Origin of the sequence: Pseudoduganella sp. (genome assembly GCF_041914865.1) — a bacterium.
GTDB lineage: Bacteria > Pseudomonadota > Gammaproteobacteria > Burkholderiales > Burkholderiaceae_D > Rugamonas.
Genome location: NZ_JAYSCO010000049.1, coordinates 1 through 42320, shown reverse-complemented (window position 1 = coordinate 42320; position 42320 = coordinate 1). Strand labels below are relative to the sequence as shown.

At 64.4% G+C, this 42320-nt stretch carries 38 protein-coding genes and 1 pseudogene; 19 read left to right on the top strand and 20 right to left on the bottom strand.

The window, feature by feature from the left end; all coding sequences use genetic code 11:
- A pseudogene (locus ACE3TQ_RS19915) lies at positions 1-225 on the bottom strand (selenide, water dikinase SelD); the annotation flags it as partial.
- 8 nt (positions 226-233) lie between these two features.
- On the bottom strand, positions 234-1211 hold the full coding sequence (gene senB, locus ACE3TQ_RS19910) for a selenoneine biosynthesis selenosugar synthase SenB (RefSeq protein ID WP_374584225.1): 978 nt from the start codon (positions 1209-1211) through the stop codon (positions 234-236).
- 36 nt (positions 1212-1247) lie between these two features.
- Here senB and senA point away from each other — a divergent pair, with 36 nt between their 5' ends.
- Complete coding sequence (gene senA / locus ACE3TQ_RS19905) at positions 1248-2450, top strand: selenoneine synthase SenA (protein ID WP_374584223.1); 1203 nt, start codon at positions 1248-1250, stop codon at positions 2448-2450.
- A 102-nt stretch (positions 2451-2552) separates the two neighbouring features.
- On the opposite strand, the gene ACE3TQ_RS19900 is transcribed toward senA, so the two are convergent.
- On the bottom strand, positions 2553-4613 hold the full coding sequence (locus tag ACE3TQ_RS19900; RefSeq protein ID WP_374584221.1) for a prolyl oligopeptidase family serine peptidase: 2061 nt from the start codon (positions 4611-4613) through the stop codon (positions 2553-2555).
- 76 nt (positions 4614-4689) lie between these two features.
- Between ACE3TQ_RS19900 and ACE3TQ_RS19895 the strand changes: the two genes are divergently transcribed.
- The 5 genes from ACE3TQ_RS19895 to ACE3TQ_RS19875 are packed head-to-tail and all read left to right on the top strand — an operon-like array spanning position 4690 to position 10490.
- Complete coding sequence (locus tag ACE3TQ_RS19895) at positions 4690-6522, top strand: DUF885 family protein (protein ID WP_374584219.1); 1833 nt, start codon at positions 4690-4692, stop codon at positions 6520-6522.
- A gap of 54 nt (positions 6523-6576) precedes the next feature.
- The gene (locus tag ACE3TQ_RS19890) at positions 6577-7092 is read left to right on the top strand and encodes a DUF2812 domain-containing protein (RefSeq protein WP_374584217.1); all 516 of its coding nucleotides are present in this window, start codon (positions 6577-6579) and stop codon (positions 7090-7092) included.
- Positions 7093-7128: 36 nt separating this feature from the next.
- Positions 7129-8562 carry an alpha/beta fold hydrolase gene (locus ACE3TQ_RS19885; protein WP_374584215.1) on the top strand — a complete coding sequence of 478 codons (1434 nt, stop codon included), beginning with the start codon at positions 7129-7131 and terminating at the stop codon, positions 8560-8562.
- Positions 8563-8574: 12 nt separating this feature from the next.
- Positions 8575-9309: an ATP-binding cassette domain-containing protein gene (locus ACE3TQ_RS19880; RefSeq protein ID WP_374584213.1), complete on the top strand. Its 735-nt coding sequence runs from the start codon at positions 8575-8577 to the stop codon at positions 9307-9309.
- Between the two features lie 20 nt (positions 9310-9329).
- Complete coding sequence (locus ACE3TQ_RS19875; protein ID WP_374584211.1) at positions 9330-10490, top strand: ABC transporter permease; 1161 nt, start codon at positions 9330-9332, stop codon at positions 10488-10490.
- A 78-nt stretch (positions 10491-10568) separates the two neighbouring features.
- Here the strand turns inward: ACE3TQ_RS19875 and ACE3TQ_RS19870 are convergent, their stop codons facing one another.
- The 5 genes from ACE3TQ_RS19870 to ACE3TQ_RS19850 all read right to left on the bottom strand — a co-directional run bounded on the left by ACE3TQ_RS19870 (position 10569) and on the right by ACE3TQ_RS19850 (position 16070).
- On the bottom strand, positions 10569-11801 hold the full coding sequence (locus ACE3TQ_RS19870) for a malic enzyme-like NAD(P)-binding protein (RefSeq protein WP_374584209.1): 1233 nt from the start codon (positions 11799-11801) through the stop codon (positions 10569-10571).
- A gap of 103 nt (positions 11802-11904) precedes the next feature.
- Positions 11905-13188, bottom strand: a complete 1284-nt coding sequence (locus ACE3TQ_RS19865) for a Glu/Leu/Phe/Val dehydrogenase (RefSeq protein ID WP_374584207.1) — start codon at positions 13186-13188, stop codon at positions 11905-11907.
- A gap of 224 nt (positions 13189-13412) precedes the next feature.
- Positions 13413-14375, bottom strand: a complete 963-nt coding sequence (locus ACE3TQ_RS19860; RefSeq protein WP_374584205.1) for a LysR family transcriptional regulator — start codon at positions 14373-14375, stop codon at positions 13413-13415.
- Positions 14376-14385: 10 nt separating this feature from the next.
- Positions 14386-15639, bottom strand: a complete 1254-nt coding sequence (locus ACE3TQ_RS19855) for an MFS transporter (RefSeq protein WP_374584203.1) — start codon at positions 15637-15639, stop codon at positions 14386-14388.
- Positions 15636-16070 carry a MarR family winged helix-turn-helix transcriptional regulator gene (locus tag ACE3TQ_RS19850; RefSeq protein ID WP_374584201.1) on the bottom strand — a complete coding sequence of 145 codons (435 nt, stop codon included), beginning with the start codon at positions 16068-16070 and terminating at the stop codon, positions 15636-15638. Before ACE3TQ_RS19850 ends, ACE3TQ_RS19855 begins: the two co-directional genes overlap by 4 nt.
- A 93-nt stretch (positions 16071-16163) precedes the next feature.
- Here ACE3TQ_RS19850 and ACE3TQ_RS19845 point away from each other — a divergent pair, with 93 nt between their 5' ends.
- Positions 16164-16700: a DUF882 domain-containing protein gene (locus tag ACE3TQ_RS19845; RefSeq protein ID WP_374584199.1), complete on the top strand. Its 537-nt coding sequence runs from the start codon at positions 16164-16166 to the stop codon at positions 16698-16700.
- Here ACE3TQ_RS19845 and ACE3TQ_RS19840 read toward each other — a convergent pair.
- The 9 genes from ACE3TQ_RS19840 to ACE3TQ_RS19800 form a co-directional block, all read right to left on the bottom strand.
- Positions 16691-17479, bottom strand: a complete 789-nt coding sequence (locus ACE3TQ_RS19840) for a M23 family metallopeptidase (protein ID WP_374584197.1) — start codon at positions 17477-17479, stop codon at positions 16691-16693. The genes ACE3TQ_RS19845 and ACE3TQ_RS19840 overlap by 10 nt on opposite strands.
- 11 nt (positions 17480-17490) lie before the next feature.
- Positions 17491-18378 carry a L,D-transpeptidase family protein gene (locus ACE3TQ_RS19835; protein ID WP_374584195.1) on the bottom strand — a complete coding sequence of 296 codons (888 nt, stop codon included), beginning with the start codon at positions 18376-18378 and terminating at the stop codon, positions 17491-17493.
- A 143-nt stretch (positions 18379-18521) separates the two neighbouring features.
- A complete protein-coding gene (locus ACE3TQ_RS19830) occupies positions 18522-20252 on the bottom strand; it encodes a DEAD/DEAH box helicase (protein ID WP_374584193.1) in 1731 nt (576 codons plus the stop codon).
- A gap of 307 nt (positions 20253-20559) precedes the next feature.
- Positions 20560-20754, bottom strand: a complete 195-nt coding sequence (locus tag ACE3TQ_RS19825) for a hypothetical protein (RefSeq protein WP_374584190.1) — start codon at positions 20752-20754, stop codon at positions 20560-20562.
- A 6-nt stretch (positions 20755-20760) separates the two neighbouring features.
- Positions 20761-21621 (bottom strand): SPFH domain-containing protein, encoded by an 861-nt coding sequence (locus ACE3TQ_RS19820; protein WP_374584188.1) that lies wholly within the window; start codon positions 21619-21621, stop codon positions 20761-20763.
- A gap of 168 nt (positions 21622-21789) precedes the next feature.
- Complete coding sequence (locus tag ACE3TQ_RS19815; protein ID WP_374584186.1) at positions 21790-22350, bottom strand: hypothetical protein; 561 nt, start codon at positions 22348-22350, stop codon at positions 21790-21792.
- A 23-nt stretch (positions 22351-22373) separates the two neighbouring features.
- Positions 22374-22973 (bottom strand): hypothetical protein, encoded by a 600-nt coding sequence (locus tag ACE3TQ_RS19810; RefSeq protein ID WP_374584184.1) that lies wholly within the window; start codon positions 22971-22973, stop codon positions 22374-22376.
- 126 nt (positions 22974-23099) lie between these two features.
- Complete coding sequence (gene fabI / locus ACE3TQ_RS19805; RefSeq protein WP_374584182.1) at positions 23100-23891, bottom strand: enoyl-ACP reductase FabI; 792 nt, start codon at positions 23889-23891, stop codon at positions 23100-23102.
- Positions 23892-23989: 98 nt separating this feature from the next.
- Positions 23990-25297, bottom strand: a complete 1308-nt coding sequence (locus tag ACE3TQ_RS19800) for a transglycosylase SLT domain-containing protein (protein WP_374584180.1) — start codon at positions 25295-25297, stop codon at positions 23990-23992.
- 172 nt (positions 25298-25469) lie between these two features.
- On the opposite strand from ACE3TQ_RS19800, the gene ACE3TQ_RS19795 reads away from it, so the two are divergent.
- Positions 25470-26030, top strand: a complete 561-nt coding sequence (locus tag ACE3TQ_RS19795; protein WP_374584178.1) for a DUF1415 domain-containing protein — start codon at positions 25470-25472, stop codon at positions 26028-26030.
- Entirely contained in the window at positions 26030-26224 is a 195-nt protein-coding gene (locus ACE3TQ_RS19790; RefSeq protein ID WP_374584176.1) for a DUF1289 domain-containing protein, read from the top strand. The genes ACE3TQ_RS19795 and ACE3TQ_RS19790 overlap by 1 nt, the downstream gene beginning before the upstream one ends.
- A 59-nt stretch (positions 26225-26283) precedes the next feature.
- Here ACE3TQ_RS19790 and ACE3TQ_RS19785 read toward each other — a convergent pair whose 3' ends face one another.
- Complete coding sequence (locus ACE3TQ_RS19785) at positions 26284-26799, bottom strand: DUF1993 family protein (RefSeq protein ID WP_374584174.1); 516 nt, start codon at positions 26797-26799, stop codon at positions 26284-26286.
- Between the two features lie 88 nt (positions 26800-26887).
- Between ACE3TQ_RS19785 and ACE3TQ_RS19780 the strand changes: the two genes are divergently transcribed.
- Both ACE3TQ_RS19780 and ACE3TQ_RS19775 read left to right on the top strand, forming a co-directional pair.
- Entirely contained in the window at positions 26888-30004 is a 3117-nt protein-coding gene (locus tag ACE3TQ_RS19780; RefSeq protein WP_374584172.1) for an EAL domain-containing protein, read from the top strand.
- 10 nt (positions 30005-30014) lie between these two features.
- On the top strand, positions 30015-32282 hold the full coding sequence (locus tag ACE3TQ_RS19775) for a molybdopterin cofactor-binding domain-containing protein (protein ID WP_374584170.1): 2268 nt from the start codon (positions 30015-30017) through the stop codon (positions 32280-32282).
- On the opposite strand, the gene ACE3TQ_RS19770 is transcribed toward ACE3TQ_RS19775, so the two are convergent.
- Positions 32279-32704: a thioredoxin family protein gene (locus tag ACE3TQ_RS19770; protein WP_374584168.1), complete on the bottom strand. Its 426-nt coding sequence runs from the start codon at positions 32702-32704 to the stop codon at positions 32279-32281. The two genes, ACE3TQ_RS19775 and ACE3TQ_RS19770, sit on opposite strands and share 4 nt — an antisense overlap.
- Before the next feature lie 40 nt (positions 32705-32744).
- Between ACE3TQ_RS19770 and tsaB the strand changes: the two genes are divergently transcribed.
- From tsaB to ACE3TQ_RS19750, 4 genes are read left to right on the top strand one after another with little or no spacing between them, the layout of a single operon-like run.
- The gene (tsaB, locus tag ACE3TQ_RS19765) at positions 32745-33452 is read left to right on the top strand and encodes a tRNA (adenosine(37)-N6)-threonylcarbamoyltransferase complex dimerization subunit type 1 TsaB (RefSeq protein ID WP_374584166.1); all 708 of its coding nucleotides are present in this window, start codon (positions 32745-32747) and stop codon (positions 33450-33452) included.
- A complete protein-coding gene (rimI, locus tag ACE3TQ_RS19760; RefSeq protein WP_374584164.1) occupies positions 33449-33922 on the top strand; it encodes a ribosomal protein S18-alanine N-acetyltransferase in 474 nt (157 codons plus the stop codon). Before tsaB ends, rimI begins: the two co-directional genes overlap by 4 nt.
- Entirely contained in the window at positions 33919-35490 is a 1572-nt protein-coding gene (locus ACE3TQ_RS19755; RefSeq protein WP_374584162.1) for a uracil-DNA glycosylase, read from the top strand. Before rimI ends, ACE3TQ_RS19755 begins: the two co-directional genes overlap by 4 nt.
- The gene (locus tag ACE3TQ_RS19750; protein WP_374584160.1) at positions 35474-36466 is read left to right on the top strand and encodes a DUF1853 family protein; all 993 of its coding nucleotides are present in this window, start codon (positions 35474-35476) and stop codon (positions 36464-36466) included. The genes ACE3TQ_RS19755 and ACE3TQ_RS19750 overlap by 17 nt, the downstream gene beginning before the upstream one ends.
- Here the strand turns inward: ACE3TQ_RS19750 and lplT are convergent.
- Positions 36463-37725, bottom strand: coding sequence for a lysophospholipid transporter LplT (gene lplT, locus ACE3TQ_RS19745; RefSeq protein WP_374584158.1), 1263 nt, complete (start codon positions 37723-37725; stop codon positions 36463-36465). The two genes, ACE3TQ_RS19750 and lplT, sit on opposite strands and share 4 nt — an antisense overlap.
- Before the next feature lie 128 nt (positions 37726-37853).
- On the opposite strand from lplT, the gene alr reads away from it, so the two are divergent.
- The 4 genes from alr (at position 37854) to fliD (ending at position 42033) form a co-directional block, all read left to right on the top strand.
- A complete protein-coding gene (gene alr, locus ACE3TQ_RS19740; RefSeq protein WP_374584156.1) occupies positions 37854-38942 on the top strand; it encodes an alanine racemase in 1089 nt (362 codons plus the stop codon).
- Positions 38943-38944: 2 nt separating this feature from the next.
- Entirely contained in the window at positions 38945-40321 is a 1377-nt protein-coding gene (radA, locus tag ACE3TQ_RS19735) for a DNA repair protein RadA (protein ID WP_374584154.1), read from the top strand.
- 71 nt (positions 40322-40392) lie between these two features.
- The gene (locus ACE3TQ_RS19730; protein WP_374584152.1) at positions 40393-40713 is read left to right on the top strand and encodes a PilZ domain-containing protein; all 321 of its coding nucleotides are present in this window, start codon (positions 40393-40395) and stop codon (positions 40711-40713) included.
- A 9-nt stretch (positions 40714-40722) separates the two neighbouring features.
- Positions 40723-42033 carry a flagellar filament capping protein FliD gene (fliD, locus tag ACE3TQ_RS19725; protein WP_374584150.1) on the top strand — a complete coding sequence of 437 codons (1311 nt, stop codon included), beginning with the start codon at positions 40723-40725 and terminating at the stop codon, positions 42031-42033.
- Positions 42034-42320: the final 287 nt, after the last annotated feature.

Below are 42320 nucleotides of genomic sequence, written 5' to 3'. Positions count from 1 at the left end.
GTCGACGATGGGCATGAAGAAGTCGGTGGTGGCGATCAGGGCCTGCTCGTCGTTCAGTTTGTAGACGGCGGCGTCGTCGGCCGTTTCGATGCCGACCATCAGCTCCTTCGGTACCGGGAAGCCGTTGGTGTTTTTCAGGATCTCGGACAGCACGCCGGGCGCGATCTTGCAGCCGCAGCCGCCGCCGTGGGAGAAGGAGGTGAGTTTGATTGGTTCAGTGCTCATGATGGGGCCTATTTGTTCGTATGGAGCAGATTATCCACCAAGTTGAGCAGGGCTGCCTGCTCGGCCTCGGGGGTGAAGAGGGCGGCGCGGGCGGCGCACTGGGCTTGCAGCGCCGCATACCAGGCCGGGTCGTTGATGCTGCGCTCGGCCAGGGCCGCCAGCGCGGCGGCGTCGCCGGGCGGGAAGTAGCCAAGGTAATCGTCGCCCAGCATGCCGCGGTTGCCGCTGATATCGCTGGCCAGCACCGGCACGCCGCTGGTCACCGCCTCGATGATGACGTTGGCGCCGCCTTCCATGCGCGAGCAGATCGCCATGGCGTGCGCGTGCTTCAGGCGCTGGCGCGTTTCCGCGTGGGGCAGGGCGCCCAGCCACTGGTAGCGGCCCGGCGCGCTGGCGGCGGTCGCGCTCGCGGCTTCGCCGAGGGCCGGGTCCAGGGCGCCACCGATGTGCAGCAGGCGCGCGCCCGGCGCGCCCAGGTGCGCGGCGGCGGCCATGAAGGTGCGCGGGTCCTTTTCCTCGCGCAGGTGGCCGACCATCACAATGTCGCGGTGGCGCGGGGCTGCGCTGCGGGCGGCCGGCTGCAAGGCTGGCGCGGACTGGAAAATGACATGCGCCTTGGCGCGCAGGTGCGGCGCCAGTTCGGCCAGGCCGGCCGGCTGCAGCAGCACCAGCGCCGTGGCGCGTTCCAAAGATGCTTGCGCGTCGGCGTCGCTGCGGATGTCGCGGTACAGGTCGGTGCCGGTCAGCACCAGCAGCGTCGGGCGCTCGGGGTGGGCGGCGCAGAAGCGCGCCAGCGGCGCGGCCGAACGGCGCGCGTGCAGCGCGACCAGCAGCGCGGGCGCTGGGCCCGGCGCGGGCCAGTCGGAAGCGATGGCGACGTGGAAGCGCGTGCGCAGGAATTGCGCCCAGCGGCGCGCGGTTTGCCAATTGCCGTTGTTGGCTTGTGCCAGCGCCGGGCTGACGATGCAGATTGTCTGCTTGCTCACTGGTGTTATTTACGCAAATATCGCTACAATCGACCCATGAACGCCATCCATGCCTCGTTCCGGACAGCCCGAACCCAGCAACTTGCCGACGCCTTGCAGGCTGCGCGCAATTATACGCTGAGCCTTTTTGATTGCTTTGCCGCGGCAGGAATGGATGCGGCGACACGCGTGCCGCAGCTGCGCATCGTCAATCCACCGCTGTGGGAGCTGGGCCATACCGCCTGGTTCGCCGAATGGTTCATCCTGCGCGAAGCCGTCTCCAGCCATCCTGCGGACGCGCTCTATGCCTCCCTGCTGCGCAAGGGCGACGACTGGTTCGACTCGAACATGGTGCCGCACCGCAGCCGCTGGAGCCTGGACCTGCCCAGCACCGGCGGCGTGAAAACCTACTGCCACGAAGTGCTGGACCGCGTCCTGGACAAGCTGTCGCGCGAGCCCAACACCGACGAGGCGCTATACCCCTACCGGCTGGCGCTGGCGCACGAGGACATGCACGGCGAAGCCTTCCTGTACACGCTGCAGACCCTGGGCCTGCAGGCGCCCGCCCACCTGACGCACGACGAACGCGCCGCCGGCGCGCCGGGTGACATCGCCTTCCCCGGCGGTACGCTGCAACTGGGCAGCCCGGAAGGGGCGGGCGGGTTCGTGTTCGACAACGAGAAGTACGCCCATCCCTGCTACGTCGCCCCGTTCCGCATGGATGCGACGCTGGTGAGCAACGCCCAGTATGCCGATTTCGTGGAAGACGGCGGCTACGAACGGCGCGAGTACTGGAGCAATGCCGGCGCCGACTGGCTGCTGCGCCAGGAACGCTCGGCGCCGCGCTACTGGCAGCGCGACAACGGGCAATGGCGCACCATGCGCTTCGGCCGGCTCAGCACCTTGTCCGCGCACGAACCGGTGCGCCACGTCAGCCTGTACGAAGCGCAAGCCTACTGCGCCTGGGCCGGCCGGCGCCTGCCGACCGAGATGGAATGGGAATATGCCGCCCTGCACGGCCACCCGGCCTTCCGCTGGGGCCAGTTGTGGGAATGGACCGCATCGCCGTTCGAACCGTACCCCGGCTTCAGCGCCGACCGCTACCGCGAGTACTCCGCACCCTGGTTCAGCACCCACCAGGTGCTGCGCGGCGCCTCCTTCGCCACCCCCTCGCGGCTCGGCTCCGCCAAGTTCCGCAACTTCTACCTGCCCGAACGCGACGACATCTTCAACGGCTTCCGCACCTGCGCCTTCGAGTGAAAAAATGGGGACGTACCCCATTTATCGGGCAACAAAAAAGCCGCCCGAGGGGGCGGCTTTTCTTTCCCAATAAATGGGGTACGTCCCCATTTTTTTGCAGGCTTACTTCTTCAGGTGGTCATCCAGCCAGTTGATCACGGTTTTGTGCCACATGATCGAGTTGGCGGGCTTGAGGACCCAGTGGTTCTCGTCCGGGAATACCAGCAGCTGGGACTTGATGCCCTGGCGCTGCAGCGCGGCGAAGGTGCCCAGGGCCTGGGTGGTCGGGACGCGGAAGTCCAGGTCGCCCTGGATCACCAGCATCGGGGTCTTCCACTTGGCGACGTGGTGCACCGGGTTGTGCTTCTCGTAGTTCTGCGGGTTGGCGTAGTAGGTGCCGCCGTTTTCCCATTCGGTGAACCACAGTTCCTCGGTGGCGTAGGCCATGCCGCGCTGGTCGAAGATGCCGTCGTGGTTGACGATGCACTTGAAGCCGTCGCTCCAGTTACCGGCGATCCAGTTCATCATGAAGCCGCCATACGATGCGCCCAGGGCGCAGGCCTTGTTCCCGTCCAGGAAGTCGTACTTGGCCACGGCTGCCGCCATGCCTTTCTGCAGGTCTTCCAGCGGTTTGCCGCCCCAGTCGCCGCTGATCGAGTCGGTGAAGGCCTGGCCGTAGCCGGTGGAGCCGTGGAAGTCGATGAACACGGCTGCGTAGCCTGCGCCGGCATACACCTGCGGGTTCCAGCGGTAGCTCCAGCTGTTGCCGAAGCTGCCTTGCGGGCCGCCGTGTACCAGGAAGGCGATCGGGTATTTCTTGCCCGGTTCGTAGTTCCATGGCTTCATCACGTGGCCGTACACGGTTTCGCCGTTGGCGCCCTTATACGAGAACTGCTCGAAGTCGGCCATCTTCACGTCTTTCAGGCGTTCGGCATTGGCCCAGGTCAGCTGGCTGCCTTTCTGCTCGGCGCCTTCGGTCTTGAACTTGACCAGTTGCGCACCGCTGGAGAGGGAGGCGTGGGCGACCACCACGGTGTCCTTCTTCACGTCGAAGTCACCGGCATAACCTTTGCCGCTCAGCGCAGTCACTTTGCCGGAGGCGACGTCCAGCGAGAACAGGCGGTGGTTGCCGATATCGTCGGCATTGGCCAGCAGGGCTTTGCCATCGTCGCGCCATTTATAGTCGGCGATGGAGCGGTCCCATTCCTGGGCCAGCACGCGCTTCTTGCCGGTGGCGACGTCCATCAGCACCATGTGGAAGCGGTCAGCTTCAAAGCCGGGGCGCTTCATCATCAGGTAGGCCAGGGTCTTGCCGTCCGGGGAGAAGGATGGCTTGGCGTCCCAGGCCGGGTTCTCGCCGGTCAGGTTGTGCGGGGCCGTGCCGCCGGCGGCTGCCACTTCATACAGGTCGAAGTTGGTGGACCAGGATTCGGTCTTGCCGGCGACGCGCGCGGCAAACACGATCTTCTGGCCGTCGGGGCTGAACTGGTAGTCGTCGGCGCCGCCGAACGGCTTGGAGTGGACGTCGGCGTCCAGCGCGCCGCTCAGGCTGACCGCAGCGCCGGCCTTGCCGGCAGCGTCGATCGGGGCCGAGTACAGCACGTTGCGGCGGCCGTCTTTCCAGGTGTCCCAGTGGCGTACGAACATTTCGTTGTACAGCATGCCGGTGGCTTTGTTCTTGGCCTTGTCGTCCAGGCGCTTCTTGGTGCAAGCCAGGTCGGCGCAGTCGCGGAACACTTCGAAGGACATGGCCAGGCGGTCGCCCTTCGGCGACAGGCGGAAGCTCTCCACGCCCACCGGGTAGTCGGTCACGCGCACCGCTTCGCCGCCGTTCAGCGGCAGGCGCCAGACCTGGGCCGAGCCGGAGCGGCCGCTCACGAAGTAGACGGCGTCGCCGGAGGCGGACCATTGCGGCTGGCTGCTGCTGGCATCGTGCTGGGTCAGCTGGACGGGCGTGGGCTTGGCGGCCTTCAGGTCGATCATCCACAGCTGGGTAATGCCGCGGTTCTTTTCCATATTGGTGGCGCGCACGGTGTACACCACGCGGCTAGCATCGGGCGACAGCGCTGGGCTGCCGACGCGGTCCATGCTGGCCAGGTCTTCGATGGTCAGGCCGCGCGGGGCGGCAACGGCACTGGTGGCGGCTGCAATGGCAGCGCCCAGTACCAGCAGGCGTAAGGTCATTCGGGATCTCCGGTCTGTTATCAAATCTGCCAGCTTGGTCGCTGGCAAACGGGCATGATACTGTAATATTTCGCGCATGGAGATCAATGCAAAGAAAATTGCGGTCTGGGGCCTGACCGGCGCTACCGCCGCGCTATGCGCCGGCGCTGTGCTGCTGACGCAGACCTGGTATTCGAAGCCGCTCAAGCTGGAATGGTTTTACATGCGCGCCTTCGCGTCGTCGGCGCTGAAAAGCCCGGAGATGATGTCCAAGCTGCGCGTGCTGCCGGGCTGGCTCGATTTCCATAGCACCCGCCTGGACGACGAGTCGCCGCAACGCCAGCAGGAAATCCTGCAGGACATGCGCGACAACCTGGCCATGCTGGACCGATACGACCGCAATGCGCTGGGGCGCGAAGCGCAGCTGTCCTACGACACCTTGCACTACTACCTGTCCAACAAGATCGAAGGCGGGCGCTTTTACCTGCACGATTTCCCGGTCAACCAGATGCACGGCCTGCAAAGCGCGCTGCCGGAGTTCATGGCCGACGTGCACCAGGTCACCACGCGCGGCGAAGCGGAAGACTATATCGCGCGCCTCGAGAAGTTCCCGCGCAAATTCGAGCAGCTGCTGGAACTGCTGCGCGCGCAGGATGCGGCCGGCATCCAGCCGCCGCAATTCCTGGTCGAGAAGGTGCTGCTGCAGATGCACGGTTTTGCCGGCCGGCCGGCGCGCGAGAACATGCTGTACACCAGCTTCAAGGCCAAGCTGGACGCGATCCCGCTGGCGGACATGAGTGAACGGGTGCGCGCCGAACTGCTGCAGGGCGTGGCTGACGCCATCCAGAAAAGCGTCTACCCGGCCTACGCGGAGCTGATCCGCCATTTCGTTGAACTGCAAGGGCGCGTCAGCCGCAACGATGGCGCCTGGTCGCTGCCGAACGGCGACGAGTACTACGCCTGGTGCGTGCGCCACCATACCTCGACCAACCTGACGCCGCAGCGCGTGCATGAACTGGGCCTGGCCGATGTGGAGCGCGTCAGCGGCATCATGGACCGCCTGCTGCGCCAGCAAGGGCTGGAGCAGGGCACGGTGGGCGAGCGCATGCAAGGCCTGCTGCGCGACCCGCGCTATCGCTTCCCCGATACGGAAGAAGGCCGCAAAGCCATGCTGGCCGAGTACCGCGCCATCATGAAGGAAGCCGAGCAGAAGCTGTCCAGCGCCTTCCCTGAGCATCCCAAGGCGGCGATCGAAGTGCGCCCCGCGCCCGCGCAGTCGGCGGCCACCGCGCCCACGGCCTATTACATTCCGGGGGCGCTGGACGGCACCCGTCCCGGCGTGTTCTACGCGAACATGCGCTCGATGGAAGATATCCCGCGCTTTGGCATGCGCAGCACCGTGTTCCATGAAGTGATGCCGGGCCACCATTTCCAGGTGTCGCTGGCGCAGGAAATGAAGGGCGTGCCATTCTTCCGCCGCATCATTTCGTTCTCCGCCTACCAGGAGGGCTGGGCCTTGTACGGCGAGCGCCTGGCGTCGGAAATGGGGCTGACGCCGGAACCGCTGGACCAGTTGGGCCGCCTGCGCGACGAGATGATGCGCGCCGTGCGGCTGGTGGTCGACACCGGCCTGCATTACAAGCGCTGGTCGCGCGAGGACGCCATCGACTATATGGTGGAGCACACCGGCATGGCGCCCAAGGAAGCCACGGCCGAAGTGGAGCGCTACATCGTTTCGCCCGGCCAGGCGCTGGCCTACAAGGTTGGCATGCTGACCATCCTCGGCCTGCGCGAGCACGCCCGCAATGAGCTGGGGGATAAATTCGACCTGAAGGAATTCCACCGCGAGATCCTGGGCCACGGCGCCTTGCCGATGACGGTGCTGGAACGTGTGGTGGAAGATTGGATCGCGGCGCGCCGGGGGCATTGACAAGCTTTACTTAAATGCTAATATATCGGACATCGATATACCGATGGCCGATATATGAACAAGCTTGTCTGGAAATTCAAATGGTTCTGGGATGACGCCGACCACACATGCGAGCGCTGGCTGGAGCAGCAGGCGCGCGCCGGGTTGCACCTGAAGCGCGTGCATGCCTTGCGCATGCTGTTTGTTTTCGAGCGCGGCGAACCGGCCGAGGTGACATACCGCATTGATTTCCGCCTGACCCGCACCGATGCCCATTACCTGCAGCTGTTCGAGGACGCCGGCTGGCAGCGCGTCGACGAGCAGTTGGGCTGGCAATTCTGGCGGGCGCCGGCCGGCATGGCACGTACGACCGAAATCTTCACCGACGCCGAGTCGATGGGCCGCAAGTACAAATACCTGATTGTCTTGTTCGTCGTGCCGCTGCTGCTGCAGTTGCCTTACACGGTGAAGCACCTGGCCAGCGGCCGGCCCGGCCTGATTGCGATGGTGGTGGGCCTGCATGCGCTGTGCTTTTATTGCGTGGCGCGGCTGGTCAAGCGCCTGCGAAGTCTGCGTAGTCCCGGGGCCTGAGCGCCCACAAACTATTCTTACCCGAGGAGTTAACTGATGAAATTGCGAGTTTCATGGTCGGCGCTCGTCCTGACGCTGGCTGCATTGCTGGCGCTGGATGCCAAGGCGGCGGCCCAGCCGGGCCGCGGCTGCCACCTGCGCGGCAGCGAGGAATCGCTGCGCTGCCACGATATCAATGTGCCGCTCGACCCGCAGCGCAAGGACGCCGGGCAGCTCAAACTGCACGTGGCCGTGGCGCCGGCTTTCCGCCCGGTCCCGAACAGCGATCCGGTGTTCGTGCTGGCCGGCGGTCCGGGCGAGGCCGGCTCCGACGTGGTGGCCTTGCTGGAGTCGACCTTCAAACGCATGCGCGCCACACGCGACATCGTCTTCATCGACCAGCGCGGCACCGGCCTGTCCGGCAAGCTGCGCTGCGACGATCCGCAGCTGGAGGAAGCGGCGACCGACAGCCAGATGAACGAGGCGATCGGCAAGTGCCTGGCGGCGATCAAGCAGCCGCTTGGCCTGTACAACACGGCCAATGCCGCCGCCGACATCGAACAGGTGCGGCTGGCGCTGGGCTACGGCAAGGTGAACATCTTCGGCGGCTCGTACGGCACCCGCCTGGGCCAGCATTATGCGCGCAGCTATCCGGCCAGCGTGCGCACCCTGATCCTGGACGGCGTGGCCGCGCCGGAGCAGGTGATCCCGGCCGCCGCGCAGGATGCGCAGCAGGCGCTGGAGGGCATCTTCAAGCGCTGCGCCGAGGACAAGGCTTGCGCCAAGGCTTACCCGCAGCTGGCCAAGGAGTTCGATACCTTGCTGGCGCGCGTCAACGCCGGGGCGGTGAAGCTGGACTTCGCCCACCCGCGCAATATGAAGCGCCTGCAGCTGCCGCTGACCAACCTGCGCTTCGTGTCCGTGATCCATTCCACGCTGTACTCGCCGCAGGACAGCCAGCGCCTGCCGTACATCATCCACAACGCCTACGAAGGCAACTGGGGCCCGTTCCTGGCGCGCGCCTATGTCACCACCGACTACTCGCCGGAAGGCATGATCGCCATGCCGCTGCACCTGGCGGTGGTGTGCAGTGAAGATATCCCGCGCCTGAGCGAAGAAGCGCGTGCCGCCGATGAACGCGGTTCCTTCCTGCGCGGCCACGCCGGCCGTATTGCCGGCCTGTGCCCGCTGGTGAAAGTGCCTGCCGCGCCAGCGCAGGCAGTGACGCCGATTGCGGCGCCGGCGCTGCTCCTGTCCGGCGCGCAGGACCCGGTGACGCCGCCGCGCCGCGCCGAAAGCGCCGCCAAGGCCATGACCAGGGCCAAGCACATCGTCGTCGACAACGCCGGCCATGGCGTGTCGCGCCTGGGCTGTGTGCCGCGCCTGATGCGCGAGTTCCTCGATAAACCGGAAGCAAACCTGGACAGCAGCTGCCTGCGCGAAATCGCGCCTGTCCCATTCCAGCTTGGCCACGCCGGCGCCAAACCCTGAAAGGATGCAAGCATGATCCACGTAGAGAACGTACACAAGAATTTCGGCGACTTTCCCGCGCTGGCAGGCGTCAGCTTCACCGTGGCGGACGGCCGCGCCACCGCGCTGCTCGGCCCCAACGGCGCCGGCAAGACCACGCTGATGCGGACCCTGGTCGGCCTGCTCAAGCGCGACAGCGGCGCGGTCAGCATCGACGGCGTCGATCCGGACCGGGACCCGATGGGCGCGCGCCGCAGCATCGGCCTGCTGACCGACCAGTTCGGGCTGTACGAGCGGCTGACCACGCGCGAATACCTGGAGTACTTCGGCCAGATCAACCGCATGGACAAGCAGGCCATCAAGCGCCGCATCGAGGAGGTGAGCGAGCTGCTCGGCCTGGGCGAATTCATGGACCGCAACTGCAAAGGCTTCTCGCAGGGCCAGCGCATCAAGGTGGCCCTGGCGCGCACGCTGCTGCACCGCCCGCGCAACCTGCTGCTGGACGAACCGACCCGCGGCCTGGACGTGATGAGCACGCGCGCCTTGCGGCGCGCCCTGGTCAAGCTGCGCGAGGAGGGCTGCTGCATCATCCTGGCCACCCACGTGATGCAGGAAGTCACCCACTTATGCGACGACGTGATCGTCATCGCCAACGGCCGCACGGTGGCGCAAGGCACGCCGCTGCAGCTTTGTGAACAAACTGGAATCGCCAACCTGGAAGACGCCTTCGTCCACCTGGTCGGCACGGAAGAGGGGATCGCAGCATGATGCCGCAATTTTTAGTCGTAATGAAAAAAGAGCTGGTCGAGGCGCTGCGCGACAAGCGCACCCTGAACATGCTGCTGATGTTCGTGTTCCTGTACCCGGCCATGGTCGGCTTCATGCTGCACATGCAGATCAAGCGCGGCACCAGCACCGAGAAGGTCGGCATCGACATGGTGGTGGTAGGCGCGGCCCAGGCGCCGAACCTGGTCAACTACCTGACCCAGAAAAACGTCAACGTCAGCGCCAGGGACGCCATGAGCGAGGCCGATATCGCCAAGCTGCTGAGCGAGAAGAAGTTTGCCGCCGTGCTGAAGCTGGGCGACAAGTTCGGCGAGTACTACGAAGACCTGCGCCCGGCGCCGGTCGAGCTGTGGTTCGACTCCTCGGTGGAGAAGGCGTCGCAGCGGCGCGAGCTGGAAACCATGCTGCGCGAATACGGCAACAGCATCGCCGGCGCGCGCCTGCTGGCGCACGGCGTGTCGCCGGCCACACTGAGCCCGCTGGCGCTGCAGCGCTACGACACGGCGGATAGCACCACCCGCTCCAACACGCGCATTGGCATGTTCCTCGGCATGTTCTTCGTCCCGGTCTGCATTTTCGGCCTGGCGGCGGCCATCGACAGCACCGCTGGCGAACGCGAACGCCGCTCCCTGGAAGTACTGATTTCGCAGCCGATGCGGGCGTTCGACCTGGTGGCGGGCAAATGGCTGGCAGCGTCCGCGCTGGCGGCGGTCGGTCTGGCGCTTGAGCTGGGCGTGGCGCATGCGGTGCTGAAATACCTGCCGCTGGAAGAAATCGGCCTGTCGTGGCGCGTGGATGTGCCGATGCTGCTGCTGGTGATTGCGACAGCGATTCCGCTGTGCCTGATGATTGGCGCCATGCAGGTGGCGATGGCGATGAACTCCCGCACCTTCAAGGAAGCGCAGGCGACGGCTGGCATCGTGACGTTTATCCCGATGCTGCCGGTGTTTATCGTACCGGCGCTGGACCTGACGACCAAGGACTGGATGTACGCCGTGCCGCTGCTGGGCAACCAGACCATGTTCCAGGCCATGGCCACCGGCCAGTCGCTGGGCCTGATGCCCTACCTGCTGGCCTGCGCCTTGCCGCTGGCGCTGGCGTTCGCGGCGGTCGCTTTCGCAACCCGCCGCATGTCGAGCGAGAAGTACGTGCTGGGCGTGTAATGTTGCAGAAAAAATGGGGACGTACCCCATTTTTTCGCGCAGCGAAAAATGGGGTACGTCCCCATTTTTTTTCGCCTTTTACAGCAGGTGCTTGCCGAGCGCTTCCAGGCGCTCGAAGTAGGCTGTCATGTCCAGCTCTTTACGGGCGACGCCGCTGCGCATGGCGGCCTGGGCGATTTTCGGGGTGACGGTCGGCAGCAGGCGGTCGTCCAGCAGGCCGGGCACCACGTAGTCTTTGCCGAAACGCACATCGCTACGCGCCAGGCCGGCCAGGGCGGTCACGCAGGCGCGCTTCATTTCCTGGTTGATGGTGGTGGCGCCGGTGTCCAGCGCGGCGCGGAACAGGTAAGGGAAGCACAGCGCGTTGTTGATCTGGTTCGGGTAGTCGGAGCGGCCGGTGGCGATGATCGCGTCCGGTGCCACTTCACGTACCAGTTCCGGGCGCAGCTCCGGCTCAGGGTTGGCCAGGGTGAAGACGATCGGCTGCTTGGTCATGCGCTGCACGTCGGCTTGCGACAGCACGCCAGGACCGGATACGCCCAGGAAGACGTCGGCGCCTTCCATCACGTCGGACAGGGTGGTGGCGCTGGTGTCCTGTGCCCAGTCGGCTTTCTCGCCGGTCAGGCCGCGCGCTTTGGTCAGCACGCCTTTGGAGTCGCAGACGAAGATGTTCTCGCGGCGTGCGCCGATATCCACCAGCAGTTCCAGGCAGGCGATGGCCGCTGCGCCGGCGCCGGAGCAGACGATCTTCACGTTGGCGATATCGCGGCCGGTCATTTCCACCGCGTTCAGCATGCCGGCGCCGACCACGATGGCGGTGCCGTGCTGGTCGTCGTGGAATACCGGGATCGACAGGCGTTCACGCAGCTTGCGCTCGATGTAGAAGCATTCCGGCGCCTTGATGTCTTCCAGGTTGATGCCGCCGAAAGTAGGGTGCATGGCGGCGATGATGTCGACCAGCTTGTCCGGATCGGTCTCGTCCAGTTCGATATCGAAGGAATCGATGCCGGCGAACTTCTTGAACAGGATGGATTTGCCTTCCATGACCGGCTTGCCGGCCAGCGCGCCGATATTGCCCAGGCCGAGGACGGCGCTGCCATTGGTGATGACGGCAACCAGGTTGCCCTTGGCGGTGTATTCGTAGGCCAGTGCCGGGTCGCGCGCGATTTCCATGCAAGGCGCTGCTACGCCTGGCGAGTAGGCCAGGGCCAGGTCGTCCTGGCTGGCCACGCTTTTGGTCACGGCAATGGATACTTTGCCGGGGCTGCCGGCCTTGTGGTATTCCAGTGCCTTTTGTTCAAGACTGCTCATACTACTTCTCCTTTTGTTCTGCGAAAAACGCCCGCTACAGGCCTGGCGGCCGGTGCGGGCGTATGCTGCTGGGCGCTACGCGGGCGCCCGGCTTGATGTTTGATTATGGGTACAGGCCACGAACTTCGCGGGCAGCCAGCACGCGGGTGCATGCCAGGATGAAGGTTGCGGTGCGCAGCGAAACCTTCTTCTCTTGCGCCACTTCCCACACGGAGTTGAACGCGTCCTGCATGATGCGGGTCAGGCGTGCATTGATTTCTTCCTCGCTCCAGAAGAAGGAGGAGAAGTCCTGCACCCACTCGAAGTAGGATACGGTCACGCCGCCGGCGTTACACAGCACGTCCGGAACGATCAGGATGTCTTTTTCGTTCAGGATGTCATCCGCTTCCGGGGTGGTCGGGCCGTTGGCGCCTTCCAGGATGATCTTGGTGCGGATCTGGCCTGCGTTCTTGGCGGTGATCTGCTGTTCCAGTGCTGCCGGAACCAGGATGTCGGACTCGATGCCCCAGAAGGAATCGCGGTCCTGGGTTGCTTCCGCACCGGCGAAGCCAGCGACGCCGCCGGTTTCCGCTACGTGCTTGTGCAGTGCTGCCACGTCCAGGCCGCCCTGGTGCACCACGGTGCCGGTGTGATCCTGCACGGCGATGATCTTGGAGCCAGCTTCCGCGAACATGTTGGCAGCGATGCCGCCCACGTTGCCGAAGCCCTGGATGGCGATGCGTGCGCCCTGGATGGCGACGCCGCGCTTGGCAGCTGCTTCGCGGCCGGTCACGAACACGCCGCGGCCGGTTGCTTCGCGACGGCCCAGCGAGCCGCCCATCGAGATTGGCTTGCCGGTGACCACGCCGGTCGACAGGTTACCTTCGATCATGGCGTAGGAGTCCATCATCCATGCCATCACCTGCTCGTTGGTGTTGACGTCCGGTGCCGGGATGTCCTTGGTTGGGCCGATGATCAGGCTGATCTCGCTGGTGTAGCGGCGGGTCAGGCGCTGCAGTTCACCTTTGGACAGGGTCTTAGGGTCGACACGGATACCGCCTTTGGCGCCACCGTATGGCACGTTGACGGCGGCGTTTTTCACCGTCATCCATGCCGAAAGGGCCATCACTTCGGACAGGGTCACGTCCTGGTGGAAGCGTACGCCACCCTTGCCTGGGCCGCGCGACATATTGTGCTGCACGCGGTAGCCCTCGTAGTGGGCGATGGTACCGTCATCACGCTCGATCGGCACGTCGACAACCAGGATGCGCTTTGGACGCTTCAGGGTTTCCACCCAGCGGGACAGGCTGCCCAGGTGTGGGGTGACGCGGTCGATTTGTTTCAGGTACTGGCCCCATGGACCGAGATCGTCGGCGTTGAGGTAGGAAGGCAAGGCGTGGTTGGTCATTGTGTGACTCGCTGAGTTGTTCGGTAACGCGGCGAATCTTATTCCTGTGCAATTGCCGAGGCCAATGCCGAGTGCGCATCCGGTTATGCAAAATTTGCATAACCTTGGATTTGGTAGTGGAACTACAACCCCGCAACCCCGGGTCTGACCCAAGGGTCAGACCCATCCTCTGCACGATGCGCTGACAGGGTCGGACCCTTGGGTCTGACCCTGGTTTACCGGGTTCAGCGGTCCGAAGCCGGCAAGCGCCGCTTGGCCGAAGCCGGTTTCTGCCGCTCGGCCAGGTGCTCCCACAGGCGCCCCACGATCGCCTTCCCCGGCCGTGCTGCGCTGGGCCGCTCGCGGTACAGGCGGATCTCCATCTCAATCCCCCACTCAGCGCGCCCCTCATCGGCCGGCGCCAGCAGCTTCTGCTTCACCTCCCGCGTCACCGCCGATTCAGGCAGGAAGGCGATCCCGCGCCCCTCCAGCGCCATCATCTTCAACCCTTCCGCCATATCGGTTTCGTAGTGCGTCTCAAGATGCAAAGACTGCTTCGCATCCGACATCACCAGGTCAACCATGCGCCCCAGGTAGGCATTGGTGGTGTAGGACAGGAAGGGCAGCGGCGCCGCCTTCCGCCCTGGCAGCACGAACTCCGGCTGTTTCGCCTTGTCGCAGCGCGAGTAGGCGCGCAAGGCTTCGCGCCCCAGCACCAGCATGTCGTAGCGCCCCGGATCGAGCTGCACCGGCTGGCGCGGATGGTGATAGCAAAGCAGCAAATCGCAGCCGCCCTCCACCAGCTGCAGCACCGCATCGTGCACGTTCAGCGCCATCAGGCGCGAATTGATCGGCGCGAATTCCTCCTCCAGCTGCGTGATCCATTTCGGGATAAAGGTCAGCGACAGGGTATGCGGCACCGCCAGGTCGATGCTGTTCTGCGCCGCCGCCCGCTTGCCGCGCAACAGCTCGCGCACGCCGTTGATCTGGCTAAGCATTTCCAGCGCCTGTTCGTAGAACACCAGCCCGGCCGGCGTCACCCGCGTTGGATAGGAGGTGCGGTCGATCAGGTCCATGCCCAGCCAGTTTTCCAGGGACTGGATGCGGCGCGAGAAGGCCGGCTGCGTCACGTGGCGCAGCTGCGCGGAGCGGCTGAAACTGTTCGTTTCCACCAGCGAGATAAAGTCCTCAAGCCATTTGGTTTCCATGGTCGTAATCCTAGGCGCTAACGATGCGGCGCATCGGTGTGAACAACAATGCCAGCGTAGCGCAAAGCACCAGCACCACGCCACCCCCGGCAAACATCTGCGGCAGCGTCACGTGCAGCATGATCCAGCCGGTGGCGGCGGAGGACAGCGGCGCCAGGCCAAACAGGATGAACATGAAGATGCTCATGGTGCGGCCCATCATCTGCGGCTGCACGCGCTTCTGCAGCCAGGTGAAGATGGCCACCTGCACCAGCCCTACCAGCGCGCCCAGCGCGAGCAGCAGCATCCCGCCTTGCCAGGCTGCCGTGATCAGTCCCAGCGGGATGATCAGCAGGCCGGCTGCGGCGTCCACGCCCAGTGCCAGCAAACCGATGCGCACCGGCTTGCCGGCATTGCGCCTGGCGGTGATGCCGGAGAAGGCCATCCCGGCCAGCATGCCTGCGCCGTGCGCGGCCATCAGCATGCCGAAGGCGGAACCGTCGTGCAGGCGTTCTTTGGCCAATACTGGCAAGGCCACCTGCATGGTGCCGCCGATCAGTACCGACACCAGGCCCCAGTAGGCGAAGCAGGTGCGCATTTCCACGTCGCGCCAGACGGCCAGCAGTCCTTCGCCGACGGCGCGGAATACGTTCTGCACCGCCGCTTGCGGAGCACCGGGCAGCGGCACCACCTTGGACAGGGTCCATGCGGAGACCACGAAAGTCAGGCTGTCGAACGCGAATGCCAGGCCGAGCGCGAACATGCCGTTTTGCCCATCGCCGGCGCGGTCGCCGATGGCCAGCAGCAGCGCCGCCAGCAGCGGACCGGCCAGCATGCCGACCTGGCGCACGCCCATGATGGCGCCGTTGACGGCTTGCAGCAGTTCGGCCGGGATGGCGCGCGGCATGATCGACGATCCGGAGGGATAGGCGAAAGCCTGCGCCAGGCCGATGCCGAGCGACAGCGCGTACACCAGCGGCAGCGTGGCGGCGCCAGCCAGCGTCAGCACCGCCAGGGCGCCCACCAGCAAGGCGCTGGCGTGCTTGGTCAGCATGAAGACGCGCTGCGGCGAGTAGCGGTCGACCAGCGCGCCGCCGACCAGGATGAAGATGGCGCGCGGTGCGCCCAGCAGTGCCAGCACCAGGCCAAGCGAGAGCGGGTCGCCGGTCAGCTTCAGCACCAGCCAGGGCAGGGCGATCAGGGTGAACTGGTCGCCCAGCATGGACAGGATGCCGCCCGTGAGCAGCCAGCGGAAATTGGCATTGGTTTTCAGGCTTGGTGTCATTGTTTGTGTCCGGTCAGGTTGGCCAGCACCGCGTTCAGCGGCGCCAGTTCGTCGTCGCTGGAGTGGCGCATCAGGTCGGCCGCATATTCGGCGGCGGTGTGCTGGGCGTTGTCCAGCAGCGCGTGGCCGGCGGCCGTGATGACGGCGTAACCGACGCGCGCATCGCGTTCGTCGGCCTGGCGCGCTACCCAGCCGGTCTTTTCCAGCGGCAGCAGGGTACGGGTGACGCCGGAGGCGGTCAGGCCCAGGCGCTCGGCCAGGTCGACGCGCCGCAGCCGTCCGCCGGGCGCGTTGGCCAGGCTTTGCAGCAGCATGAAGTCGCCGAAACTCAGTCCGTGGTGGCCGCCCAGCACTGTATCCAGGCGGCGGATGATGGTGGCGTGGGCCCGTGCCAGGCGCAGGCAAAACTCGAGTGCGTTATCCATGATCATTCATTGAAAAGTACTTGAGTGGTCAAGTATATCGAAACTTCTTTCCGCGCGCCATAAAAACATGGAATCGGTGTCAGCGGTAAGCTAGTGGTCATGAACCAGCGTCGATCTTTCCTCAAGAGTTCCGTCGCCGTGGCCTCGGCCCTGGCGTTGCCGTCCATGGCGCGCGCCGCCGTCGCCGCACCGCACGAGCGCAGCCTGCGCTTTTACAACACGCATACCGGCGAGACTTTACGCACCATGTTCTGGGCCGACGGGCAGTTCATTCCGGAGGCGCTGCAGGACATCAACCGCCTGCTGCGCGACCACCGCAACGACAAGGTGGCGCCGATCGATCCCGAGCTGCTGCTCCTGCTCGACCGCGTCAGCGCGCAGTTCAGCAACCATGAGGTGATCCATGTGATTTCGGGATACCGCTCGCCGGAGACCAACCGCAAGCTGGCCGAGGCCAGCGGCGGCGTGGCGAAGCACAGCATGCACCTGGAAGGGAAGGCGATTGACGTGCGCCTGCCGGGGCGCGAACTGGAGCGGCTGCACAAGGCGGCGCTGGCGCTCAAAGGCGGCGGCGTCGGCTACTACCCGGGCTCACAGTTCGTACATATGGACACGGGGCGCGTGCGTCACTGGTGACCGAGCAGAGGGTAAGGGTTGACGGGCTTGCCCTGCCACCAGTTCTTTTCCGGCCCCAGTTCAAACATGGCGAAGTGCAGGTGCGGCGCGGCGGGATCGGCGTTGCCGCTGGCGCCGACATAGCCGATCAGGTCCCCGCGTTTCACCTGCTGGCCTTCTTTCAACGTGGCCGCGTAATGGTCCAGGTGGGCGTAGTAGTACGCGTACTTTTCACCCGGGTCGAACTGGTAGATGGTCAGGCCGCCTGGCTTGCTGGTGTACAGCTTGGCGATCCGCCCATCGGCCACGGCGAACACCGGCGTGCCATGCGGTGCCGGGATGTCGAGCGCTTCGTGCATGCGCTCATTGCCGCGCGGCTGGCTGTAGGTGTCGCGCAGTTGCGCCGATTTGACGCCGGCCACGGGGATCAGCAGGGACGCGCCGCTGCCGCTGGCGACCAGGCCGCCGGTGCCGCTGCTGTCCGTCGTGCGCATGCCGGCAAGGGAGTCGCCGGATGCCTTGCCTGCGCCGGGCACGCGCGGAGTGTCGTCGTCCGTCACCGGAGCGGGGGATGCGCTTGCCGCTGGTGCGGCGGGCGGTGCTGGAGGGGGAGTCGGCGTTGGGGCCGGAGCCGCTGCTGGAGCCGCGCCGGCCACTGTTGCCGCCTGCTGGTGCGCGGGTGTGACGACCGTCGCCGTTTCCCGTTTCTCGAGCGGCACCCTGCTAAGAAGCAGCAAGGTGCCCGCAGAGCCAAGCACAATGCCGACGATCAGGGTGCCGAAAGTTCCAATGGACCGCATGGCAGCCTCCTTCATTCCTGCAGCACGACCGGGGTCCCCGGCCCCACCGCATCGGCAACGCGCGCAGCGTCCCAGTTGGTGAGCCGGATGCAGCCGTGCGACTGCGTTTTGCCGATCTGCCCCGGTTCCGGTGTGCCGTGGATGCCGTAGTGGTCGATCGATAAATCGATCCACACCACGCCGACCGGGTTGTTCGGCCCGGGCGGGATGGTGGCCTTGCTGTCGCCAGGCCGCGCATCCCAGAACAGTTTCGGGTTGTAGTGGAAGGGCGGATTGCGCGCCACGCCGTTCACCTTCCATTGCCCGACCGGCAGCGGATCGTGCTCGCTGCCGGTGGTGGAAGGCATCTGCGCAATCACCCGGCCGCCGCCATCGAGCAGGGACAGGGTGCGCTCGCTGCGGTCCACCACGATGCTCGCCGCTTTTGGCAGCGCACGCGCGGCGTCGACATTTGGCACCACAAGCTGCGTGCCCGCCTGGTCGATCGCCTTGCCGCGATTCAGCTTGCGCAGCAAGGCCGGGCTGGCGTGGAAGCGTTCCGCCAGCGCTTCCGCCACGCTGGCATAGCCGAGCGCCGTCATCTTTGCCTTCTCGCTCATTTCCTCCGGCACGGGCTCGAACGGGCCGGCCAGGTCGGCCTCCGTCACGGTATAGGTGGCCAGTACCGGCTCGCCATCGTCCAGCGCCGCCAGCGTGGCCGCATCCGGCTTACCGGTTTCCGGCAAGCCGCGTGCGCGCTGGAAGCCCAGCAAGGCTTGCCGCAAATTGCTGCCAGCCGCGCCGTCAATCTGGCCGGAAGAGAAATTGGCCCGGTCCAGCAGCACCTGGGCGCGCACGATGGGGGAGGGCGAGTCCGTGGCGGCGTGCGCGCCCGTGCTGGCTAACAGCAGGGCAAACAAGACTGATCTCATGCCCGCAGTGTCGCGCCGAATGGACCGTACTTCTGTTCGGTGACGTACAAAAGAAAAAGGCCGCCGGGATGCCCGGGCGGCCTTGTTCGCAGCAGGGTCAGGCCCTCTGGCCTGATCCTGTTACTCCGCTATCAGCGGTCGCCCCAAGGACGACGCGGCGCATCGGTGCGCGGGCCTTTGAAGCCGCCGGCATCGCGGTCGCGGTTGCGGAAGTTGCTCTCGCCGCGTTCACGGAAGCCGCCTTCCTTGCGGAAGCCGCCTTCGGCAGGACGCTCGGCACGGAAGCCGCCTTCAGGGCGGAAGCCGCCGCTGTCGGCGCGGTTGCGGAAACCGCCTTCGCTGCGCTCACGGAAGCCACCTTCCGAACGCTCGGAACGGAAACCGCCTTCGTTACGGTTGCGGAAGCCGCCTTCCGGACGCTCGCTGCGGAAGCCGCCTTCGGCGCGGTAGCCGCCCTCGCTGCGGTTGCGGAAACCGCCTTCGCTGCGTTCGTTGCGGTAGCCGCCTTCACGGCGCTCGCCGCCGAATGGATTGCCTTCGCTGCGGTAGTGGCCGCCTTCCGAACGCGGGTTCGAGAAGGAGCGCTGGCCTGGCTTGGCGTTACGGCCATCGCCTGGTTTCCAGCCTGGACGGCCGGCAGAACGTGGAGCTGCGGCACGCTTAGGTTCGAAGCCTTCCACCACTTCAACCGGGATCGGCTGGCGGGTCAGGCGCTCGATACGGCGTACCAGCATGTTTTCCGCGTGGTTCACCAGCGAGACGGCGATACCGTTACGGCCAGCACGGCCGGTACGGCCGATACGGTGCACGTAGTCCTCCGGGAACTTCGGCAGGTCGTAGTTGAACACGTGGGTGATGTTCGGCACGTCGATGCCGCGCGCGGCCACGTCGGTCGCGACCAGCACCTTCACGTTACCGCGGCGCAGGCCGTCCAGGGTGCGGTTACGCGCGCCCTGGTGCATATCGCCGTGCAGCGCAGCGGCCGAGAAGCCGGCGATGTTCAGGCGGTCGGCGATGGTGTCGGCGTCACGCTTGGTGGCGGTGAAGACCACTGCCTGGTCCATGGTTTCGTCGCGCAGCAGGTGGTCCAGCAGGCGGTTCTTGTGCGACAGGTCGTCCACGAAGTGTACGCGCTGCACGATGTTCTCGTGCTTGGTGGTCGCGGTGTTGATCTGGATGATCTGCGGCTCTTTGGTGATGCGGCGGGCCATATTGCCCACCACGCCGTCCAGGGTGGCCGAGAACAGCATGGTCTGGCGCGAATCCGGGGTGGCGGCCACGATCTTCTCGATGTCTTCGATGAAGCCCATGTCCAGCATGCGGTCGGCTTCGTCCAGCACCAGGATCTGCAGCTGGGAGAAGTCGATCTTGCCTTGTTCCATATGGTCGATCAGGCGGCCAGGGGTCGCGACCAGGATGTCCGGGTTGCGCGACAGCAGCTGCATCTGTTTCGGGTAAGGCATGCCGCCCAGGATCGACACCGCGCGGATGTGGCGCAGGTTGGCGCAGTACTTGGCGGTGTTGGTGGTGACTTGCAGGGCCAGTTCGCGGGTCGGGGTCAGGACCAGCATTTTCGGGGTGGCAGGGCGGAAGCGCGGACGCTCGCCACGGGCGCGCGCCGACTGTGCTTCCTGGGCTGCGGTCTTGCCGGCGCCAGTGTAAGGCGCGCTGGCCAGGCGGTGCAGCGATGGGAGCATAAAGGCTGCGGTTTTACCGGAGCCGGTTTGCGAGGACACCAACAGGTCCTTACCTGCAATCGCCGCAGGCAGTGCCTGCTCCTGGACCGGGGTTGGCTTGGTGTAGCCGGCTTCGGTCAGGGCGGAGAGGATGGACGCGTGGAGGCCAAGTGCTTCAAAAGTCATGTATATCTTTCGTAAAAAGCGAAAAAAGCAACGCTAACCAGAACGACGAAACGACTCTATGTTGTATAGAAATTTCGGCACAAAAGCTTTGCGCCGGGACGGTGTCATTTGACTACGACACGCAAGGCGGAGGGCTTTTTAGGCGGCACCCAGTTTTTAGGGATGCGGCGGATTAGGTTCGCGAAGCTGCTATTTGTGTTTTTATTACAGCTGCGTTAAGTGTGTTGCAGCGCACAAGGGGTGAATTATACACGGAATCGGCGCTCGGCGGTAGATTTATGCTGGCGTTTGCGGCATAGCAATATTGCTATTGCTCGTCTTCCTGCGCCGGCGTGTCGCGCTGCGCATTCAGCTTGATGCCCCGGCGGGCCAGCGCCTCGCGCAGCAGGAACTCGATTTCCGCGTTCACGCTGCGCAGATCCTGGGCGGCCAGGCGCTGCAATTCCTCCCACAAGACGGGATCGATACGCAGCGGGAAGGCTTTTTTGCCGGGGCTTGCCATGATTGCTTAGTTGTACAGGGTGCCGGTGTTGACGATGGGCTGGGTTTCCTTGTCCGAGCACAGCACCACCAGCAGGTTGCTGACCATGGCGGCCTTGCGTTCCGTGTCCAGCTCCACGATCTCGCGCTCGGCCAGGCTTTGCAAGGCCGCCTCCACCATGCTCACGGCGCCATGCACGATACGGGTGCGGGCGCTGACGATGGCCTCGGCCTGCTGGCGGCGCAGCATGACCTGGGCGATTTCCGGCGCGTAGGCCAGGTGGGTCAGTTTGGCATCGACCGTCTCCACGCCGGCGGCGCGGAAGCGCTCTTGCAGTTCGGCCTTGAGTGCTTGCGACACTTCATCCATGCCGGAGCGCAGCGTCATCTCGCCCTGCGCCAGGTCCTCACCGTCATCGTAGGCATAGCGCGAGGCCAGGTGACGGATAGCCGCCTCCGCCTGCACCGCCACGTAGCGCTCGAAATCATCCACATCGAAGATCGCCTGCGCCGTATCCTGCACGCGCCAGACGATGGCGGCGGAAATCTCGACAGGGTTGCCGCGCTTGTCGTTCACCTTCAAGGTCGGCGCATTCAGGTTGCGCGCGCGCAGCGACAGGCGCTGCTTGCGGTACAGCGGGAAGGCCCAGCGCAGGCCTTCGCTGCGGTCGGTGCCGATGTACTGGCCGAACAGGGTAAGCAGCGCGCTTTCATTCGGCTGCAGCATATACAGCCCCGGCGCCAGGAAGATGGCCAGCAGCAAGCACAGGCCGGCCAGCAGAGGCTGGAAAGCCCGCGCCATCAGGAAGGCCAGGATCGCCAGTATGACCACCACGGTCAGCACCAGATATCCACTGTAAGACGAGAACAGCTTTTCGTTACGGGTCATGATCAATCCCAGTCAGGTTAAATCAAAGTGATATCACTTTAATCTCACCTTGCGGAGTTGTCAAATTAAAAAAATTCGGGGTCAGGTCTGGCACTCGGACAATCTATGCGCTTCGCGCATAGATTGTCCGAGTGCCAGTCCTGACCCCGATGATTAGCTCGATTGGAGTTAAGCTTTATTTTGCTGGATCCAGGTAATGAGCGCGTTGAACAATGGGTAGCGGGAGTTTTGGTCGTTCACGCCGGACCACACAAAGTCCAGTTGAACTTCGCTGACAAACAAGTCCTCTAGCGTTTCTGGGTTGGTCGCTATCAGCTGCATGTATTGCTTGTGATCTTTGTTAATACGTTTGAAATAGACCCACAAGAATGGCTTGTGCGCGCGGTATAGTTTGTTCAGACCGATTTTGTCGTTTAGTGATGGCACTTTTTCCTGAAGGTTGTTGGCGATGACCAATTTCTGAAGGCCGTCGATGTCCAGTACTTCGTCAAAGTAGCCAATCGTTTTCACCTGGTCAATGCTGGCCTGGGTGGCTGACACGAACACCATTGGTTTAAATTGCTTCAGCGAGACTTGCTTGGCTGTGACCACGGTAGCGGTGCCAATAACGCCAACGTCGGTGGTCAGCAAGCCAGTCTTTTGGTCGACCTTTGCGACCTTGCCTTGAGTGCCACAGCCAGCCAGGGTGAGCAGGGCGATGGAAATGGTAAAAATTGTTTTGAAGTTCATAGGGTTTTCAGTGTGGTAGTAAGTTATTGCTTTGTGGATTCTGTTTTGGTTGAAATCTGCTCGCCGCGAGCCCATTGGAGGAAGCCATTCATGACCGGATAGATTGCAGGATCGTCCAGTCCCGACCAGTTGAAGGCGGTTTTTTCAAGGTGCAGCACGGTTTCCCCAGTGACAGGATCCACGGCCCTGATGATGGCTGTATGGTTGTAGCCCCCCACCCATTCCACGACTGGTTCCAGTATCAGGAATGGGCCGATTTGCTGTTGAATCTTGCTGAGGCTAATCAGGTCGGTGGCGCCAGTCACGGTGCTTTGCAATTGGCGTGCGACGATCAAGCGTTCCATATCGGGAATGTCGATGGTTTTATGGAATACGCCACTCTCCTTGACCAGTTTGGTCAAGAACTTGGTGTTTTTATTTTCGACGTCTTCGTTCACCATCAGGTAAGCCATGCTCTTGTAATTGGCTGCAAATGGTTTAACTACTTTGACGTTGCCTGGAGCTAACTGTTCTGTTGCAGGGTAAGTACCGGAGGTTGTGAGTTGACGTATCTGTCCGCTCGAAGAACAACCTGTGAGAAGGGCAATGCTGAGCGCGAGCGTTATGCAGGGGAAGAGATTCATTTTGAATTGAAAGTTGGTTTTCGGCCGGCATTTTGCAACATATCCGTGCCTCAAAAACTCAAACAAAGTCACAAGGCAATAAAAAAAGCCGCCGAAAGGCGGCTTTTTGCCGGTCGAAAACGAGTATTACTCGTAGTCGCTGGAGTTCAGGCCCATGACGTGGGAGAAGCCGCCGTCGACGTACATGATGTCGCCGGTGATGCCGGAGGACAGGTCGGACAGCAGGAACGCGGCGGCGTTGCCTACTTCTTCAATGGTCACGTTGCGGCGCAGCGGGGCGTGGCCGGCGGCGAAGCCGAGCAGCTTGCTGAAGTCTTTGATGCCGGAGGCGGCCAGGGTCTTGATCGGGCCGGCGGAAATGCCGTTGGAGCGGATGCCGTGCTGGCCCAGGTTCTCTGCCAGGTAACGCACGGAGGCTTCCAGCGATGCCTTGGCCAGACCCATGGTGTTGTAGTAAGGGATCGCACGTACCGCGCCCAGGTAGGACAGGGTCAGCACGGAGGAGCCTGGCTTGAGCAGCGGCAGCGCGGCTTTCACCATGGCTGGGAAGCTGTAGGCGGAAATGTCGTGCGCGACGCGGAAGTTTTCGCGGGTCAGGCCGTCTAGGAATTCGCCGGCGATCGCTTCGCGTGGGGCGAAGCCGATGGCGTGTACGAAGCCGTCCAGGCGGTCCCAGCTCTTGGCCAGGTCGGTGAACAGGTTGGCGATCTGCTCGTCGCTGGTGACGTCGCAGTCGAAGACCAGGTTGCTGCCGAATTCGGCGGCGAATTCAGTGATGCGGTCTTTGAAGCGCTCGCCAACGTAGGTGAAAGCCAGTTCGGCGCCTTCGCGGTGGGCTGCCTTAGCAATGCCGTAGGCGATGGAACGGTTGGACAGGACGCCAGTAATCAGGATTTTTTTGCCTTGCAAGAAAGCCATATCTACTCCAATGGGGTTATACCGCAAGAACGGGATTGTAAACGTGGCGACGCCACCCCTGCAAGTTTGGCAAGAGGGGGCGGGCGTCGGAAGGGTGTTTAGTTGCTGCGGCGGGACTTGGATTTGCCGGCTTCGTCACGCTTGACGCGTGGCTTGACCAGGCTGACTGCCGGCTTGGACTCGCTGCGGGAGGAGGTAGCCTGGCGGTAATTGCTGCGTTTTGGGCCGGGGCGCTCGGCTTCGACGGCCAGGGCGGCGTTTTCAATCGCTTCCACCGAGATATCCGGGCCATTGGCGGAAATCTTCGGCACCAGGATGGTGGAGCCGGCTTTCAGCACCGATTTCTGCGGGATGTTGTTGGCCTGGCGGATGGCGTCCGGCGTGGTGCCGAACTTGCGTGCCAGGGAGGCGATGCTTTCGCGTGCGCTGCTGATCTTGTGGGTGGTCCAGCTCGACAGGGCGCTGGTCCAGGAGGCCAGGTTGGCGGTGAACTTTTCCGCGTTCTCGGTTGGCAGCAGGATCTTGGTCTGCTCGCCGCCGGTGATCACGGGCTTCTTGAACTGCGGGTTCAGTGCCTTGAATTCGTCGACCGAGATCTCGGCCAATTTGGCGGCCAGGGCCAGGTCGATATCGCGCGTTTTTTCAATCGCGGTGAAGTAGGGCTCGTTGTTGATGGCGGGCAGGTTCACTGCGTACTGGGCCGGGTGGGCAACAATATTCTTTACCGCCTGCAGCTTGGGCACGTAGTTGCGGGTCTCGGCCGGCATGTGCTCGGCCAGGCTTTCGAAGTCGGTCGGCTTGCCGGCGGCCTGGTTGCGCTTGATTGCTTTCTGCACATTGCCTTCGCCCCAGTTGTAGGCAGCCAGGGCCAGGTGCCAGTCGCCGAACATGGTGTACAGGCGCTGCAGGTAGCTCAGGGCGGCGTCGGTCGAGGCCAGCACGGAGCGGCGGTCGTCCTTGAAGGCATTCTGCTTCAGGTCGTAGTCGCGGCCGGTGCCCGGCACGAACTGCCACAGGCCGGCCGCGTTGGCGGTGGACAGGGCTTGCGGGTTGAAGGCGGATTCGATGAAGGGCAGCAGGGCCAGCTCGGTCGGCATATTGCGCTTTTCCAGCTCTTCCACCACGTGGTAGAGGTAGAGGGAAGCGCGGCCGACGGTGCGGTTGATGTAGTCCTGGCGGTCGGCGTACCACTTGACGTGCTTGCTGACCAGGGCGTTGTTTACATCGGGAATGGCGTAGCCGGAGCGGATGCGGCCCCAGACATCGGTTTCTTTGTATTCTTCGACGGCAGGTACTTGCAGCACCACGGATTTCGCGGTGTCGGCGGCTGCCAGGGAGGAGGCTGCCGGAATCGCAGCGCTTAGCGCCAGGGCGATCAGGACAGCTTGTTTGAGTCTATCTTGCATGGCGTTTTGCTGTTGTCGTCTGGAAACAATGGACGGACTATCTAAGGCGGGAGTGTAGGGGTGAAACCCTGCAGAGTCAAGATGAAATTCGCTATGTGCCTGATTTTCTTGGATAATTATGTCGAACAGGCTATATAATTGGCGCCTTGGTCAACGATTTTTGGATGTATAGATGAGCAACACCCGTGTGGATTATGAAGAGGTCATCGCTGACACCGAGCAGTGGCTGGAGAAGGCTGTCATTGGCCTGAACCTGTGCCCATTCGCCAAGTCGGTGCATGTGAAGAAGCAGGTGCGGTACGTGGTGTCCGAGGCTGCCACCCCGGAAGAGCTGCTGGAAGACCTGATCAAGGAACTGGAGTTCCTGGCGGCGGAAGATCCGGACGTGGTGGATACCACTTTGCTGATCCACCCGCTGGTGCTGCAGGATTTTGAGGATTACAACGAGTTCCTGGATGTGGCCGATGCCGCGCTGGAGGACTTGATGCTGGATGGGGAGCTGCAGGTGGCGAGCTTCCATCCTGAGTACCAGTTTGCGGATACCGATAAGAACGATATCTCGAACTACACCAACCGTTCGCCTTACCCGACCCTGCACCTGCTGCGCGAGGCGTCGATCGACCGCGCGGTGGAGGCTTTCCCGGAGGCGTCCGATATCTTTGAGAAGAATATCGAGACCATGGAGAAGCTCGGCCATGAGGGCTGGGATAAGCTGGGCTTGAAGGTGAAGTGATGTCGGAACAGAAGTTGCCAGAGCGCCCGGATACGCCATGCGTGGCGGTGTGCTCGACTACCTTTGATGAAATTTGCCGCGGTTGCGGCCGCACCTATATCGAGGTCGCGCACTGGGTATCCATGAGCGCGGATGAGAAGGAGAAGGTGTGGCAGCGCATCCTGGCGCAGGGTTATCCGCGGCGCAATTCCTGAAACCCGGTAAGGCGGGGCAGGCGGTGTCTGACCCTTGGGTCAGACACAGGTTTACCGGGTTACTCAGCCTTCCACGACCCAATAAAGTCCTTCTTCCCGATCTCCAGGCCATTGTGGCGCAGGATGTCGTAAGCCGTGGTCGCATGGAAGTAGAAGTGCGGCAGCGCATAATGCACCAGATACTCCTGCCCCACCCAATGCTTGGTCTTTTCGCCACTGCCGGTGGTGATGGCGCGCTGCGCCGAATCCTCAATCGCCTCACGCGGCAGCGACTCCAGGAACACCAGGGTGCGCTGGATGCGCACTTTCAGTTCGCCAATGGTCTTTTCGGTATCCTCGAAAGCGGGCACATCCGCCCCCGCCAGGCGGGCGCCGGCGCCCTTGGCAAAGTCCGCCGCGATCTGGATCTGGCGGGTAAAAGGCAGCATGTCCGGGAACAGACGGAATTGCAACAACGCATTCGGGTCGAGCTTCTTTTCCTCGACATAGGCCTCAGCCTTGTCCAGGATGGACAGCAGGCTGCCCAGGATCTGGCGGAACGCTGGAATCGACGCGGAATACATAGAAAACGACATAGGGAAACTCCTTCCTTTATAGAGTGGCGATCATACCAAGTTACGTGCATAATTGCTGCTGGATAATCTTTTCCACCAGAACGCTTGCATGGCTCGGAATTTTTATAACAAATTAAGGTCCCGCCTGAGCGCACTATATGGCTTGTCCATTTACGGTGCCCTGTTACTGGTGGTATTCGGCGGCCTGGTCATTCCAGCGATTATCGGTAGCTACCTGCTGATCGGCGTGCATGAGCAGAAGTCGGCGCAGACGGCGCTGAACGAATCCCTGCAGCGCAACGCCGACATCCTGGCCCTCGGCATGCAGGAATCCCTGTGGAATATGAATGCGGAATCGGCCCATTCGCTGGTCGAATCCGTGATGCGCGACCGTTCGGTGCTGCAGGTGCAGGTGACCGGGCAGGCCGATACCCAGTTCATGCACGTGGAGGCGCCCAAGCGCGCCATCGGCAACGTGGTGCGCGCCGAGCGCGAAATCCTGGTGCGCGGCGAGAAGATCGGCAAGATCATGGTGGAGATGGACGATGCGCGCTCGCAGCAGGAACTGCGCGAGAAGCAGCTGTCCTACGTCTTCGTGCTGGCGGCGCAGCTGACGGTCTCGCTGCTGCTGATCGTGCTGTTCCTGAACCAGCGCCTGCTGAAACCCCTGCGCAAGCTGATGCGCTTCTCCGACCGCCTGTCGCACGGCGACTTTGAGACGCGCATGGAATTGAGCGGCAGCGATGAATTGGGCCGCCTGGCCGGCCAGCTGGACCAGATGCGGGTGGCGATCAAGCACCTGTTCGAGGACATCGCCCAGCGCGAGGAACGCTTCCGCACCATCGTGACCCAGGTGCCGGGCGCGGTGTTCCGCTTCCGCCCCGACGGGCCGATCGATTTCGTGTCGGATGCGATTGAGGATATTTCCGGCTACTCTGCCGCGCAGTTCATGCGCAGCACCACGCACGCCTGGGCCAACCTGATCTGCCCGGAAGACCGCAAACGCCAGCGGCGCGCCGTGGTGCAGGCGATCCAGGACGGCAAGCCGTACGAAATCGAATACCGCATCATCGACTCCACCGGCACCGAGCGCTGGGTGGCCGAGAACGGCCAGCCGCAGCCGGCCGAGTCGGGCGGCGCGCCGTGGGTGGACGGCATCATTTCCGACATCAGCCAGCGCAAGCACAACGAGATGCGCATCGAGGGCCTGCTGGCCGAACAGAGCGCGATCCTGGATAACGTGATGTTCGGCGTGATGTTCGTGCGCCACCGTACCATCGTGTCGGTCAACCGCCGCTGCGAAGACCTGTTCGGCTATGGCCCGGGCCAGATGCTGGGCGCTTCCACCGCCATCGTGTTCCCAACCACCTTCGATTTCGAATCGGCCGGCGCGCGCCAGTACCCGTCGCTGCAAAGCGGCGAATACTTCAGCGAGGAGCGCCACTACCGCCGCAAGGATGGCTCGCTGTTCTGGTGCATGGTGTCCGGCTGCGCCATCGACCAGAACCGCCCGAATGAAGGCTCGATCTGGGTCTATGCGGACATCACCGCGCGCAAGGAAGCGGAAGAAAAACTGCGCCTCTCGGCCACCGTGCTGGAGCACATTGCCGATGGCGTGATGGTGATCGACGACAAGGGCGTGATCGTGGCGGTCAACCCGGCCTTCACCCAGATCACCGGTTACACCGAGGCCGAATCGCTGGGGCGCGACCGCAGCCTGACGCGTTCCGGCCGCCACGACGAGCAATTCCACGCCGAGCTGTGGAAGGAGCTGGTCGACCACGGCTATTGGCGCGGCGAGATCTGGAGTGAGCGCAAGAGCGGCGAGTTGTACCTGGAGTGGCTGACGCTGACCGCGGTGCGCGACACGCGCGGCGTCACGACCCACTATGTGGGCGTGTTCAGCGACATCACGCTGGTCAAGGAATCGCAGGAGAAGCTGGACCACCTGGCGCACCACGACCCGCTGACCCAATTGCCGAACCGCCTGCTGTTCCACGACCGCCTGCAGCACGCCATCCAGCGTTCGGTGCGCAGCAACGAGCAGCTGGCGCTGCTGTTCATCGACCTGGACCGCTTCAAGAACGTCAACGATACTCTGGGCCACCATATCGGCGACGAGCTGCTGAAGCAGGTGGCGCACGCGCTGTCGGACAAGCTGCGCGAAGGCGATACGCTGGCGCGCCTGGGCGGCGACGAATTCATTGTGCTGCTGGAGGATGTGGAAGGCCAGTACGGCGCCGGCCAGGTGGCGGAAAAGCTGGTGGCCATGTTCGAGCACCCGTTCATGGTGGCGGGCCACGAGCTGTTCGTGACCTGCTCGGTCGGCATCTCGGTGTTCCCGACCGATGCCAGCGACCTGAATATGTTGATCCGTAACGCCGACGTGGCCATGTACCAGGCCAAGGCGCGCGGCCGCAACGGCTACCGTTTCTACCAGCCGTCCATGACGGGCGAGGGCGTCGAGCGCCTGCGCCTGGAAACCTTCCTGCGCCGCTCGATCGAGAAGGAGGAAGTCTTCCTCAACTTCCAGCCGCAGGTGGAGATCGACACCGGCAAGCTGCTGGGCGTGGAGGCGCTGGTGCGCTGGAACCATCCGGAGCTGGGCCTGGTGCCGCCGAACCGCTTTATCCCGCTGGCGGAGGATACGGGCTTCATCAACCAGCTGGGCCAGTGGGTGCTGGTCGAGGCGTGCCGCCAGATGGTGCGCTGGCAGGAAGCCGGCCTGGTGGTGCCGAAGATCGCGGTCAACCTGTCGGCCAAGCAGTTCGAGCGCGGCAGCATGGTCAACACCGTGGCGGAGATCCTGCGCGAGACCGGCCTGGAACCGCACCGCCTGCAGCTGGAGGTGACCGAATCCGTGATCATGAACACCGGCGACGCGCTGGCCTTCATCAACGACCTGCACGCGGTCGGCGTGTCGCTGGCGATCGACGATTTCGGCACCGGCTATTCCTCGCTGGCCTACCTGAAGCAGATGCCGGTGCAGACCCTGAAGATCGACCGCTCCTTCATCAAAGACATTTCGACCGACGTCAACGACGAGGCGATCGCCATCGCCATCATCCAACTGGGCCGCAGCATGAACCTGTCCGTCATCGCCGAAGGCGTGGAGACGGAACAGCAGGCGGCCTTCCTGCTGCGCCATGGCTGCAACCAGGCGCAAGGCTACTATTACAGCCGGCCGGTAATGCCGGACGACTTGCTGCAGCGCTGGCTGCCATAACGAGGGTACGATGCTCCAACCGAAGAAGTTTTCCCGCCGCCGCTTTCTGCTGAGCGGCGTTGCCGTTGCCGGCGCCATGGTGGTCGGCTGGGGCGTCATGCCGCCACGCCAGCGCCTGCGCGGCAAGGAACCGCTGCCGGTGGAAAACGGCGCGGTGCCGTTGAACGGCTGGATCGCCATCGCCCCCGATGGCAGCGTGCAGCTGGCCATGCCACGCGCCGAGATGGGGCAGGGCGTGCATACCGCGCTCGCCATGCTGGTGGCCGAGGAGCTGGACGTGGCGCTGGATGCGATCAAATTGATCCAGGCGCCGGTCGACAAGATCTACAGCAACCTCGCCGTCATGCACGATAACTGGCACTTCCATCCGGACGACATGGGCCAGACGCGGCGCGTGGCGACCCGCATGCTGGAAAAGGTCGGGCGTGAACTGGGCATCATCATCACGGGCGGCTCGTCCAGCGTGGCCGACGCCTGGGAGCCGATGCGCGAAGCCGGCGCCACGGCGCGCGCGCTGCTGATCGCCGAGGCGGCGCGCGATTGGAAAGTGCCGCACGCCCAGGTGCGCACCGAAAACGGTGTGCTGTACCACGATATCAGCAAGCGCCAGGCCAGCTACGGCAGCCTGGCCGCGCGCGCGGCCCTGGGCCAGCCGCACGAGGTCAAGCTGAAGGACCCGCACAGTTTCCGCCTGATCGGCCAGCCGCTGCCGCGCCGCGACTCGCGCATCAAATCGGAAGGAGCCGCCAAGTACGGCATCGACGCCCGCCCGGAGGGCATGGTCTACGCGGCGCTGCGCATGTCGCCGTATGTGGGCGGCTCGGTGCAGGGCATCAGCCCGGGCGAAGTGACCGGCATGCCGGGCGTGCTGAGCGTGATCGACTTCAGCGGCGCCTTGCCGAAAAACTCGGGCGCCGGCGCCGGCGTGGCGGTGGTGGCGCGCACCTTCTGGCAGGCGCGCCAGGCGGCGGCAGCCTTGCCGGTGCGCTGGAACGACGGCGGCAATGGCGCGCTGTCGAGTGAAAAGATCTATGCCGACCTGGCGGCCGCGCTGTCCAATGACGACGGCTTTACCTACTACTCCGTGGGCGACATGGAGAAGGCCAAGGATGCCTTGCGCACTGTCCGTTCCGAGTACCGCGCGCCGTTCCTGGCCCATGCGACCATGGAGCCGGTCAACTGCACGGCGCAGGTCAAGGATGGCAAGGTGCACCTGTGGCTTGGCACGCAATCATCGACCTTTGCCGTGCGCGCGGCGGCGCAGGTGGCCGGCGTGGGCGAGGACGATGTGATCCTGCACGAGCACCTGCTGGGCGGCGGCTTTGGACGCCGCCTGGAGTCGGACATGGTGGCGCAGGCCGTCGCCATCGCGCGCGAATGCAAGGGCGCGCCGGTGCAGGTGATCTGGACCCGCGAAGACGATATGACGCACGACGTGTACCGCCCGGCCGCCGTGGCGCGCCTGGAGGCGGGGCTGGATGGCGCCGGCAATATCGTGGCCTGGGACGCGCGCAGCGCGAGCGGCGTGCTGGTGCACCAGTTCATCGAACGCAACCTGGGCCTGCCGGGCATGGGGCCGGAGAAGCACACCTCGGAAGGCCTGTACGACATGCAGTACGAAATTCCCAACCAGCGCATCAGCCACGTGGCGGTGGACAGCGCGGTACCGCTGGGGAACTGGCGCGCGGTGGGCCATTCGCACAACGCCTTCTTCAAGGAGAGCTTTGTCGATGAAATGGCCAGCGCGGCCGGCAAGGACCCGGTGGAGTTCCGCCGCACCATGCTGATCAACCACCCGCGCCACCTGGCGGTCTTGAATGCGGCGGTGGCCAAGGCCGGCAAGGCGCCGGAAGGGCGCGCGCATGGCGTGGCGCTGCACCAGTCTTTCGGCTCCATCGTGGCCCAGGTGGCGGAAGTTTCGGTGGAGGATAAGCAGATCCGCGTGCACCGCGTGGTGTGCGCAATCGACTGCGGTCTGGTGGTGAACCCGAATATCGTGGCGCAGCAGGTGGAGTCGGGCGTGGTGTTCGGCCTGGCGGCGGCGCTGGAAGGCGAGATCACGATCAAGGACGGCAAGGTGGTGCAGACCAACTTCCACGATTTCCCTGTGCCGCGCATGAATGTGGTGCCGCAGGTGGAAACCATCATCACCCTCAGCACCGGGCGCCCGACCGGCGTCGGCGAACCTCCCACGCCGCCTGTCGCGCCGGCGGTGGCCAATGCGGTGTTCGCGCTGACCGGCCAGCGCCTGCGCAGCCTGCCGTTACGTCTGGCTTAAGCGCCCTGGCCCAGCAGGGCACGCAGGTTGCATTCCTGCTGCCACTGGCGGCGTTCCTCGGTGGATGCCGCCTGGCGCGCCAGTTCCTCGTCGCTCAGTTCGGCCTGGGCCAGGATCAGGCGGTGCGCCACGTTCGGGTCCGGCAGCATGGTGCCGAAGAAGGCCACGTGTTCGTGGCGCTGGACCAGCAGGGTAGGGAAATTTTCCACATCGAGGTCGCCCACCAGGTCGGCGTGGTCCTCAATATCAACCCACAGGAAGTATTTGTCGGGATGGCGGCTGGCCAGTTCCTCGAATACGGCGCGGTAGGACGCGCACGTGCCGCACCATGCGGCGCACAGGCAGGCCACGATCAGGCGGTCCTGCGCCAGCGCGGCGGCCACTTCGGCGCGGTTGTCGGCATGTAGGGTAGTGCTGTGCATGGGGTGCTATTGTACATGCCCACAGGTTAAAATACCGGCCATGGCTACCATTCTTGCAATCGAAACATCCTCTGAAATGGCTTCCTGCGCCTTGCTGCGCGGGGAGCGCGTGTATTTCCGCGAATCGTCCGGCGTACGTACCCATTCCCAGGCCGTGCTGCCCATGATCCAGGAATTGCTGGAGGAGGCGGGTATCGTCCTGCGCGATTGCGACGCTATCGCCTACGGCGCGGGGCCAGGTTCCTTCACCGGCGTGCGCACCGCTTGCGGCATTGCGCAGGGCCTCGGTTTCGGCGCCGGCCTGCCGCTGCTGCCGATCGTCACCCTCGACGCCATGGCGTTGGCGCACCTGGCCAGCCACGGCGACGCCGCGCCGGCGCAGGTGCTGACCGTGCTCGATGCGCGCATGAATGAAGTTTACTGGGCGCAGTACCGTTTCGACGGCGGCCTGCCGGTGGCAGTGCTGCCTGCCGCGCTGTCGGCGCCGGGTGATGTCGCCCCGTCCGGCCCGGTGCGCGCCTGCGGCAACGGTTTCCCTGCGTATGCCGAAGCGTTTGCCGGCAAGGCCTTCGCCGAAGGCGCCGACACCGCCATCATGCCGCACGCGGTGCAGGTCGCTCAGCTGGGGCGCGCCGCCTTCGCGGCCGGCCATGCCGTGCCGGCGGCCCAGGCGCAGCCGCTTTACCTGCGCAACAAGGTTGCCTACACCAAGGCGGAACGTGAAGAGATGAAGGCGTCGCAGGCATGAAGCAACCGGTGTGGGATCTGGCCCGGCTGATTTACGAGCCGATGCAGGAAAGTGACCTTGACGAGGTGGTGGCGGTGGAGCAGGAGGTGTACCCGCACCCCTGGAGCCGCGCCAATTTCATCGATTCCCTGAACCAGGGCTACCACGCCTGGGTGCTGCGCGCCCCGGACCGTGAGTTGATGGGGTACTTCCTCGTGATGGGCATTGTCGATGAAGCGCACCTGCTGAACGTCGCCGTGGCGCGGCCGTGGCAGGGCAAGGGGCTGGGACGCGTGCTGGTGAACCAGGCCGTGGCCTTGTCGCGTGGCCTGGGCATGGAGTCGATCCTGCTCGAGGTGCGCCCCTCCAATGTGCGCGCGCTGGAGATCTACCAGCGCTATGGTTTTGCAGAAATCGGGCGCCGCAAAGGGTACTACCCGGCGGCCAACTCAACTCGCGAGGACGCAATTGTGATGCGGTTTGGACTATGAGCGATCGTCGCTCCGCTGTGTTCCTGGAAGAGATGGGCGTGGGGCCGCAATGGCGCCTGCGCAATCGGCCCGCGCCTGCCGCTGATGCTGCCCCGGCCGCCGCCGACCTTGCCGGCGATATGCCGCCGCCGCACGCACCCGCCAGCGCCGCCGGACTTGGCGCGCATCCCGCCGCCCAGCACCATGCGCCCGCCGTGCACCCGGCGCCACCACACGCCGCCGCCCGCGCCGCCGCGCTGCCGCCCGGCGCCGCCCCGCACGATGCGCCCGTCGCTTATCCCGCGCCCTCACACGCCGCCGCCCGCGTCGCCGCGTTGCCGCCCGACGCCGCCCCCCACGATGCGCCCGCCGCGGCCCAGCACGATGCACCCGCCGTGTACCCGGCGCCCTCACACGCCGCCGCCGCGCGGGCCGCAGCATTGCCGCCTGACGCTGCCGTCCCCGGCGCGCCCGCCGCGCATGCGGCGCCACCACACGCCGCCGCGCGTGCCGCAGCGTTGCCGCCTGACGCCGCGCAGCACGATGTAACCGCCGCGCACCCGACGCCATCAACCGCTCCGGCATCGCCTGCCGCCGCAGCAGCACGCGCGGCAATGCAGCAGCAGCCCGCAGCGGAGCCTGGCGCATCTGTCGAGGGGCAGGGCGCGCCTGCTGCCGGCTCGCCGCCATCCGCACCAGCGCGGGTGCCCGGCACGCCGAGCATTGCCTCGACAGGTGAAGACATGTCCTGGTTCGACGACGCCCCAACGCCGGAATTCAAGCCGCAGCGTAAGAAAGTAGCGGCCCCGGAGCAGCCTGACGCAGCGCCGCCGCAGCGCCCAGCCCCTGCCGCGCCGCCGCAGCGGCCAGCGCAAGCCGCCGCGCGCCCTGTGGACCCGCAGCCCGCCTACGACGACATTCCAATGGACGAACCGCCCGCCTGGTTCGACGACGAGCAGCCAGCCGCCGCGCCGGCCGCCCGTCGCGGCGCAGAATCCGCCCCGGGCCACGCAGCACCGCGCCCCGCCCAGACAAGCGATGGAGACATCGCCGCCATGGACTGGCCAGCCCTGCAAGCGGCCGTTCAAAGCTGCACCCGCTGCGCGCGCTGCGAAACCCGCCAGCAAGCCATCCCCGGCCGAGGCGACGAGCAGGCGACCTGGATCGCCCTCGACACCGCCCCAGGCCAGGCGGAAGACAGCGAAGGCTACCAGTTCGCCGGCGACCCCGGCTACTTGCTGGACAATATGCTCAAAGCCGTCGGCCAAAGCACAGAGAAGGGCGCATACATCACCAGCCTGGTGAAATGCCACGCCCCGCACGCCCCAAGCGCCGAAGAACTGCAAGCCTGCCGCCCCTACCTGGAGCGCGAGCTGCAACTGACGCAAGCAAAGGTGATCGTCGCCTTCGGCCACAGCACCGGCAAGGGCCTGCTGGGCAGCGCCGCGCGCGGCCGTATCATGCTGCACGGCGGCGTGCCGGTAGTCGCCACCTACCACCCGGCCAACCTGCTGGAAAAGCCGGAAGAAAAAGCCAAGGCATGGCAGGACCTGTGCCTGGCCAAAGCCGCCCATGCCGGCCGACGCTAGAAGCTTCCACCGCAAATGGGGCCACCTCGCGCGGCCCCATGTCCGCGCCCTGGCGTGGCTGCTTGATTCTCCCGACCTGCTCGACCCGCACAGCCCGCACTGGCAAGGCCAGATCGCCACGCTCGGCCCAGTCAGCGCGGCGGTCGCCAACTGGCTGGCCGACCTCGACGCCGACCCCACACCGCTCGACGCTGCACTGGGCAACCGCTTCTACTCCCGCCTTGGCCTGTACGCCGAAAAGCTGATGGCCTTCTACTTCGCCCAGCAGGGCCAATTGGCCGCGCACGGCCTGCAAGTCCGGGACGGCAAGAACGGCACCATCGGCGAGTTCGATTTCCTGCTGCGGGAAGAGGGCGGCGCCAGCGTGCGCCACATCGAATTCGCCACCAAGTTCTACCTGCTCGACGGCGACCCTGACAGCGGTAATTACAACCGCCTGGTCGGCCCCAACCTGGCCGACACGCTCGGCCTGAAAATGCGCAAGATCTTCCACGCCCAGTTGCAGCTGGCACGCCACCCGGCCGCCCAGCAAGCCGTCCCGGCGCCGGTCAGCAGCGCGCAAGCCCTGGTCAAAGGCTGGCTGTTCTACCACGCCACCGAAGCCGAACCGCGGATCGAAGGCATTGCGCCGGACCACTGTCGCGGCCACTGGCGCACCCTTGCTGAACAAGCCGCCGCGCCGGGCGAACAATTCATCGTGATGCCGCGCCTGCAATGGCTGGCGCCCCTGCGCACGCCGGCGCAGCGCGGCGGCGAGGCAGACGGCCGTGTGCCCGCCACGCCCGCACCCCTGGCGCGGGTGGCGTTGCTGGAGACGCTGGCGGAAAAGTTTGCCACCGACCCCAGCCCCGTGCTGGTCGCAACGGTGCGGGAAGAGGGCGGCTGGCTGGAAGAAGTGGAGCGCGGCTTTGTGGTGCCGGATGACTGGCGCGCCCGGGCCCAGGCGCGCCGCGGTGAAGGGGCGTTGCCCGCTTAGTGTTTGTGCTCGCCGATCAGGCCGAGCGAATCATGCTTGGCCTGGTTGGCTTTATGCAGCTGCTGGATGGCGAACATGGAACCCGCCACGAACAGGCCGAACAGCACGATGATGGTGTTGATGCTCAGGTGCAGTTTCACCATCAGCGCATACATGGCCAGCATGGTCAGGATCGACAGGTTCTCATTGAAGTTCTGCACCGCGATTGAGTGGCCGGCGCTCATCAGCACGTGGCCGCGATGCTGCAGCAGCGCGTTCATCGGCACCACGAAGAAGCCGGCCAGCAAGCCCACCAGGATCAGCAGCGGATAGGCCAGGCGCACATCGTGCACGAAGATCATCAGCATGACCACGATGCCCATCGCGATGCCCAGCGGGATCACCTTCAGCGAATTGCGCAGCGAGATAAAGCGCGCCGACAGGGCCGCGCCCAGCGCCACGCCCACGGCGAACACCGCGATCGTGCTGGTCGCCTTATCCAGCGTCATGCCGAGCGACTGCTTGGCCCATTCCAGCACGATGAACTGCAAGGTGGCGCCCGCGCCCCAGAACAGGGTGGTCACCGCCAGCGAGATCTGACCCAGCTTGTCGCGCCACAGGATGCCGCAGCAATTCGCGAAATCGCCGATCAGGCGCAGCGGGTTGCGCTCCTGGTGGTCGTAGCGCGCGCCGGTATCCGGGATGCGCAGGTTGAACAGGGTCGCCAGCAGGTAGGTAAACATCACCACCATCAGCGCCGTTTCGCTTACGGTGTCGATGCCGGTTTCGATGCCCGGCATGTCGAAGCTGTTCAAAGCCGCCGACACCGGGCCGCCCACCAGCGCGCCGCCCAGGGCGATGCCGAGGATGACGGAGCTGACGGTCAGGCCTTCGATCCAGCCGTTGGCGATCACCAGCTTCTCCGGCGGCAGCAGTTCGGTCAGGATGCCGTACTTGGCCGGCGAATACACCGCCGCGCCAAAGCCAACCACCGCATAGGCAGCCAGCGGATGCACGTGATAGAAGATCAGCGCGCAGCCGAAAATCTTGATCAGGTTGGAAATGAACATGACCCGGCCCTTAGGCAGGGCGTCAGCGAAAGCGCCTACGAATGCTGCCAACAGCACGTAAAACAGCACAAAAGTCAGCTTCAGCAAGGGGGTTACCCAGGCCGGAGCTTGCATGGTCACCAGCAGGTCGATCGCCACGATCAGCAGAGCATTGTCTGCCAGCGACGAAAAGAACTGCGCGGCCATGATGGTATAAAAACCACGATTCATTCAGGACGCCCGATAATTATCTCGGCATGCTTTATACCATGGAAAGGAAGGTTTCCAAAGAATTGGAGCCTGCATTAAGTGGGCGCTAAGGTTAAAATGCCGCATTCTATTTTTGCCAGGTTTCCGCCATGCCAAGGCCCATCGTCGCCCAGATCCATCTCGCTGCAATGCAACATAACCTGGCCCGCGCCAAAGCGTGCGCGCCGGGCGCCAAAGCCTGGGGTGTGGTCAAAGCCAATGCCTACGGCCATGGCCTGGAGCACGGCATGCGCGGCTTCGCCGCCGCCGACGGCCTGGCGCTGATCGAACCGGATAATGCGGTGCGCCTGCGCGAACTGGGCTGGACCAAGCCGATCCTCCTTTTAGAGGGTTGGTTCGACAGCGCCGACTTGTTGTCGATGGCCGAACATGGTATCGAAGGCGCGGTGCACTGCGTGGAACAGCTGGAAATGCTGGAGCGCACCGCGCTGGCACGCCCCGTCAATGTTCACCTCAAGATGAACACCGGCATGAACCGCCTCGGCTTCAAGCCTTCCGAATACGCGGCCGCCCACGCCCGCCTGCGCGCCATCCCGCACGTTGGCACGATCACCCAGATGACCCACTTTGCCAATGCCGACGAACTGCACCACCCGTGCATGCCGCTGGCCGAGCAGGTGCGCCGCTTTAACGAAGGCGCGGCCGGCCTGCCGGGCGCGCGCAGCCTGTGCAATTCGGCCGGCATCCTGCACATGCCGGAGCTGGGCGAAGTGCTGGCGACCGACTGGATCCGTCCCGGCATCATGCTGTACGGCGGCACGCCGGGTGGCAAGAGCGCCGAGGAATTCGGCCTGCAGCCGACCATGACCCTGTCCAGCGAACTGATTGGCGTGCAGGAGATCGGCCCGGGCGACTACGTCGGCTACGGCAGCCGCTTCAAGGCCGAACAAGCCATGCGCATCGGCGTGGTGGCCTGCGGCTACGCCGACGGCTATCCGCGCCACGCGCCGGTCGACACGCCGGTCCTGGTGGACGGCGTGCGCACCCGCCTGGTGGGCCGGGTGTCGATGGATATGCTGACCGTGGACCTGACGCCAGTGCCGAATGCACGCGTCGGCAGCAAAGTGGTGCTGTGGGGGCAGGGCATGCCGATCGACGAGGTGGCGACGGCGGCCGGCACCATCGGCTATGAATTGATGTGCGCCCTGGCGCCGCGCGTACGCGTCGTCGAGGCGTAAGCATGGCCAAGGCGAAGACCAACTACACCTGCAGCGAATGCGGCGGCACCAGCAGCAAATGGACGGGCCAGTGCTCGTCGTGCCAGCAGTGGAACACCATGGTGGAAACCGTGATCGAAGCCGCCGGCGGCAACCGCTTTTCGCAGTCGCAGCACCAGTCGCTGGCGCAGACCGCGCCCGTGCTGTCGCTGCAGGATATCGAAGCGCTGGATGTGCCGCGCTTCGGCACCGGCATTGAGGAATTCGACCGCGTGCTGGGCGGCGGCCTGGTGGCGGGCGGCGTGGTGCTGATCGGCGGCGATCCCGGCATCGGCAAATCGACCCTGCTGCTGCAGGCGCTGGCCAATATGTCCAAGGTCAAGAGCGTGCTGTATGTCAGCGGCGAGGAGTCCGGCGCCCAGATCGCGCTGCGCGCCAAGCGCCTGGCGGTGGACGCCAAGGACCTCAAGCTGCAGGCGGAAATTCAGCTCGAGAAAATCCTCGGCACCCTGGCCGACCTTAAACCGCAAGTGGCGGTGATCGACTCGATCCAGACCCTGTATTCCGATGCCCTGGCCTCCGCGCCCGGCTCGGTGGCCCAGGTGCGCGAATGCGCGGCGCAGCTGACCCGCGTCGCCAAGATGAGCGGCACCACCATCATCCTGGTCGGCCACGTGACGAAAGAGGGTTCGCTGGCCGGCCCGCGCGTGCTGGAGCACATCGTCGACTGCGTGCTGTACTTCGAAGGCGACAACCACTCCAGCTTCCGCCTGGTGCGCGCCATCAAGAACCGCTTCGGCGCGGTGAATGAGCTGGGCGTGTTCGCCATGACGGAAAAGGGCCTGAAAGGCGTGTCCAACCCATCGGCCCTGTTCCTGTCGCAGCACGAGAACCAGGTGCCCGGCTCCTGCGTGATGGTGACCCAGGAAGGTACGCGTCCGCTGCTGGTGGAAGTGCAGGCCCTGGTCGACACCAGCCACCTGCCAAACGCGCGCCGCCTGTCGGTGGGCCTGGAGCAGAATCGACTGGCCATGCTGCTGGCGGTGCTGCACCGCCACGCCGGCATTGCCGCCTTCGACCAGGACGTGTTCATCAACGCCGTCGGCGGCGTCAAGATCACGGAACCGGCCGCCGACCTTGCGGTATTGATGGCGATCAACTCTTCGATGCGTAACAAGGCACTGCCGAACGGATTCGTGGTATTTGGTGAGGTAGGGCTGGCCGGTGAAATCCGGCCCGCCCCGCGCGGCCAGGAACGCCTGCGCGAAGCGGCCAAGCTCGGCTTCTCGATCGCCATGATCCCGAAGGCGAACGCGCCCAAGCAAGCGATAGAAGGCATGACGATTATCCCGGTGGAACGCATCGACGATGCATTTAACCGGCTGCGGGAGCTTCAGTAGTGTAGCAATTTCCGAAATATTGGCTACAATACCAGGCTCAATATCAACCAGTTCACATAACGGACAAGAAATTGTTAGTAGATTCAAGGCAAGGCGCACGCAAGATCCTGCGTGTGCGCGCAATGATCGTGATGGATGGCGGCGCGCCGATGAGCGCGCGCACCTTCGACCTCGGCCTGGCAGGCATTTCCCTGACGGCTGGTAACAAAGTGAATGTCGGCGCGACCGGCCAGATCGTGTTTGAGATGCTGGTCGATGGCAAGCCGCAAATCGTCAACACGCGCGGCAAGGTCAACAACTGCATTTTCTCGGGCGACGAGTTCAAGATCGGTTTCACCTTCCTCCCGCTAGATAACGAAGCGGCTGGTGCAATTACCAAATTCATGCGCTAAACTTAACTTATGAACTATGTGAGCGGCTTGCTAAGCAATATGTACGGTTCCTCGCTGGGCCTGGGCAATGCAGGCACGGCCGGCACACCATCGTCCAGCGTGCTGGCGCGGGTCGAGCAGACCATGGCCGCCCAGCGCGGCGTTGCGGCCAAGCTGAACGCCAACATCAACACCAGCCAGGCGCGCCTGTCCGGCCTGGGCCAGTTGCAGGGCGCGCTGTCGCAGTTCCAGGACATCGCCGAACGCTTGGCCGGAGCCGGCCTCAGCACGCGCGCCAGCACCTCCGGCACGGGCGTGCTGGGCGTGACCACCAACGGCAAGGCGGAACCCGGCTCACATACCGTTAAAGTCAGCCAGCTGGCGCAGAAGCAAATCCTGGTCAGCCCGGAAGCGCAAACGCCCGACACCCCGCTCGGCACCGGCTCGCCCACCGTGATCCGGATTGGCAGCGGCGACAGCAGCAAGACCGTCACCATCGACAGCCGCAACAACACCATGCAAGGCATCGCCGAAGCGCTCAAGAACGCCGGCTTCGACGCCAGCCTGGTGCGCTCCAGCACCGGCACCTCGCTGCAGTTGCGCAGCGCAAGCGGTGAAGCCTCGGCGCTGAAGATCGGCGTCTCGGGCGACGCCACGGTGCGTCAGCTGTTCAATGGCATGCAGCAAACCCAGGCCGCACAGGACGCTGTGCTCACGGTGGATGGCAAAGCGGTCCGCAGTGCCGATAACAGCATTGAATCCGCCATCGCCGGCACCACGCTGAACCTCACCGGCAAAGGCGAAACCACGGTCACCATCGCCCGCGACAGCGGCCAGATCGCCAAGAACGTGGAAGCCTTCGTAGCCGGTTTCAACTCGCTGCAAGACCGCCTGGGCGCGCTGCAAAAAGGCGCGTTGAAGGGCAACCAGGCCCTGACCCAGGTCAGCGCCCAGCTGGGTGATTTGGTGCGCAATGCCGGCGGCAACAAGGAAGCGCTGGCCAATGCCGGCGTCAGCTTCGACGACAGCGGCCGCATCAAGCTCGATAAAGACAAACTGGCCGCCGCCATCGCCAACGATGCGGAAGGCGTCGCCAAGCTGTTCACCAACGAAGGCAGGGGCCTGGCCGACTCGCTCGGCAAGCGGCTGGAGGCCCTGGGCGGCGAACGCAGCGTTGTCTCGCGTGCGCTGACGCAGGCCGACCGCGAAGTCGACACGCTGCAAGACCGCAAGGCGAAGATGGCGCAGGCACTGACGCTGCAAGCGCAGGCACTGGTGCGCCTGTATTCGCAGGAAGAGCAGGGCGGCGGCACCTCGTCGCTGCTGGACCTGCTGGCCTGATTTTCCGTACCCCAGATAGACTGAAGGCTCCGGCGGCGCTACCCGAAGGTACCGCAGCGGAGCCTCGCCTCTGCAGAAGCGCTAGCTACTCGTGGTAGCGATCGACCAGCTTATGATGTCCCCCGCGATACTCAGCTACGATTTCATACACGATCAGGGCGATCATGCAGCCGAATATGCCCATGGTGAACAGAGCCCACATATCAAACCAGCCTGCGTTGCCGTAGGCCGCTCCCTAGAGTTGATACAATTAAACTCTAGCAGACAGACTTGCAATTACAAGCCCA

Excerpts from the sequence above, each read along its gene's own strand:
- senA (WP_374584223.1), top strand. The coding sequence starts at position 1,248 with ATGAACGCCATCCATGCCTCGTTCCGGACAGCCCGAACCCAGCAACTT.
- ACE3TQ_RS19900 (WP_374584221.1), bottom strand. The coding sequence starts at position 4,613 with ATGACCTTACGCCTGCTGGTACTGGGCGCTGCCATTGCAGCCGCCACC.
- ACE3TQ_RS19895 (WP_374584219.1), top strand. The coding sequence starts at position 4,690 with ATGGAGATCAATGCAAAGAAAATTGCGGTCTGGGGCCTGACCGGCGCT.
- ACE3TQ_RS19890 (WP_374584217.1), top strand. The coding sequence starts at position 6,577 with ATGAACAAGCTTGTCTGGAAATTCAAATGGTTCTGGGATGACGCCGAC.
- ACE3TQ_RS19885 (WP_374584215.1), top strand. The coding sequence starts at position 7,129 with ATGAAATTGCGAGTTTCATGGTCGGCGCTCGTCCTGACGCTGGCTGCA.
- ACE3TQ_RS19880 (WP_374584213.1), top strand. The coding sequence starts at position 8,575 with ATGATCCACGTAGAGAACGTACACAAGAATTTCGGCGACTTTCCCGCG.
- ACE3TQ_RS19875 (WP_374584211.1), top strand. The coding sequence starts at position 9,330 with ATGAAAAAAGAGCTGGTCGAGGCGCTGCGCGACAAGCGCACCCTGAAC.
- ACE3TQ_RS19870 (WP_374584209.1), bottom strand. The coding sequence starts at position 11,801 with ATGAGCAGTCTTGAACAAAAGGCACTGGAATACCACAAGGCCGGCAGC.
- ACE3TQ_RS19865 (WP_374584207.1), bottom strand. The coding sequence starts at position 13,188 with ATGACCAACCACGCCTTGCCTTCCTACCTCAACGCCGACGATCTCGGT.
- ACE3TQ_RS19860 (WP_374584205.1), bottom strand. The coding sequence starts at position 14,375 with ATGGAAACCAAATGGCTTGAGGACTTTATCTCGCTGGTGGAAACGAAC.
- ACE3TQ_RS19855 (WP_374584203.1), bottom strand. The coding sequence starts at position 15,639 with ATGACACCAAGCCTGAAAACCAATGCCAATTTCCGCTGGCTGCTCACG.
- ACE3TQ_RS19850 (WP_374584201.1), bottom strand. The coding sequence starts at position 16,070 with ATGATCATGGATAACGCACTCGAGTTTTGCCTGCGCCTGGCACGGGCC.
- ACE3TQ_RS19845 (WP_374584199.1), top strand. The coding sequence starts at position 16,164 with ATGAACCAGCGTCGATCTTTCCTCAAGAGTTCCGTCGCCGTGGCCTCG.
- ACE3TQ_RS19840 (WP_374584197.1), bottom strand. The coding sequence starts at position 17,479 with ATGCGGTCCATTGGAACTTTCGGCACCCTGATCGTCGGCATTGTGCTT.
- ACE3TQ_RS19830 (WP_374584193.1), bottom strand. The coding sequence starts at position 20,252 with ATGACTTTTGAAGCACTTGGCCTCCACGCGTCCATCCTCTCCGCCCTG.
- ACE3TQ_RS19825 (WP_374584190.1), bottom strand. The coding sequence starts at position 20,754 with ATGGCAAGCCCCGGCAAAAAAGCCTTCCCGCTGCGTATCGATCCCGTC.
- ACE3TQ_RS19820 (WP_374584188.1), bottom strand. The coding sequence starts at position 21,621 with ATGACCCGTAACGAAAAGCTGTTCTCGTCTTACAGTGGATATCTGGTG.
- ACE3TQ_RS19815 (WP_374584186.1), bottom strand. The coding sequence starts at position 22,350 with ATGAACTTCAAAACAATTTTTACCATTTCCATCGCCCTGCTCACCCTG.
- ACE3TQ_RS19810 (WP_374584184.1), bottom strand. The coding sequence starts at position 22,973 with ATGAATCTCTTCCCCTGCATAACGCTCGCGCTCAGCATTGCCCTTCTC.
- fabI (WP_374584182.1), bottom strand. The coding sequence starts at position 23,891 with ATGGCTTTCTTGCAAGGCAAAAAAATCCTGATTACTGGCGTCCTGTCC.
- ACE3TQ_RS19800 (WP_374584180.1), bottom strand. The coding sequence starts at position 25,297 with ATGCAAGATAGACTCAAACAAGCTGTCCTGATCGCCCTGGCGCTAAGC.
- ACE3TQ_RS19795 (WP_374584178.1), top strand. The coding sequence starts at position 25,470 with ATGAGCAACACCCGTGTGGATTATGAAGAGGTCATCGCTGACACCGAG.
- ACE3TQ_RS19790 (WP_374584176.1), top strand. The coding sequence starts at position 26,030 with ATGTCGGAACAGAAGTTGCCAGAGCGCCCGGATACGCCATGCGTGGCG.
- ACE3TQ_RS19785 (WP_374584174.1), bottom strand. The coding sequence starts at position 26,799 with ATGTCGTTTTCTATGTATTCCGCGTCGATTCCAGCGTTCCGCCAGATC.
- ACE3TQ_RS19780 (WP_374584172.1), top strand. The coding sequence starts at position 26,888 with ATGGCTCGGAATTTTTATAACAAATTAAGGTCCCGCCTGAGCGCACTA.
- ACE3TQ_RS19775 (WP_374584170.1), top strand. The coding sequence starts at position 30,015 with ATGCTCCAACCGAAGAAGTTTTCCCGCCGCCGCTTTCTGCTGAGCGGC.
- ACE3TQ_RS19770 (WP_374584168.1), bottom strand. The coding sequence starts at position 32,704 with ATGCACAGCACTACCCTACATGCCGACAACCGCGCCGAAGTGGCCGCC.
- tsaB (WP_374584166.1), top strand. The coding sequence starts at position 32,745 with ATGGCTACCATTCTTGCAATCGAAACATCCTCTGAAATGGCTTCCTGC.
- rimI (WP_374584164.1), top strand. The coding sequence starts at position 33,449 with ATGAAGCAACCGGTGTGGGATCTGGCCCGGCTGATTTACGAGCCGATG.
- ACE3TQ_RS19755 (WP_374584162.1), top strand. The coding sequence starts at position 33,919 with ATGAGCGATCGTCGCTCCGCTGTGTTCCTGGAAGAGATGGGCGTGGGG.
- ACE3TQ_RS19750 (WP_374584160.1), top strand. The coding sequence starts at position 35,474 with ATGCCGGCCGACGCTAGAAGCTTCCACCGCAAATGGGGCCACCTCGCG.
- lplT (WP_374584158.1), bottom strand. The coding sequence starts at position 37,725 with ATGAATCGTGGTTTTTATACCATCATGGCCGCGCAGTTCTTTTCGTCG.
- alr (WP_374584156.1), top strand. The coding sequence starts at position 37,854 with ATGCCAAGGCCCATCGTCGCCCAGATCCATCTCGCTGCAATGCAACAT.
- radA (WP_374584154.1), top strand. The coding sequence starts at position 38,945 with ATGGCCAAGGCGAAGACCAACTACACCTGCAGCGAATGCGGCGGCACC.
- fliD (WP_374584150.1), top strand. The coding sequence starts at position 40,723 with ATGAACTATGTGAGCGGCTTGCTAAGCAATATGTACGGTTCCTCGCTG.